Source organism: Rufibacter ruber, from assembly GCF_001647275.1.
Lineage (GTDB): Bacteria > Bacteroidota > Bacteroidia > Cytophagales > Hymenobacteraceae > Nibribacter > Nibribacter ruber_C.
Map to the genome: position 1 here is coordinate 1 of NZ_LRMM01000003.1, position 57,671 is coordinate 57,671.

The 57,671-nt window shown below is 53.7% G+C and carries 48 protein-coding genes, 1 tRNA gene, 1 pseudogene and 1 riboswitch; of the genes and pseudogenes, 29 read left to right on the top strand and 21 right to left on the bottom strand.

Annotated elements, in window-relative coordinates; genetic code table 11:
* The first annotated feature begins 275 nt into the window (after positions 1-275).
* The 4 genes from A8O25_RS01720 (at position 276) to A8O25_RS01735 (ending at position 3,823) form a co-directional block, all read left to right on the top strand.
* Positions 276-647 carry a hypothetical protein gene (locus A8O25_RS01720; RefSeq protein WP_066829946.1) on the top strand — a complete coding sequence of 124 codons (372 nt, stop codon included), beginning with the start codon at positions 276-278 and terminating at the stop codon, positions 645-647.
* 115 nt (positions 648-762) lie between these two features.
* A complete protein-coding gene (locus tag A8O25_RS01725) occupies positions 763-1,101 on the top strand; it encodes a P-II family nitrogen regulator (protein WP_066829949.1) in 339 nt (112 codons plus the stop codon).
* A 57-nt stretch (positions 1,102-1,158) separates the two neighbouring features.
* The gene (locus A8O25_RS01730) at positions 1,159-2,463 is read left to right on the top strand and encodes an ammonium transporter (protein ID WP_082893383.1); all 1,305 of its coding nucleotides are present in this window, start codon (positions 1,159-1,161) and stop codon (positions 2,461-2,463) included.
* Between the two features lie 241 nt (positions 2,464-2,704).
* The gene (locus A8O25_RS01735) at positions 2,705-3,823 is read left to right on the top strand and encodes a porin (RefSeq protein ID WP_066829952.1); all 1,119 of its coding nucleotides are present in this window, start codon (positions 2,705-2,707) and stop codon (positions 3,821-3,823) included.
* A gap of 16 nt (positions 3,824-3,839) precedes the next feature.
* Here the strand turns inward: A8O25_RS01735 and A8O25_RS23155 are convergent, their stop codons facing one another.
* A complete protein-coding gene (locus A8O25_RS23155; protein ID WP_161947677.1) occupies positions 3,840-4,010 on the bottom strand; it encodes a hypothetical protein in 171 nt (56 codons plus the stop codon).
* Between the two features lie 102 nt (positions 4,011-4,112).
* Here A8O25_RS23155 and A8O25_RS01740 point away from each other — a divergent pair.
* Both A8O25_RS01740 and A8O25_RS01745 read left to right on the top strand, forming a co-directional pair.
* A pseudogene (locus tag A8O25_RS01740) lies at positions 4,113-5,329 on the top strand (bifunctional 3,4-dihydroxy-2-butanone-4-phosphate synthase/GTP cyclohydrolase II).
* A 649-nt stretch (positions 5,330-5,978) separates the two neighbouring features.
* Positions 5,979-6,668 carry a hypothetical protein gene (locus A8O25_RS01745; RefSeq protein ID WP_153042547.1) on the top strand — a complete coding sequence of 230 codons (690 nt, stop codon included), beginning with the start codon at positions 5,979-5,981 and terminating at the stop codon, positions 6,666-6,668.
* 144 nt (positions 6,669-6,812) lie between these two features.
* Here the strand turns inward: A8O25_RS01745 and A8O25_RS01750 are convergent, their stop codons facing one another.
* From A8O25_RS01750 to A8O25_RS01775, 6 genes are all read right to left on the bottom strand, one after another.
* The gene (locus A8O25_RS01750; protein WP_066829956.1) at positions 6,813-7,586 is read right to left on the bottom strand and encodes an ABC transporter permease; all 774 of its coding nucleotides are present in this window, start codon (positions 7,584-7,586) and stop codon (positions 6,813-6,815) included.
* Positions 7,583-8,485 carry an ABC transporter ATP-binding protein gene (locus A8O25_RS01755; protein WP_066829958.1) on the bottom strand — a complete coding sequence of 301 codons (903 nt, stop codon included), beginning with the start codon at positions 8,483-8,485 and terminating at the stop codon, positions 7,583-7,585. The genes A8O25_RS01750 and A8O25_RS01755 overlap by 4 nt, the downstream gene beginning before the upstream one ends.
* 147 nt (positions 8,486-8,632) lie before the next feature.
* On the bottom strand, positions 8,633-10,027 hold the full coding sequence (locus A8O25_RS01760) for a M56 family metallopeptidase (protein ID WP_161947678.1): 1,395 nt from the start codon (positions 10,025-10,027) through the stop codon (positions 8,633-8,635).
* Positions 10,005-10,370, bottom strand: a complete 366-nt coding sequence (locus tag A8O25_RS01765; RefSeq protein WP_066829964.1) for a BlaI/MecI/CopY family transcriptional regulator — start codon at positions 10,368-10,370, stop codon at positions 10,005-10,007. Before A8O25_RS01765 ends, A8O25_RS01760 begins: the two co-directional genes overlap by 23 nt.
* Before the next feature lie 688 nt (positions 10,371-11,058).
* On the bottom strand, positions 11,059-12,810 hold the full coding sequence (locus tag A8O25_RS01770; protein WP_066829967.1) for a M14 family metallopeptidase: 1,752 nt from the start codon (positions 12,808-12,810) through the stop codon (positions 11,059-11,061).
* Positions 12,811-13,813: 1,003 nt separating this feature from the next.
* On the bottom strand, positions 13,814-14,251 hold the full coding sequence (locus A8O25_RS01775; protein ID WP_066830292.1) for a DoxX family protein: 438 nt from the start codon (positions 14,249-14,251) through the stop codon (positions 13,814-13,816).
* 231 nt (positions 14,252-14,482) lie between these two features.
* Between A8O25_RS01775 and A8O25_RS01780 the strand changes: the two genes are divergently transcribed.
* Positions 14,483-15,304 (top strand): pentapeptide repeat-containing protein, encoded by an 822-nt coding sequence (locus tag A8O25_RS01780; RefSeq protein WP_066829970.1) that lies wholly within the window; start codon positions 14,483-14,485, stop codon positions 15,302-15,304.
* A 132-nt stretch (positions 15,305-15,436) separates the two neighbouring features.
* Here the strand turns inward: A8O25_RS01780 and A8O25_RS01785 are convergent, their stop codons facing one another.
* Positions 15,437-16,159 carry a hypothetical protein gene (locus A8O25_RS01785; RefSeq protein ID WP_153042548.1) on the bottom strand — a complete coding sequence of 241 codons (723 nt, stop codon included), beginning with the start codon at positions 16,157-16,159 and terminating at the stop codon, positions 15,437-15,439.
* 128 nt (positions 16,160-16,287) lie between these two features.
* On the opposite strand from A8O25_RS01785, the gene surE reads away from it, so the two are divergent.
* The gene (gene surE / locus A8O25_RS01790; RefSeq protein WP_066829975.1) at positions 16,288-17,121 is read left to right on the top strand and encodes a 5'/3'-nucleotidase SurE; all 834 of its coding nucleotides are present in this window, start codon (positions 16,288-16,290) and stop codon (positions 17,119-17,121) included.
* Positions 17,122-17,731: 610 nt separating this feature from the next.
* On the opposite strand, the gene A8O25_RS01795 is transcribed toward surE, so the two are convergent.
* The gene (locus A8O25_RS01795) at positions 17,732-18,028 is read right to left on the bottom strand and encodes a hypothetical protein (protein ID WP_066829977.1); all 297 of its coding nucleotides are present in this window, start codon (positions 18,026-18,028) and stop codon (positions 17,732-17,734) included.
* A gap of 390 nt (positions 18,029-18,418) precedes the next feature.
* Between A8O25_RS01795 and A8O25_RS01805 the strand changes: the two genes are divergently transcribed.
* The 5 genes from A8O25_RS01805 (at position 18,419) to A8O25_RS23160 (ending at position 23,584) form a co-directional block, all read left to right on the top strand.
* Positions 18,419-19,804, top strand: a complete 1,386-nt coding sequence (locus A8O25_RS01805) for a M20/M25/M40 family metallo-hydrolase (protein WP_066829983.1) — start codon at positions 18,419-18,421, stop codon at positions 19,802-19,804.
* A gap of 286 nt (positions 19,805-20,090) precedes the next feature.
* Complete coding sequence (locus A8O25_RS01810; protein WP_066829988.1) at positions 20,091-20,786, top strand: hypothetical protein; 696 nt, start codon at positions 20,091-20,093, stop codon at positions 20,784-20,786.
* 72 nt (positions 20,787-20,858) lie between these two features.
* Positions 20,859-21,872, top strand: coding sequence for a glycosyltransferase family 9 protein (locus A8O25_RS01815; protein ID WP_066829991.1), 1,014 nt, complete (start codon positions 20,859-20,861; stop codon positions 21,870-21,872).
* A gap of 72 nt (positions 21,873-21,944) precedes the next feature.
* Entirely contained in the window at positions 21,945-22,193 is a 249-nt protein-coding gene (locus tag A8O25_RS01820; protein WP_066829994.1) for a glutaredoxin family protein, read from the top strand.
* Positions 22,194-23,431: 1,238 nt separating this feature from the next.
* On the top strand, positions 23,432-23,584 hold the full coding sequence (locus A8O25_RS23160) for a hypothetical protein (RefSeq protein ID WP_161947679.1): 153 nt from the start codon (positions 23,432-23,434) through the stop codon (positions 23,582-23,584).
* Positions 23,585-23,737: 153 nt separating this feature from the next.
* Here the strand turns inward: A8O25_RS23160 and A8O25_RS01825 are convergent, their stop codons facing one another.
* Positions 23,738-24,232 carry a CinA family protein gene (locus A8O25_RS01825; RefSeq protein WP_066830000.1) on the bottom strand — a complete coding sequence of 165 codons (495 nt, stop codon included), beginning with the start codon at positions 24,230-24,232 and terminating at the stop codon, positions 23,738-23,740.
* 164 nt (positions 24,233-24,396) lie between these two features.
* On the opposite strand from A8O25_RS01825, the gene A8O25_RS01830 reads away from it, so the two are divergent.
* The 5 genes from A8O25_RS01830 (at position 24,397) to A8O25_RS01850 (ending at position 28,700) form a co-directional block, all read left to right on the top strand.
* On the top strand, positions 24,397-25,122 hold the full coding sequence (locus A8O25_RS01830) for a phosphatase PAP2 family protein (protein WP_066830004.1): 726 nt from the start codon (positions 24,397-24,399) through the stop codon (positions 25,120-25,122).
* 94 nt (positions 25,123-25,216) lie between these two features.
* Positions 25,217-25,298: transfer RNA gene (locus tag A8O25_RS01835), tRNA-Leu, on the top strand.
* 88 nt (positions 25,299-25,386) lie between these two features.
* A complete protein-coding gene (locus A8O25_RS01840) occupies positions 25,387-26,109 on the top strand; it encodes a phosphatase PAP2 family protein (protein ID WP_066830006.1) in 723 nt (240 codons plus the stop codon).
* Between the two features lie 246 nt (positions 26,110-26,355).
* Positions 26,356-27,549: an enoyl-ACP reductase FabV gene (fabV, locus tag A8O25_RS01845; protein WP_066830295.1), complete on the top strand. Its 1,194-nt coding sequence runs from the start codon at positions 26,356-26,358 to the stop codon at positions 27,547-27,549.
* 314 nt (positions 27,550-27,863) lie between these two features.
* The gene (locus A8O25_RS01850) at positions 27,864-28,700 is read left to right on the top strand and encodes a hypothetical protein (protein WP_066830009.1); all 837 of its coding nucleotides are present in this window, start codon (positions 27,864-27,866) and stop codon (positions 28,698-28,700) included.
* Between the two features lie 14 nt (positions 28,701-28,714).
* Here A8O25_RS01850 and A8O25_RS01855 read toward each other — a convergent pair whose 3' ends face one another.
* The 7 genes from A8O25_RS01855 to A8O25_RS01885 all read right to left on the bottom strand — a co-directional run bounded on the left by A8O25_RS01855 (position 28,715) and on the right by A8O25_RS01885 (position 39,051).
* Positions 28,715-29,155 carry an O-acetyl-ADP-ribose deacetylase gene (locus A8O25_RS01855; protein ID WP_338152721.1) on the bottom strand — a complete coding sequence of 147 codons (441 nt, stop codon included), beginning with the start codon at positions 29,153-29,155 and terminating at the stop codon, positions 28,715-28,717.
* 599 nt (positions 29,156-29,754) lie between these two features.
* A complete protein-coding gene (locus A8O25_RS01860; protein ID WP_066830011.1) occupies positions 29,755-32,118 on the bottom strand; it encodes a GAF domain-containing protein in 2,364 nt (787 codons plus the stop codon).
* Positions 32,119-32,417: 299 nt separating this feature from the next.
* A complete protein-coding gene (locus A8O25_RS01865) occupies positions 32,418-33,110 on the bottom strand; it encodes a hypothetical protein (protein ID WP_066830015.1) in 693 nt (230 codons plus the stop codon).
* 466 nt (positions 33,111-33,576) lie between these two features.
* Positions 33,577-35,568: a type I pullulanase gene (gene pulA, locus A8O25_RS01870; RefSeq protein WP_066830018.1), complete on the bottom strand. Its 1,992-nt coding sequence runs from the start codon at positions 35,566-35,568 to the stop codon at positions 33,577-33,579.
* 71 nt (positions 35,569-35,639) lie between these two features.
* Complete coding sequence (locus tag A8O25_RS01875) at positions 35,640-36,794, bottom strand: MFS transporter (protein WP_066830023.1); 1,155 nt, start codon at positions 36,792-36,794, stop codon at positions 35,640-35,642.
* A gap of 181 nt (positions 36,795-36,975) precedes the next feature.
* Positions 36,976-37,542, bottom strand: coding sequence for a thioredoxin family protein (locus A8O25_RS01880; protein ID WP_066830026.1), 567 nt, complete (start codon positions 37,540-37,542; stop codon positions 36,976-36,978).
* 129 nt (positions 37,543-37,671) lie between these two features.
* Positions 37,672-39,051: a dicarboxylate/amino acid:cation symporter gene (locus A8O25_RS01885; protein ID WP_066830298.1), complete on the bottom strand. Its 1,380-nt coding sequence runs from the start codon at positions 39,049-39,051 to the stop codon at positions 37,672-37,674.
* A gap of 221 nt (positions 39,052-39,272) precedes the next feature.
* On the opposite strand from A8O25_RS01885, the gene A8O25_RS01890 reads away from it, so the two are divergent.
* Complete coding sequence (locus tag A8O25_RS01890) at positions 39,273-40,271, top strand: dipeptide epimerase (protein WP_066830032.1); 999 nt, start codon at positions 39,273-39,275, stop codon at positions 40,269-40,271.
* Between the two features lie 105 nt (positions 40,272-40,376).
* Here A8O25_RS01890 and A8O25_RS01895 read toward each other — a convergent pair whose 3' ends face one another.
* Positions 40,377-40,991 (bottom strand): DUF6799 domain-containing protein, encoded by a 615-nt coding sequence (locus tag A8O25_RS01895; RefSeq protein WP_066830033.1) that lies wholly within the window; start codon positions 40,989-40,991, stop codon positions 40,377-40,379.
* A gap of 38 nt (positions 40,992-41,029) precedes the next feature.
* Positions 41,030-41,686 carry a DedA family protein gene (locus A8O25_RS01900; RefSeq protein WP_066830035.1) on the bottom strand — a complete coding sequence of 219 codons (657 nt, stop codon included), beginning with the start codon at positions 41,684-41,686 and terminating at the stop codon, positions 41,030-41,032.
* Between the two features lie 144 nt (positions 41,687-41,830).
* Between A8O25_RS01900 and A8O25_RS01905 the strand changes: the two genes are divergently transcribed.
* Complete coding sequence (locus A8O25_RS01905; protein ID WP_066830300.1) at positions 41,831-42,280, top strand: MarR family winged helix-turn-helix transcriptional regulator; 450 nt, start codon at positions 41,831-41,833, stop codon at positions 42,278-42,280.
* A 51-nt stretch (positions 42,281-42,331) separates the two neighbouring features.
* Entirely contained in the window at positions 42,332-43,042 is a 711-nt protein-coding gene (locus A8O25_RS01910; RefSeq protein ID WP_066830037.1) for a YceI family protein, read from the top strand.
* Positions 43,043-43,360: 318 nt separating this feature from the next.
* Here A8O25_RS01910 and A8O25_RS01920 read toward each other — a convergent pair whose 3' ends face one another.
* Positions 43,361-43,588 (bottom strand): hypothetical protein, encoded by a 228-nt coding sequence (locus tag A8O25_RS01920; RefSeq protein ID WP_066830044.1) that lies wholly within the window; start codon positions 43,586-43,588, stop codon positions 43,361-43,363.
* A gap of 159 nt (positions 43,589-43,747) precedes the next feature.
* Positions 43,748-43,844: riboswitch (TPP riboswitch) on the top strand.
* 227 nt (positions 43,845-44,071) lie between these two features.
* Between A8O25_RS01920 and A8O25_RS01925 the strand changes: the two genes are divergently transcribed.
* From A8O25_RS01925 to ruvB, 6 genes are all read left to right on the top strand, one after another.
* Positions 44,072-46,513: a TonB-dependent receptor gene (locus A8O25_RS01925; RefSeq protein WP_066830047.1), complete on the top strand. Its 2,442-nt coding sequence runs from the start codon at positions 44,072-44,074 to the stop codon at positions 46,511-46,513.
* A gap of 1,615 nt (positions 46,514-48,128) precedes the next feature.
* Positions 48,129-49,022 carry a TolB family protein gene (locus tag A8O25_RS01930; RefSeq protein ID WP_066830055.1) on the top strand — a complete coding sequence of 298 codons (894 nt, stop codon included), beginning with the start codon at positions 48,129-48,131 and terminating at the stop codon, positions 49,020-49,022.
* A gap of 6 nt (positions 49,023-49,028) precedes the next feature.
* On the top strand, positions 49,029-50,348 hold the full coding sequence (locus A8O25_RS01935) for an N-acetylmuramoyl-L-alanine amidase (protein WP_066830058.1): 1,320 nt from the start codon (positions 49,029-49,031) through the stop codon (positions 50,346-50,348).
* Between the two features lie 632 nt (positions 50,349-50,980).
* Positions 50,981-52,159: an acyl-CoA dehydrogenase family protein gene (locus A8O25_RS01940; RefSeq protein ID WP_066830061.1), complete on the top strand. Its 1,179-nt coding sequence runs from the start codon at positions 50,981-50,983 to the stop codon at positions 52,157-52,159.
* Positions 52,160-52,716: 557 nt separating this feature from the next.
* On the top strand, positions 52,717-52,986 hold the full coding sequence (locus tag A8O25_RS01945; protein WP_161947680.1) for a hypothetical protein: 270 nt from the start codon (positions 52,717-52,719) through the stop codon (positions 52,984-52,986).
* Positions 52,983-54,026, top strand: a complete 1,044-nt coding sequence (gene ruvB / locus A8O25_RS01950; protein ID WP_066830070.1) for a Holliday junction branch migration DNA helicase RuvB — start codon at positions 52,983-52,985, stop codon at positions 54,024-54,026. The genes A8O25_RS01945 and ruvB overlap by 4 nt, the downstream gene beginning before the upstream one ends.
* Positions 54,027-54,199: 173 nt before the next feature.
* Here ruvB and A8O25_RS01955 read toward each other — a convergent pair whose 3' ends face one another.
* On the bottom strand, positions 54,200-54,709 hold the full coding sequence (locus tag A8O25_RS01955) for a phosphoribosyltransferase family protein (protein WP_066830071.1): 510 nt from the start codon (positions 54,707-54,709) through the stop codon (positions 54,200-54,202).
* A 170-nt stretch (positions 54,710-54,879) separates the two neighbouring features.
* On the opposite strand from A8O25_RS01955, the gene A8O25_RS01960 reads away from it, so the two are divergent.
* Positions 54,880-55,122: a type B 50S ribosomal protein L31 gene (locus tag A8O25_RS01960; protein WP_066830073.1), complete on the top strand. Its 243-nt coding sequence runs from the start codon at positions 54,880-54,882 to the stop codon at positions 55,120-55,122.
* A 74-nt stretch (positions 55,123-55,196) separates the two neighbouring features.
* Complete coding sequence (locus A8O25_RS01965; RefSeq protein WP_066830075.1) at positions 55,197-56,420, top strand: GlmU family protein; 1,224 nt, start codon at positions 55,197-55,199, stop codon at positions 56,418-56,420.
* The last annotated feature ends 1,251 nt before the right edge of the window (positions 56,421-57,671 follow it).

Below are 57,671 nucleotides of genomic sequence, written 5' to 3' on the forward strand. Positions count from 1 at the left end.
TTTGGCCTGATTTTCTGAAAAACTAGGCAAAAACGCAATCGGCTTTAACGGTTATGCCTGATTGGGTATTTCTACACGCTGCTCCTGTTCTCCCCTGTTGCTGCTCTGCCCGGCCTGGGCAAAGCCTAACTTCTATTTTTGCTATTCCTGTTGAGGTTGGTTTCAGAGCTGCGCAATGTAAGCTGGGCTAACGGCTGTGTGTTAGGGTTTTGTGCAGGCGGTCTTCTCTAAAGAATAGCTTCCTTTTCTGTAGTGTCTTTAAAAAATCATAATCTGTGGGGCTGGTTCAATTCTCTGCCCCGGGCCTTTGCGGGAAACAGGCTACCCCTTCTCCCGCAAAGGCTCTTCAGCAGGAGGGAGGGTTGTGTACAGGCTCAGATGAAAAAAAATGCGTTGCCACTGAAAAATATTTTCAGTTTGTAGGGCAGGCAGTCCATCAGTTTAAATATCCTGAACGGAGCAGGTGGCTACTTAACAATTTCTCAAAACATCTTCCTTCGCCGCCTTTCCCCTTATCAAGTTTTCCCGGTCAACCGATTGTCATGTATAGATTTTATAAAATATATGGATTAATAAAAATTATTATAAACTTTTCTGAGGATTTAACTGATGGTGATGCCTTAAAAATAAAGGGGCATTTGAGGTGAGAAAGATGGATTGTGTTTGGTATAGCTATTGACTTTAGGGGGTATTTTTATAAATTAATAGTAAATACAGAGATAAGGCCCTTTAAAAACATACCATAATTTAACATCTAAGTTTATGAAGAAGATTGAAGCAATCATCAGAACATCCAAATTTGAGGATGTGTATGATGCCCTGGCAGAAATAGGGATTCCGTTTATGTCTACCTATGATGTGAAAGGGTTTGGGTTGGAGCACGGCTCCTCCCAGGTGTATAGAGGAACTGCCTACCATGTAGGGTTTATTCCCAGAACCAAGGTGGAGATCATTGTGACAGATGACCAGGTAGACACGGTGGTGTCTATTATTCTAAAGGTGGCCAACACGGGCAAGGTGGGAGATGGTAAGATCTTCATCATGGACCTGGAGGAGGTAATCCGGATCAGGACTGGTGAAATTGGTGAACTGGCCCTTTAATTCTCTTTTCTCACTGCAACCAAACTAACTCATTTCTATCAACTAAATTTTTACACCATGTCAACAGATTTGTTTGTCATCAACAACGTTTGGATGATGGTTTCCATCTTCCTGGTTTTCATCATGCACCTGGGCTTTGCCACGCTGGAGTCTGGCCTGGCCCGTTCTAAGAACACGGTCAATATTTTGTTTAAGAACAGCATGATCCCCCCCATTGGTTTATTGGCGTACGCCCTGTGGGGGTTTTCTCTGATGTACCCGGGGGCAGATTTTGCCGGGAAGCTTTTCGGCTTTGCCGGGTTTGGTATTCCGTTGCCTGAAGGCGGTGAGACTTCTGCCTACAACGCAGGCTACACCTTCTGGACCGATTTCCTCTTCCAGGGTATGTTTGCGGCCACAGCCGCCACCATAGTGTCTGGTGCCGTGGCAGAGCGCATTAAGGTGTCCAGCTTTATGATCTTCTCCCTGCTGTTTGTAGGGATCTGCTATCCGGTGGTAGGCATGTGGAAATGGGGCGGCGGCTTCCTGAACACGCTGGCCACGCCTTTCTATGATTTTGCCGGCTCTACCATTGTGCACTCAGTGGGCGGCTGGGGAGCCCTGGCCGGTATTCTGTTGCTGGGGCCAAGAATTGGCAAGTTTGTGAATGGCAAGATCAAACCTATTCCCGGCCATAGCATACCGTTGGCCACCATTGGGGTATTCATTCTGTGGTTGGGCTGGTTTGGGTTTAACGGCGGTTCAGTGCTTTCTGCAGCTCCTGGGGCGGTTTCCAGGGTATTGGTCATGACCAGCCTGGCGGCGGCGGCCGGTGCGGTGGGCGGTTGCTTCATGTCTTACATCATGTTCAAAACCGGCGACCTGACCATGGTGTTGAACGGCATTCTGGCGGGCCTGGTGGGCATCACGGCGGGTGCTGATCAGATGGGCGTGGTTGATTCTGTCCTGATTGGCCTTATCTCAGGGGCTATTGTGGTGCTGGGCGTAGTGATGTTTGATAAACTGAGACTAGATGACCCCGTGGGCGCCTTATCAGTGCACCTGCTGTGTGGGGTATGGGGTACGCTGGCAGTTGGCATCTTTGGGAAACTGGCGGGGCCTGCGCAGCTTCTGAGCCAGTTGGCAGGCGTAGGGGCCGTGGGTGGTTTTAGCTTTGTGTTCGCGTTGGCGGTATGGTTTGTTTTGAAGGTAACCATGGGCATACGGGTGAGCGAGCAGGAAGAGGTAGAAGGGCTGGATATTCACGAGCACAAGATGCACGCCTACCCAGACATCAACGCGCCGGGGTATGAGATCAGCATGCCAGAAAAAGAAGAAGTGCTGGTGGCGCCGGTTCCCGGCAGAGCACCGGTTACCGCTTAAATACTGCTTACAACTCCTTGACATGGTTGGTAAAAACAGGGGATAATGTGGTCTAGACATTACCCCTGCTCTTACCTTCTGCTAAGAGGCCGCTGCTGTCTGGGCTCTTTCAACGTGTCTGTTTAATTACCGCTAGTTCTTTCCGGTGATCCCCAGTTCCTCAAACGGCATTTTGAGGGGGGCCACCGGTGGGTTCCAGCCTGAACACTTTTCCCAAAATATTCCTAACCAAACCTAACAGATGAAAAAACTTTTATCCATTTCAGCCGCTGCGCTCCTGGCAAGTGCAAATATAGCCATTGCCCAAGAATTACCAGTAGAAGAAGCCAAAGGAAAGTTTAGCCTCAGCGGCTACGCCGATACCTACTTCCAGTACAACACCAACCGGCCGGAGTCTGGCGTGAACCGCGGCCGCATCTTTGACCTCAAGCACAACAATTTCTCCCTGGGGCTGGTGCAGACGGCTATGACCTACACCAGAGGCAAGGCAACGGTGGTGGCAGACCTGATTTTTGGGCCCAATGCAGATTTGGCCAACTTCGGGAATGAGGGAACGGCGCGCATCATCAAACAGGCGTACATTGCCTATGACCTGACAGACAAGTTCAAGTTCACGGTGGGGCAGTACGGCACGCACATTGGCTATGAGCTCATTGACGCGCCGCTCAACTACAACTACAGCCTCTCTTACCTGTTTGGCAACGGGCCTTTCTACCATACCGGCGCTAAGCTGGACTACAACCCCAACGCCAAAATAGGGTTCATGCTGGGCCTGGTGAATGGCTGGGACTGTCTCAACGACCTCAATGACAAGAAATCTGTGACGGCCCAGGTGCACCTCACGCCCACAGACGGCCTGGGCATTTACGTGAACTGGATTGGCGGCGATGAGTACAAGTCCCTCTCTTACTTTGGCGAGACCAGGGGCAGCTACACCAGTTTGTTTGATGTAACAGCCTCTTACCAAATGAGCAGTTCCTTGAAAGTGGGCGTAAACGCCGCGCACGGCACGTTCTCCTCAGGGGCCAGCACTGAAAGCGCAGAAGACCCGTGGTCAAAAGACGCCGTCTGGAAAGGCGGGGCGCTGTACCTGAACTATGACCTCTCAGAAAATATAGGGGTAGGCGTTAGGGGGGAGTACTTCTCTGACCCGGAAGGAGTCCGCTACTCGGGTCCCCTGGAAGTAGCCTCCTACACCCTCACCGGAAACATTAAACTGGCAGACGGCAATTTCCTGATCAAGCCAGAGGTGCGCTTTGACAAAGCCAAAGACGCCTTCTTTGAAGACTCTAACGGCGCGTTCTCCAAAAAGAGCCAGACCACCTTCGGGGCCGCCTTTGTCTACCTTTTCTCGCTTTAACCCAACCCATTTCTGATTACCTGTTCTGAAGAAAATGTAGTGCTTTTTTGTGTGCCAGCGCCTGCTGCGGCCCTTTAAGGAGCCCGGCAGGCGTCTTTGTGTCTACTGTGATTGCCTGCTGAGCGTTTCTGGCCTGTTTTTTCCAAATCAGGGCAAAAACAGTAGTATTCTTTTCTAAACCTAACACATGTTAGGTTAGTCGCTTTTCACAGTTAAAAACCGCTATCTTTGTGCCGCAAGGCAATAGAAAAGCAGGCGCAGCTGTCCTGCCAAAAGTGCCTATTACTTGATGCATAAGAAAATGCTAGACAAAATAGAAGACGCAATAGCAGATATAAAGGCCGGGAAAGTGGTGATTGTGGTAGATGATGATGACCGCGAGAACGAAGGCGACTTTATCTGCGCCGCTGAGAAGATCACCCCTGAGATTGTCAACTTCATGGCCACGCACGGCCGCGGCCTGATCTGCGCCCCGCTCACCGAGGAGCGCTGTGATGAGCTAGGCTTAGAATTGATGGTAGGCCGCAACACGGCGCTGCACGCCACCCCTTTCACCGTGTCAGTAGATTTGCTGGGCCACGGCTGTACTACGGGTATCTCTGCTTCAGACCGCGCCAAAACCATTTTGGCACTGGCAGACCCCACCACAGATCCCGCCTCACTGGGCAAGCCCGGTCATATTTTCCCATTGCGCGCGCGTAAGGAGGGGGTGATCAGAAGGGCGGGTCACACAGAGGCCGCTGTAGACCTGGCCAGACTGGCTGACTTAGCCCGGCCGGAGTGCTGGTAGAGATCATGAACGAAGACGGCACCATGGCCCGCATGCCAGACCTGGAGAAAGTTGCTGAAAGGTTCAACCTGAAACTGATCTCCATCAAAGACCTCATTCAGTACCGCCTGCAGAAGGAAAGCCTCATTGACCGTGAGATTGCCGTAGAGCTGCCCACAGACTGGGGCAATTTTGACCTCTATGCCTACACCCAACGCAGCAATAACGCCAAACACCTGGCCTTGGTAAAAGGCACCTGGGAAGAAAACGAGCCGGTGCTGGTGCGTGTCCATTCTTCATGCGTGACGGGTGACATCTTTGGGTCTTGCCGCTGTGACTGCGGGCCGCAGTTGCACAAAGCCATGGAAATGATTGAGCAGGAGGGCAAAGGGGTTATTGTGTACATGAACCAGGAGGGCCGCGGCATTGGCCTGCTGAACAAACTCAAAGCATATAAACTGCAGGAGCAGGGCTTAGACACGGTAGAGGCCAACGTGCAGCTGGGCTTTGGCGTAGACGAGCGGGATTATGGTGTGGGCGCGCAGATCCTGCGTGATTTGGGCGTAACCAAAATGCGGCTTCTCTCCAACAACCCGCGCAAGCGTACCGGCCTGATTGGGTACGGCCTGGAGATTGTAGAGCAGCTGCCCATTGAAATTGCCCCCAACGAACACAACTCCCGCTACCTGACCACCAAGCGGGACAAACTGGGGCATGAGATTCTGAAACACTCCTAAACACAGAGGGCGGAAATTTTATTTCCGCCCTCTGTGTTTGGGCAGGGTGGTTTGGCTGTTGCCCTTGCATTCCGGCTAAAACCCTTCTGGTATTGGATATGGTGGCTGGAAGGTCTTTGTGATCCATTTCCCTCCAAAGGCGGTGTTTCCTGCCCAACTGCTTTCTCCCGCTGGTGGCTTTCAATCAAACGGCATACAGGCATGGCCGCAAGCAGATGCAGGTGTTTCTGTTTTTGACCTGGTTTTGGGAAAAAAGCCCCAAAACAGAAATTTTCTGTGCCGCTGGGCCTAGGTGCCGCTGGGCTGCAATGTGAAACTGAAACAGTGCGCTCTGCGCCATCCCGAAGGCTACCTCAGGGGTTTTCCGCGAGCCAGAGCCGTAAACAGAAATTCCCAGGCAGTGAAGACCGTTTCAGCGGTGGTGTCTGTGCTTTGGGGTAGCCTTTCCTCTTAAGGATAGGGGCAAGAGAACATGGTATTCAGCCAAATGAAAGTAGGACATTGCCGTAATTGCATGAAATCAAGAAGGCGCAACTACAATACCAATAGCGCGTTATCGTTATTAAAAGCTGACGAAGTTTAACTTTCTCCTGCTTTTTTAAGTATAGCATATTTTATATATTTTCAGGGGACTATAAACCAGAAGACGATGGTAAGAAAAGTGTACGGACTTTTAATGGTGCTCTGCCTGGGGGCAGTTGGTGCCATGGCGCAATCTACCGGTCTGGTAGATGAATGGCCGCTCGGGAGAGTGTATCTGGCAACTGGAGATTCTGTGAACGGAAAGATCACCTATCACCGCACAGAAGACCTTGTCAAGATCACCAAACCCAACGGGGCGGTGGTGGCGTACGCGCCCGTTGCGGTGCGGGGCTTTGAAGCGGTAGACAATGACGGGCGTTACCGCCGCGTGTTTGTGACCCAGCGCTGGAACATGGGCAATGACTACAGTGATTTCCTGGCTCCCGCGTTTTTTGAGCAGATTGTGTCTGGCAAGTACAGCCTGCTGCGCCGCGAGACCATGACCCGGCGGGACATAAGCCGTGATCCGGCTTACCGTCCGTACGGGGGAGGGTACGGGGCGTATGGCGGCTATCCGGTTGGGGGGCCTATGTACGTGGACCAGCGCATGGACAATTTCTTTGTGCTGCTGCCCAGCGGCAAAGTAAAGGAACTCCGGAACGTGAAGAAAGACCTGGAAGTACTGTTTGGGAAGAAGAACAGCCAGATGAAAAGCTACATCAAGCAGAACAAGCTGAAGTATACCAGCCTGCCAGACCTGGCTAAAATCATCAGCTACTTCGGGAGCATTTCACAGGCAGACGTAAAGAATTCTTAACGGTTTCCTGCTGTTTGAAGAACATTGATTTCCTCAGGCATTCCTATTGAAGAAGCGTAAACAGAAATCCCCGCCAGGCACAGTCTGGCGGGGATTTCTGTTTTTGGCCTTTTTTTGGGAAAATAGCCCCAAAACAGAGAGCTGCTACAAGTCACGGGACTTGAGGAGCCGGTAGCTTAACACGCAGAATAGGGAAATATATAGAACCGCCGGTAACAAAGCCTCCAGCGGTGTGAGTGCCTCTGAGGCACCGGTGACCATTTCAAACATCTCCTTGCCCGGCATGGGGGTGAGGCTGGAAAGCACCTTCATGGGGAAATACTTGTCTAAAGAGTCTGGGAGCTTGTAATGAATAATAGGCTCCACCACCTTGGCGTACAGCAGAAATGCCATAATGGCCAGACCGCTTTTCTTTACCAGAAAGCCAAAGAGCATGGCCAGTGACATGTACCCAATGGCTTGTACCAGGTAATAGAAAACAAACTGGGCATCTGTCAGGATCTTGTCAGTGGCCACCTCATCGGCGAAGCCGATGCCAAAGAGAAGGCCCAGCAGGAACACATACAACGCGCACGCCACGCCCAGCAGGAGCACCACTGAGTACTTGGCCTGCACCACATCTGCGCGGGTGTAGCCGTCAATCACCTGCTGCCTGATAGTTCTGAACGAATACTCGTCTGTGATGGTGATGATGAGCAGGATGCCCAGCAGCAGGTTGAAATAGCTGGCAATGTAGGTGAGCTTAGGCCAGATGTCTGGGAACTTGTAAAACGTGGCGCCCGCAGACTGCCCGTTGATGGTCACGTTGCTGCTGCCGTACAGAATCACGAACAGAAGAATCACAAACACCGCCAGTATGGCCCAGAACGTGCGGTAGGGCAGGAGCTTTCTCAGCTCTATTCTTAAAAGGGAGGTCATGCTTTGTCGGCTTTGATGATTTCCATGAATTGGCTTTCCAGGCTTTTCTTGCGTACCGTGAGCTGGCCCAGCGCAATGTTCTGCGTGAAAAAGGCACGGTTCAGCTCAGAGCTGTCTACCCCGGTCTGCAGCACCAGCTGCACCTGGTGGTTCAGGATTCTGGCCTCAGACACAAACGGAAGGCTCTGGGCCACGGCCAGCAGTTGCTCTGCCGGTGCCCCGCCGCTGATGAATACCAGGTCATTGGTGGCCATGATAGACGCCACCGGGCCTTCTGCCTTGAGTTTGCCGTTGCGCAGAACCGCCATGTGGGTGCAGACTTTCTCTACTTCGTCCAGGAGGTGGCTGGCCAGCAGAATGGTTTTCCCCTGCGCGGCAATGTTCAGGATGAGCTGCCGCACCTCGGCAATGCCTTCCGGGTCTAACCCGTTGGTGGGCTCGTCTAAGACCAGTACCTCAGGGTCGCCCAGCAACGCCGCGCCAATGGCCAGACGCTGTTTCATGCCCAGTGAATAGCCTTTGAACTTGTTCTGTTTCCGGGGGGCCAGCCCCACCATTTCCAGCGCCCGCTGAATCTGGCTGTGGTCTACCCGCTTGACATCTGCGGTAATGCGCAGGTTCTCCTCGCCGCTGAGGTAGGGGTAGAAGTTGGGGGTTTCCAGCAGTGCCCCAATACGGCGCTTGGTCGCCTTGGAGAGAGGTTCGCCAAACCACCTGAAACTTCCGCCGGAGGCGTTGATCACATCCAGGACAATGCCCAGGGTGGTGGTTTTGCCGCTTCCGTTTGGCCCCAGCAGCCCGTAGATGCTGCCCTGCGGCACGCCAATAGTCAGTTGATCCAGGGCCTGCACACTGCCGTAGCGCTTGCTCAGCCCCTGAATGTCTAATACGTTTGCCAAAATGGTCTTTGGTTAGAGAATAGTTGCAAGACTACACAAAGCTAGAAGGATTTGGCAGAATTGCGAGGAGGGAGGCCGAAAGGCACAAACTAATTCCTGTTTTGGGGCTGTTTTCTGAAAAACAGGCCCAAAACAGGAAAGAGGGAATCACTGTTTCGGCAGGGTCTTTTTCTGTGCCCGTACAGGTGGCGGCGGCGGCGGAAGTGCGCCATACTTCTTCTCAAAGGCTGCCATGCCCGCAGGGGTGGTGTCAAAGCTCTCTACGTCATCATTTTTCAGGATAACGTAAATGGTGCCTTCTGAACTGCCTATGCCTTTTACCGTTGAGTTGCGCGTCAGGAACTCCTGAGGCAGGTTAGTGGTGTAGGGTGGCGGCGGCGGGGGTGGGGCTAATGCTGCCTCCCGGGCTGGCGGCGGCGGTGGCGGAAGAAGGGACGGGGTAATGCCGTATTTCTGCTTTATAGCGGCAAGTCCCTCTGGGGAGTTGGGGTATTTCTCCGTTTCGCCAGAAACCAGGTCCAAAACCAGCGTGTCTTTTTGCAGGGTGAACTTGGTCACCGACTGATAGCTGGGTTTAAAGGCTTTATTCTGTTCCTCAGTGGTGAGCGGCTTCTGAGAAGCTTCGGTGCCAGTTTTAGGGGAAACGGAGGCGGGTTCCTCAATACCCTGGCAAGCCACCAGGCCAAGAAGTAAAAGGGGAGTGACGGCCAGAAAACGCAACAGCTGAATTCTGGCAGAGGGGGCTTTGTTCATCATGCTGATTCGGTTTTTAAGTGAATGATAACTGAAAGAGGAGGTAAGTGTGAAAGGTGGCGTCCCTCCTGTCTGTACAAGAGAGTATTGGTACTGTTTTCGGTTAAAGCCCGCTTCTAATGTTTGCTGATCAGTAAGGAACTCAAGGTTCTGCTTGAGCGCCGTGCGCAACAGCCATGCCGCCGGGTTGAACCAATGTACCAGCGCGGTCATCTCCATGAGCAGAATGTCTAGCGTATGCCACTGCTGCACGTGGGTTTGTTCATGCTGAAGAATGGGCAACCAGTTCTGCTCAGGGTGCTGCGCCGGGTTGAAATAGATGTTTCTCCAAAACGAAAACGGTGGCACCGGCTCGTGTAACCTTCTGAAGGGAATGCCCTGATAGGAGTCTCTGGAAGACTTTTGATGCAGGGACAGTAAAGAAACCAACTGGACCAGCAGTCTTGCTGTCATAACGCCCACCCCCGCCCAGAAAAGGGAGAGGAGAATGGCCCCCACCTCAACCGTAGCCGCCGGAGTGGCAACAGGGGCCGGAATGTCCCAACTGTACGTGAAGCTGGGGATGTTTTTGATGATCTGCTGGTTGTCCTGGAACAAAGGGGCGATATTTACCAGCGGCACCACCATAGAGAGCACCACTCCCCCGGCCAGGAACAGACGGTTGAGCGAATAAAACGTAGTGGGGCGCAAAACCAACCGGTAGAGGAGGTACACCAGCAGGAACCCGGCGTTTACTTTCAGCAGATAGAGGAGCAAGGCAGCCATCTCATTGAGATTTTTGGTTCTCAATCATGTCCATGATTTCCTTCAGCTCCGCTGCGCTCAGCTGTTTCTCCTTCACAAAAAACGCCACCAGCTCTTTGTATGAATTCTGAAAGTAGTTGCCCACAAAGCCTTTCATGAATTTCTTCTTGTATTCCTCAGCTTTGATGAGCGGTGAGTAGTGGTAGGTGTTGCCCAGCCGTTCTGCCTGCACAAAGGCCTTCTTCTCCAGGTTCTTGACCGTGGAGGCCAGGGTGGTGTAAGGCGGTTTGGGGTCAGGGAGCTTCTCTAAGAAGCCTTTGATGAAGCCGCCGTTGGTTTCCCAGATGACCTGCATGGCTTCCTCCTCCTGCTGCGTTAATTTCTCCATAGATATAGGTGCTTTACGAATGTTTAGTAATACTACGAATATTTCGTAAATAAAGTGCTTTTTGATCTGATTTATTTTTCAGGCCATAAAGAAAGTCCCTCTGAGGTAGAGGGGCCTGTGTTCCTGGTTTGGTGCTACTTTCTCAAAAACAGCCTGTAAACGGCCATCTGACGCAGGTGTCACTATGTCTAAAAAGGATCAGGGTATTGGTTGGCTCTGCAAAGGAGAAGCCCCGTTGTGGCAAGCTCTCTTTAGGTTTAAAAGAAATTCCGGCGTAGCCGCAGTCAACTTCTGGTAAGAGCTTTTACAAGGTGATTTTCCCGTTGAAAACGGGGAGCGGAAGGTTTTTCTACAGCGTAATTAGAGTAGCATGGCAGCGCCATGCCGTGAGGCAACCGCAATGTCAGGTTCTTTTGAGGCCCGTTTGCAGTGCAAAAAGACACATGTAAGCAGGCTCTAAGAACTGGTTTCCAGAGCCGGGTACAACGCGTCAGTTCCCGAGCCGGATTCACAATGATTCAAGAATAGGCGCGTGCTGAGGTGCTAGCGCCTGCGCTACAGGCTGTTTAGCGCTGCGGCAAGTGAGAATATTTCCTGTTTTGGGGCTGTTTTCTGAAAAACAGGCCCAAAACAGGATAAGCACCCAGGGAATAGAAGCCGGAGAGGCTGTTGTTGCTACTGGCCAGGCTTATTGCACGGGTAATGCGCCGCCTTGCCACCGGGTCACCGGGTAGCGCAGGTGCGTATTCTCATAATGCGGCGTGTTCCGGTAGATGAAGTTCAGTTGGGCTGCTCCGCTTTTGGCCAGGGCGGGATCTTTGGCTTTGGCCTCCTCCAGTGCCGCTTTCAGCTTAGGGTCTTGCTTGAGGTACTGGGCGGCCAGGTCTTCAAACACGTAGGCTGAGAAATATTCTTTCTGGCCCAGAATGGAGTCAAAGAAGTTCCAGGCGAAGTAGGAGTCTACCCCCTGCGGCTCCAGGGTCTCTACCAGAAACCGGTTGCTCACCTGGTTCAGGTACACCACGTAATCACCGGCGTAGTACCGGATGGGCATCTGCGTTTTGCGTACCTGCACGTCTGTGTGCAGGTAATGGCCTTCATACGGGCGCTGGCCGGTTTTGTAGTCAGTGATGTAGTAGACTTCAGGGGTAAGCACGGTGTCTCTGGTGAGGCGCTTCAGCTCTACCTGGTTCTGCTGCAGCCGCTCCACCACCTCGCCCCACGCCTGCGGAATAAGATAAGCCACAGGTTTAGTCACGGTCACGGTAGGGCGGAAGGTGTCAAAGAACTTTACCGATCTGGTGAAGGGGGCTTTGCGGTCATAGTACAACCGCTCCTGCCCACTCACGGCACTGGGTTTGTACCTGGCCTCATAGCCCCTGAACTGGATGGTTTCTGCCTGGGTGGTGTCTGGCGCCCAGTTCAGCGGGAACTGCTGCTGGGTAAGCACCCGCGCGCGGTCCTGGGCACGGGCGGCCTGAATGGCTTTTCCGTTCCTGGCCACAAAGTCCAGGAATTCCAGCATGAGGTCATACGTAGACTGCACCCGTTTGTCAAACGGCTTCAGCATGTGCGTCTCGGGCACAAAGCCCAGGGTCTGGAAGAGGGCGGTGTAGCCGGTGGCGTATCTGGGGGACTCCATAAACCCGAAGATGCCCGACTCCGGGGTTTCACCGCGGGAATTCACGTACGGTACCAGCGGCCATTGGCGCTTCTCCATGTTCTGGTACAGCGTGGGCACCATCTGCTGTTTCAGAAGTTGCCCCAATGCCCCGCCCAGTTTGTTGTGCTGCGTAGGGATGAGCGTCATGGTGTACTGATAGTCGGCGCCGTTGCTGGTGTGGTTGTCTACAAACACCTCGGGGTCCCAGGTCCTGAAGATGGTGGCAAAGGTTCTGGCGTTTCGGGAGTCTTCCTTGATGAAGTCGCGGTTGAGGTCCAGGTTTCGGGCGTTGCCCCTGAAGCCGTAGCTCTCCGGCCCGTTCTGGTTGGTGCGGGTATGGCTGTTTCTATTGAGGGCGCCGCCCACGTTGTAGATGGGAATGATCACCACCACCACGTTGTCCAGCTGCTTTCTGAGTTTCTTGTCCTGTAGCAGGTCGCGGGCCAGCATCATGGAGGCGTCAATGCCTTCGGGCTCGCCGGGGTGAATACCGTTCTGCACCAGCAGCACCGTTTTGCCCTTGCGGTGCACACGCTGCGGGTCAAAATCCTGGTCTGTGGAGATCACCACCGTGTGCAGGGGCTTGCCTACATCAGTCATGCCCACGGGGGTCATCTTTACCTCCGGATACGCGTCATCCAGCCGTTGGTAATAGCTGATGCACTCCTGGTAAGTGGCGGTGGTGTTGCGGTTGCTTTTCTCGTAGGGCGTCTTCCAGTCTTCGGCTGGGGTGGTGGGGAAGAGGGTGCCGAGAACGGTTAAAAAAGTAAGCAGCATGGGTGTGTGGTTGAATGAAGCGGTAATGTTAGGGATTCTGTAGGGAAATGTAAAGGGAGGGCCTGCCGCTGTTTAGAATTGCTGCTGCCGTGGCAGTGTCTGGTAGCTGTTGCTTTCGCTGGAATGCGGAGTCTCCTGTTTCCTAGGCTGTGCCGTTGTTTTAGGAATGTGTAGTTTGCTGTTCCCCTGGCTTTGGCGGTTTACGCGGTGGTTTAGTAGCTGTACTGTTTCATCTTTTCCGGTAAGCGCTCACGGCCGCGGGGCCCCGTCCTGTCGGCTCGCACTGCTATTAAAACTACGCCTTTGGCGTTGCCTTCGGCACCGTATTAACAGAGGCGCTCACCCCCAGGACTGGTTTAGGTTCCTCTCCTGATCAGCTTGTCTGGCTATGTCTGCCTCTGCAGGTAACCGTTTCTGATCAGCTAGCCTGAGGCGAGCCCGTGCTGCGCACATCAGTCAGGGGCATGAGTGGTGGAAGTCTGTGGCAGACTGTTAGTGGCTGCATCAGCTGCTGCTGCTGCAGGTCCTGCTGGCGCGAGTCTGCAGACTCGTGCCAGGTGATGACGGGTAGTCTCTGACTACCCTCGCTGCCTAGCAGCGACCATGCGCAGTGCTGGTTTATTCGTGCTGGAATTCCAGAGCGGAATAAATAACTCAGAACTCTTGACTCAGGACTCCTTCCGTTACTCCCCCTTTGAAGGGGGCGAAGGGGGATGTTTACACAGGAGGGCACGCATTCCCGCTTTGGTACGGTACGGACAGGTCTCGGCCTTTCCCTACGCATTTCTGATACTCCCCTCCTGGGAGGGGCAGGGGTGGGTTCTACCCATTGCTGACCTGCTCACATTTCCATAAAAGTATAGAGACTCGCCCTATCCTAGGCCACTGGACCAGGCCTCGACCCGGTTCTATCATTCAGCAGTCAGCAATAGCTGAAACCATCTGGAGAGCCTGCGGGTCTCTGCGCCGGCATGGGTAACTTAAAGAGACCAAGGGAAGTGCACTATTCGTACTCCTGAGCTTCCCCGCCAAACCAGGCCTGGTCCAGGCTGTAGCGGCCAGGGCCGATGAAGAAGAGGCTGAGGAAGAGGATGGCGGCTTCCAGGGCGTGGGAATAGCCGCCAAAGCCGTCGCCGGCGGTGATGTGGTGAATGGTGGCCACCTCCATGGTGATAAACAGCAGCAGCGTCATGGGGCGGAAGAACAGGCCCAGCAGCAGGCACAGGCCTCCCACGGCTTCGGCGAACGCCGCCATAAACCCAAAAAACGTAGGGGCGTAACTAATGCCCAGATTTCCCATAGAACCGCCAATCTGCGCCCACGTCTCAGGTCCGCCCGTGATCTTGGGCCAGCCGTGCAGGATGAACATAAGGCCAATGCCTATTCTGAGAAGCAGCAGGCCTTCCTGCTGGTAGCGGTACAGATTCTTGAAGAAAACCATGTAGATTGGGGTGTGTAATTCTGTTTTGGGGCTTCTTTTCTGAAAACAGCAGAAAACTAGCATAATTTTTCTGATGGCGTGCAACCAGACCGCCTTCTTGCTGTCTTTCTCAGGTGGGCCTTCAGAAAACTACTGGAAAGAAGCGATCTTGCCGTTGTTGTTTTAACGGAAGGCAGACGCCGCCAGTTTCTAAATGTTTCACCTGTTTCACCAGATGATCTACTCAACAATATGAAAAAACACATCCTTTTTCTGTTTGCAGTTCTTGTGCTCCCGGCTTGGGCGTGGGCGCAGAAAACCGTTCCGGCATCTGAGGTTCTTGCCAGGATCAACCGCGGCGAGGCCGTAAGTTACAGCGGGGTCACCATCTCCGGAAAACTGGATCTGACCCAGCTGCAGAACAAGACCCTCAAACCCAGAAGGGACGTAGCGGCGGATCAGGACAGCAAGGAGTACGTGAGCACCGTCACCGCCCCATTGTCTTTTTCTAACTGCACATTTACGGGCGATGTACTGGCGTATTTCAACCCAGATAATGTAGACGGCGTTGATGACCTAAAAAAGCTGGTGAACCGAAACAGCAAAAACGAAGTCTACAACACCCACTTTGCCCAAGACGTCAAGTTTGAGAACTGCACGTTTGAGCAGCAAAGCGCCTTCAAGTATTCAGAGTTCAGGGGGGCGGCCTCTTTTGCCGGCAGCTCGTTTAAAGAAGAGGCAGTCTTCAAGTACAGCAAGTTCAGGGGCGGGGTCAGCTTCAGCCAGGCAAGGTTCAAAGAAGACGCCAATTTCAAATATGTGAAGTTCCCGGAAGGGGTAAACTTTAACGGGGCCACTTTTGAAGAAGAGGCCAACTTCAAATACGCCCACTTTACAGAAGGGGCAGATTTCAGAAAAGCAACGTTTGCAGGGCTGGCAAATTTCAAGTACGCCCACCTCTCAGACCCTATGAAGGTAAGTGGCGCCCAGTTCACCGGAAGCCAGGACCTGAAGTACGCCAAGCTGAACCAGAAGTCGTTCAGTGCCGCCGCGCTGAAAGAAATGGCTAAGTAAGAACCTGCCTCCACAAAAAAGGAGACGGCCAGTGCCGTCTCCTTTTTTGTGGTTTTTATAAGCGTCTGTTTTGGAGCTGTTTTTCAGAAATCAGCTCAAAAACAGACGTGCGTGGTCACAGAAGTGCCGCGGTTAGTACAGCAGAATACTGGTGACTGGGGTTGACTCTGGCACATCATTGACTTTGAGGTTGGCCCATTTAGAAGAAGGAATAGTGGCGGTCTCTAAGACAAAGCTCATGCGGGCATTCTCAGAGATGGCCACCAGTTTGCCTTCGCCCACCCCAATGCTGGAAATGGAGAGGTTTTTCTTCAGGTCTGCCATGGTGCTGCCTATGCCCAGGCCGCTCTCGGTTTTAAAGGCGGGGTTCATGACGGTGATGCGGTAGACTTTGCAGGTGGTGCCCTTGCACTGCTGCTCTACCACCAGGTCTGTGCGGCGGCGCTCACCTAAAACCTCATATGCCTTGGTGTCAGTGCCTTCCTGGCTCAGGGTGGTTTCCCGCAGTTTGGTCTCGCCGTACTGGCGCTTCACCTCAGCTATGTTCATGCCCACCTGTACGGCGCCCGCCTGGCCGGGCCGAAGGGTGAAGTTGAACAGCGGGTTGGCCGCAGAAGGGGCGGCAGAGGCCGTAGAGGTGGCGCCGGGCATGGGCTCGTCTGGCAGCTCCATCGGGGCTGGGGCCGGGGTCTCAGCCCCGGCAGGTGACTGCGCGGTGTCTTCTGCGGCGGCCTCCTCTACGTTAGTGGCGGCCTCCTCTAACTGGGCTTCCTGCTCATTCTGGCCAGAGGTTTCGCCTTTGTTGCAGGCGGCCAGCGTGAGCAGGGAAAAGAGAAGTAGGGTGGTCTTTTTCATAACTCTGAAGTTGAACGGCATAGGTACACGTTCTTGCGGCATAACGCAAGGCCGCCGCGCAAGTTGCACCCCACATTTTTGGCGTTGGTGCGTATTCAAGGTAACTTGACCCCGTAAATCTGACAACTATGGAGAAGAAGCCTTTGATTTTAGTCTCAAATGATGACGGCATCACCGCCCCCGGTATTCACACGCTGGTGAAAGTGATGAAACGGATTGGCGAGGTGGTGGTAGTGGCACCAGACGGCCCACAGTCAGGCATGGGGCACGCCATCACCATTGGCAACACCCTGCGGCTGGACCGCTCGCTCGCCTTCACAGATGTAGAGTCTTATGAATGCTCTGGCACGCCCGCAGACTGTGTAAAGCTGGCCAAGCACCACGTGCTCAGAGACCGTAAGCCTGACCTGGTGGTCAGTGGCATCAACCACGGCTCCAACTCCAGCATTAGCGTGCTGTACTCCGGCACCATGTCGGCGGCCATTGAGGCGGCCATTGAGGGGCTGCCCGCCATTGGGTTCTCACTCTGTGACTACGGGCATGATATTGACTTTTCGCACACAGAGCAATACGTGGAGCTGATTACGCGGCAGGCGCTGGAGTTTGGCATACCCGCGGGGGTGGCGTTGAACGTGAACTTCCCCAAGAAATCTGAGCAGGAGATAGCGGGCATCAAGGTGTGCCGCCAGGCCCGGGCCAAATGGGAGGAGGAGTTTGACGAGCGCCTGGACCCCCGCGGCCGAAGCTATTTCTGGCTCACCGGCAACTTCGTGAACTTTGACAAAGGCGATGATACAGATGAGGCCGCCCTGGCCCAGAATTACGTCTCAGTGGTGCCGTGCCAGTTTGACATGACCGCCAACCACGTCATCTCAGTCCTGAACAATGACTGGAACCTGAACCCAAACGTCAAGCCTACCATTGGCAGCAAAAGCAAAGAGGGGGCAGAGGCCGAAGGCTAAGCGTTTTGTATTAATTGCTTTTGCAGGCGTAGATGGGGAGCAAAAGTTTCTGGCGGAGCCTTTTATGAGCAGCAAAGCAATGGTGCGGGAAAAAGAAGTCAGGTTCTTTTGATGCCGTTTGCCGCGCAAAAGGCAGATTTAACTGCCAACAAGCCGTTTTAACCCTGTTTTTTAAAAAAACAGCCCGAAAACAGAAATGTCTTCGGGCTGTTTTCATTACCGGCACTAACAGCCAGAAGCCAGGGGAGAGTGCCTATTATGGATACCTGCCGCTGTAGAGCCGCCTCCATCCTTGCCAAACAGCCCGTTCTTCCATCTATCTGGCTGCGCTGGATCTTTGAAAGATTTCTCTACACAAATATCATTAAACTATTTTCTCTCCAGCCAGCCCCTTCCTGACAGGGAAGAATTGAGGATTGGGCAGTAGAATAAAAAACACCCGCCTCTTGCTGCTGAGAGAAAGAGGCGGGTGCGGAAGGCTGTTTTCAGCCTGTTTTCAAAAAAGTAGGTCGAAAACAGAAAGCCCAATGCGGGTGGGGGTAGGGAGGGGTGTTTTCCTGTAATTCCTCCCTGCGGGAACCACTCCCTGCTTCTGATACCAACAAGGCGCTTAGGCCAGGTGGGCTATCTTCTTCTTGTTCAGGTTCTCCACCGGGCCAAACTGGGCTTTTTGAATAGTGAACCCGGCTACTTTCAGGTGCACCTCAACCGGGGCCAGCTTCTTAGTGAACTCTGAAGAAATTACTTTCCCATAGAACTCTTTGGCTTCTTTACCGGCGCCGCGCTCAAACGGGTGTCTGGAGAATTTCTTAGTCACCGGCAGGCCCGGAATGATCTGGTAGGTAGTAGTAGTTACCTCATACTTAGGCAGGAAAGGCGTTACCACCTTTTTTAGTAAACGTTTCATGGAATAGTGCTATAAAAGTCTAGGGTTTAGCTTCTTATCTCAAAGATAGGCTTAAATTCGTTATTTTCTCCTAAGCAATAAAATATTTGATTTAGTTCAAAATTCAGGGTGTAAAAATTGTATTAATTAAACTGTAGGCACATGTAATGCGTTGATTTACAGGTGTGAAAATTGAGCCGGTAACGGCCATCTTTTTTACACAGCCCCCAGGGCGGGGGAGGTTAGATGCCCCTTCTTTGTCCGTGGTCACTGGGGCAGAAATCTTTTTCTTCTGTTTTCAGGCTGTTTCCCCAAAAACAGGCCGAAAACAGAAGTTGAAAATTGGGCAGCGGTCAAAAGAGAATTAGGCTATCTTAGCGGCCTCACGCTGATCTTTTACCCAAACCTTTCATGATCAAAACTATCAAACACATGGCCCTGGCGGCGGCGCTCTCCTTTCCCCTGACGGCCTCTGCCCAGCACCAGGATTCGCTCTTCATCCGGAAAATGTATGACCACGCCCTCACCAACGGGAAAAGCTATGAGCAGCTGCGCTACCTCACTGGCCGCATTGGCGCGCGGCTGAGCGGCTCACCGCAGGCGGCGGCGGCAGTAGAGTGGGCCCGGCAGGAGATGGAGCAGATGGGCCTTGACCGCGTCTACCTGCAGGAGGTGATGGTGCCCCACTGGGTGCGCGGTGACAAAGAGCATGCGGCCATTGTCAACTCCAGCATCTCCCCCTCCCGTGAAGTGAACGTACTGGCGCTGGGCGGCTCAGTGGCCACGCCCGCCAACGGCCTCACCGCCGAGGTGGTGGAGGTTAAAAGTCTGGATGAACTCAAGAAACTGGGCAAAAGAAAGGTGCAGGGGAAGATTGTCTTCTTCAACCGCAGCTTTGACCAAACCCATATCCATACAAACCGGGCCTACGGCGGCGCGGTAGACCAACGCGCCAGCGGCCCTTCTGAGGCGGCGCGGTTGGGTGCCGTGGGCGTGGTGGTGCGCTCCATGGCCTCCAACACAGATGATTTCCCCCACACCGGCGGCCTCCGCTACGCAGAAGATGCCCCTAAAATTCCGGCCGTGGCCATCAGTACCAAAGGCGCTGACCTGCTCAGCAACCTGCTCAGAGAAGATGCTAAACTGCAGTTCCATATGCGCCTGAACCCGCAGTGGCTGCCAGACGTGCTCAGCTACAACGTGATTGGCGAACTCAAAGGCTCTGAGAAACCAGAGGAGATCATTGTGGTGGGCGGCCACCTGGACAGCTGGGACATTGGCGAAGGGGCCCATGATGACGGTACCGGCTGTGTGCAGTCTATGGAGGTGCTGCGCCTGCTCAAGGCTATGGGCTACAAACCCAAGCGCACCATTAGGGCGGTCATGTTCATGAACGAAGAAAACGGCCTGCGCGGCGGCACCAAGTATGCCCAGGTGGCCAAACAGCAGGGCGAGAAGCACATAGCGGCCATTGAGTCAGACAACGGCGGGTTCACGCCCCGCGGTTTCGGGATTACCGCTCCCAACGAGCCGGTGTTCCAGAAACTGTTCAGCTGGAAACAACTGCTGGCGCCCTACGGCCTGCATGACATAGAGCGCGGCGGCGGCGGGGCCGATATCGGACCGTTGAAAGACGACCGCGTGGCGCTCATCGGCTTCCGGCCAGACACGCAGCGCTACTTTGACATTCACCACACCGCCAATGACACCTTTGACAAAGTAAACAAGCGGGAGCTGGAGCTAGGCGGCGCCTCTATGGCCGCGCTGGTGTACCTGCTGGATAAGTATGGGCTGTAAGCGTTCCAGTTTGAATTAGCCTCCATACAGGAGCTAGAATTATCTGCTCAACGGCTAATTGCTTTCTCCCATTTTTGTCATCCTGAAAGGATCTTGGTAGCGAACTAGAAAACCATTGTAGTAAGTGCTATTACCGTTCGTCCACTGTTCCCTAAGATCCTTTCATGATGACAGGAGAGAGGAGTTGCTAGTAATGTGAAAGAGAAAGCCTGCGGCGAAAGTTGCAGGCTTCTTTGCGTTGCCTGCTCAAAAGACCTCGTAGCGTCTCCCAGACCTGCGAGCGTCTGTGCCTAAGACGGTTCTTTATGGAAAAAGAGCAGAGAGTGCATCTGGAAAGGGAGCAGAAGGTTATATTAAAAATCTTATGAAGAAAGCGATACAACTACACTTGATCCTGGTCTTACTATTGGTGACTGTGGAACGCGCCAATGCCTGTAGTTGCTTATCTAAGAGTGAAAAGAATTGGTTAACCATTGCTAAGAGCCAGCTAGGAACTTATTCAGATATAATACTTGGGGAGGTAGTGTCTTCAGATAATGACATCTACTCAATTGTTGTTTTAGATACTTTCAGAGGGAATGCGGAAGTATATGACACCGTAACCATTGAAGTCAATAAATATTGTTGGGTTGAATTTGAGCCTGGATTAGGTGTTTTTTACGGAGAATTGAATAAAGAAGGAATAATAGAAGTGAGTGAATGCAGCATTTCCAGAAATCTAAGCTTCTTGTCAGGAGCTTATCCTTCCTTAGAATTAGAAAGCGCCATAGGCAAACCTGTTGACCTTGAAAAAGAAGAACTGAAACGCCAATCGCTTCTCCTCAAAAACTGGATACTAGAATACGCTCTCCTCAACGCCTACCGGAACAGCCACCCAAAGCAACCGCAGCCGCAAACACCAAACAAAGACTACCTTTCCTACCTCGCGGTAGCGCTTTCCATCATAGCTGTTTTGGCGGTGTTTTTCAGAAAACAGCGCTAAAACGCAAGTGCTACAACGCTGGGAAACTCCCGCCAAGACCCGTACCTTTGCCGAAGGTCAACCGCAGTCAGTTTGAAAAAAATCCTCATTATCCGGTTCTCGTCCATTGGCGACATTGTGCTGACCACCCCGGTCATCAGGTGTGTGAAGCAGCAGGTGCCCGGCGCCGAGGTGCATTTCTGTACCAAAGCCGCCTTCCGCAGTCTTGTGGCCAGCAACCCGTACGTAGACAAGGTGTTCTGCCTGGAGAAATCGCTCTCTGACCTGCTGCAGCAACTCAAGGCCGAGGACTATGACCTGGTGCTGGACCTGCACAATAACCTGAGAACCCGTATTTTGAAAGCCCGCTTGGGGCGTCCCACCCGAAGTTTCAACAAACTCAACTACCGCAAATGGCTGCTGGTCAAGTTCAAGGTGAACCGCATGCCCAAGGTGCACATTGTAGACCGCTACCTGGAGACGGCGGCCCCCCTGGGTGTGCAGAACGACGGGCAGGGGCTGGATTATTTCATTCCGTCTAAAGACGAAGTAGATCTTTCAACGCTCCCAGAGACCCACCAGAACGGCTACTACGCCCTGGCCATTGGCGCGCAGCACTACACCAAACGCCTGCCCATTGACCGGCTTATTGAGCTCTGCGAGAAAATAAACGCCCCCGTGGTGCTCCTGGGCGGAAAAGAAGACACAGACGTGGCCAACATGATGGAGATGTATTTCCAGACCGAGCCGTTCCTGAGCAAGAAAGCCGATCACCCGCGCCTGGCCATTTACAATGCCTGCGGTAAATACAACCTCAACGGCTCAGCCTCACTGGTGCGGCAGGCCACCGCTGTTTTCAGCCATGACACCGGTTTGATGCACATAGCCGCCGCGTTCCAGAAGAAAATCTACAGTATCTGGGGAAACACGGTGCCCGAATTTGGGATGTACCCCTACACCTCAGATTTTGAAGTGCTGGAAGTAAAGAACCTCTATTGCCGCCCGTGCTCCAAGATTGGCTACTCCAAATGCCCGCAGAAACACTTCCGGTGCATGCGCGAAATCAAATTTGACTTCACCTTGCCGGTGGCGGGGCAGAAAGCGTAGCCAGCAGTAGGTGCGTTTTTGGCCTGTTTTTCTGAAAACACGTAAAAAACGCCAGACCAACTTTCAACTGCTATGGCGGCTATTCCCCTTCTTTACGGCGCTGACTGGTGCCAAAAGACCATTGCCATTCAAAGCTACTTCCAGGAACATGGCGTGGCCTATGACTACCTCAATGTAGAGCAGAGCGAGGAGGCCATGCAGGCCATCAAAGAAATGAACCGCGGCAAAGTCCGGTTTCCCATGGTGGTGGTAGGGGAGCAGCCGCCCATGAAAAATCCCTCACCAGAGGAACTGGCTGCCGCCTTGGCACAGAATCCCTAATCTCTGTTTTATCACTAATTTCAGAAAAACAGGCCGGAAACGCAAACGGCGGAGTTCCTTCTCCCCCGGGGAGAAGGCCAGGATGAGGGTGGTGCAATTGGTAAGAAGCAGGATTTACAGGATTAGGTAAATTATCAGGATTGGGATAGCTGTTGGCAAAGACGCACACAGGTCCTCCGGACGCTACGAGGTCTTTGAAGAACGGCTGATTGCTTAGTGATTAATGTCTAAATAAGCGCTGGCGCGGGCTTGCAGCTCGTGCCCTCGTGTGTCTCCAGATTGACTGGGAACTGTGATAAGATAGCAATGTGCAGAACCCATCCCAACCTCTCTGAGGAGGGTAGGGCCGTTACCTTCTAAAAATAGAGCTGGTTCAAGTTTCCGAATTGGTCCTGAAATGAGCTTAAGTTTGCAACTCCAGTGAGCCGAGAGGCTCAAAACCCACAGTAATGGCAATGCCTTCCAGAAGGAAAACAAACTATTGGAATAGAACTTAACAGCAATGCTCCGAGGAGGGGAGTATCTGCAATGCGTTTTCAGCAGGTGTCAACATTCCCCTTCGCCCCCTTCAAAGGGGGAGTATTGGAGTGAGTCCTGAGTTCTGAGTCTTGAGTCCTTTCATTTTTTCCTTACGCAAATCAGCACGAATGAAGCAGCAATGCCTGGTCTCGCAGCCGTGCCGCGAGGGCAGCCAGAGACCGCCCGTCATCAGTAGGCACGCGTCTGGAGACTCGCGCCAGCGCGTGAGTATCAGCTGGCGTTAGAAGGCACGGAAGTAACTTCCGCGCCATAGGGGGGCAGAAGCGGGAGCTATAGAGGGCAGAGGTCATGTGAGGCTGCCGCCTCATGGAAGCTGAAAGCTTCCGCCACCACTGGTCCAGGTTGGAAACCTGAACCAGAGAAAGCGGCAAACAAGCAGCAATAAGTAAGCAAAGAAACAACAATGAACAATCAACACTTCTACTGGTGGCACCTCTGATAATTAGCACTTCTGCCCCTGGCAGATGTGCGCAGCACGGGCTCGCCTCAGGCTAGCGGAATAGCAACAGTTGCCTGCAAACAGATTACAACTAGAAAAGCAGCTAAAGCAAAGGAACAGAAACCAGTCCTGGGGGTGAGCGCCTCTGTTAATACGGTGCCGCTTCAGCGGCAAGGCCGGAGGGCCTAATTTTAACAGCAGTGCGAACCGCCAGGACGGGGCCCCGCGGCCGTGAGCGCTTACCGGAAAAGATGAAACAATGCAGCTACTAAACCACCGCGTCAAACGCCAAAGCCAGGGGAAACAGCAGACCACGCATTGCAGCAACGGCAACCAGCAGAACAAAGAATCCTTGAACCGCGCAGGGCAACAAACCACCGCCAAGGAAGCCGTAGACCTCGCATTTCAGTAGCAACACAGCAGGGTTCATCAACCCACGCATTTCAGCGGCAGCAATGGCCAGTCACCAAGCCCAGGCAGCAACAGCAGCATGCAGCAAAGCCAAACGGCTGTCAACAGCACCCGGCAATGCTACCCTCACCAACCCAACAATAAACAACCCTGCTCAGGCATGCTGAAAATGACGTTCTGCCGTCTCCTCCAGTTTGGAGAAGATAAAATCAATGGTTTGCTCGCGCATTTTCCGGGCATCGCCTTTAAAGATCACGCGGTACTCCTCCACCTTCTCTTTAAAGAAAATAGAGACAAAGACAGTGCCCACGGGTTTTTCCGGGTTTTCAGAGCCGCCTGCGCCGTACAGGCCGGTCACGGCAACGCAGACGTCTGCGTGCAGGAGCTTGTGCAGGCCCAGGACCATCTCATTGGTGACTTGCTGGCTCTCGGCGGAGTATAGCTTCAGGCTCTCGTTCTTCACGCCCAGCACTTTGTTTTTAGCGTGGGCGCTGTACGTGACCATGCTCCCCAGGAACACATCTGTGGTGCCGGTGGCTTCACTGATGGCCGCGGCCAGGCTGCCCGCGGTGCAGCTTTCAGCAAACGCCACGGTGAGGCTTTTGTCTTTGAGTTTAAAAATGAGCTGGGAAATGTCTTCGGTCTTCATAGCGGTAGGGTGGCCATAAGGGCTATTACTCTTTTGGGGGCGATGGGGTTGTGGCAACAGCCCGGCGCCAACACCTGGAGAAAGTACTACGTACAGTACAGGAAGTTTCTGTTTTGCGCCTGTTTTTTCCAAAACAGCGCAAAACAGAAAAGACAACTGGAGCTATGAAAAAAGCAATAAGGAAAATGGTGGCCTCTACGGCCCTGTTCACGGTAGAGCTGGTGGTGATCTGGAGCGTATTCCTGCTGTGCCTGGTGCTCTTCTTCTGGCTGGGCCATGAGGTGCTGCCGGGGCGGGAGCTGGGTTTTGACAGCAGGGCCTTTGCCTGGGCAGATGAGCGGGCCAACCCCGGCCTCACCGAATTCATCAAAGGCATAACGTTTCTGGCCTCGCGCAATTTTATCACGGGGGCGGGGCTCATGCTGATCGGGTATTTTCTGTTTGTGAAGAAGCACAAGTGGTACTCCCTCAAAGTGCCGGTGATTGCGGTGGGCAGCATCTCGCTGAACCTGCTGCTCAAGTACCTGTTCAACCGGCCGCGGCCGTTCATTCCGCACCTGGTAGATTCATACGGGTTGAGTTTCCCCAGCGGGCACGCCATGATCAGCGCCTCGTTCTATGGGCTGTTGATTTATCTGGTCTGGAAGAACGTGGAGGTGGCGGCGTGGCGGTACCTGCTGGTGATCCTGCTCTCGCTGCTGATCCTGTTCATTGGCTTTAGCCGGGTCTACCTGCACGTACACTACGCCACAGATGTGATTGCGGGGCTGGCCGCCGGTCTGGGCTGGGTGATTCTGGCTGTCTTCCTGCTCAACCGCATGGAGAAATTCTCTAAGCGCAACCTGAACCCGGTGGTAAAAGAGGGGCTCCCCACCTCGTCTGCCCCGTAGGCAAAAAAAAATATTTCACTTTTTAACGCCTTGGGTATTGACCGAAATAAAAAAGCTAGTATTTTTGTGCTCCCAATAACCAAAAGGGAACGTTGCGCTGGTGGCGAAATTGGTAGACGCACTGTCTTCAGGTGGCAGCGCTTTCGGGCGTGGGAGTTCGACTCTCCCCCAGCGCACTAAAGCCGGTCTCAGAAATGAGACCGGCTTTTTTGGTTTGAATCCTTCCCGCCTGCCTCTTGCGTACAACCCCAGAAAAACGGATGTATGCTCACCAGAGGTCAACGCATTCTTCAGAAGATAGCTGCTTCGCTGGCCGTAGTCACCGCCCAGGTGGCGGTGGCGTGGCTGGTGTTTGTGGGGTCGGCGCTGCTGTTTTTCTGGATGGCCACAGAGGTCTTTGTGGAGCAGGAGAAGGACCTGGACCAGGCGGCCTTTGCGCTGGCCGGTGACATCACTACGCCAGAGACCACCTCGTTCATGTATTTTGTGACCTTCTTCGGGTCTAAGAACTTTCTCATTTACGGGTCACTGGGGCTGGCGCTGCTGTTTCTCCTGTTTCAGCGGTGGCGGTTCTACTCCCTCAAAGTGGTGGCCATCTCAGCCACCACCACCCTTTTCAACCAGACCATGAAATGGCTTTTTAACCGGCCCCGGCCAGAGACCGCGTTTCTGGAGCAGAGCGGCAACAGTTTCCCCAGCGGGCACGCCATGATTGGCGGCGCGTTCTGGGGGCTCCTGGTGTACCTCATCTGGACCAACGTGCGGCAGAAATGGCTGCGGTGGCTCCTGAGTGGCCTGCTGGTCTGCTGGATCCTCCTCATCGGCTTTAGCCGCGTGTACCTCAACGTGCACTATGCCTCAGACGTGCTGGCGGGGTGGGGGGCAGGGCTGTTCTGGCTCATGATTGCCCTGTTCCTGCTCAAGCGCCTGCAGCAGCGCGCGGGCCCCAACGTAAAGCAGCAGGTGGAGCAGAACGTGGGGGAATAACCTTGGGTGAGCCCTCTTGGTTTGCGTTTTAGACCTGTTTTTGGGAAAACAGCCCCAAAACAGGCACCGCCCGGGGCTACGGCCCATCTTCCTGAACCAGACAATCTCTCCCGCCCTGGGGGACCCGGGGAGGCGAAGCCGTGCGCTAAAACTGGCAGATTGGTGGGTTTTATCAAGAAAATTGGCAAATTTACATCTTCAATTGTCCAGATTAGTGAACCAGATTCATCTGCCAAAGAACATACTATGATCATAACGCCCAGAGTACGCGGCTTTATCTGCCTTACTTCGCACCCAGAGGGCTGCGAGCAGAACGTGGTAAACCAGATTAACTATGTGAAATCAAAAGGCGCCATTGACGGTCCTAAGAAGGTGCTGGTGATTGGCGCCTCCACCGGCTTTGGGCTGGCCTCCCGCATCACCGCCGCCTTTGGGTCAAACGCCGCCACCATTGGGGTGTACTTTGAAAAGCCTTCGGCCGAAGGCAAGCCCGGCTCCCCCGGCTGGTACAACACCGCCGCCTTTGAGAAACACGCCCAGGCCGCCGGTCTGTACGCCAAGAGCATCAACGGTGACGCCTTCTCTGATGAGATCAAGCGCAAGACCCTAGACCTGATCAAAGCTGACCTGGGCCAGGTAGACCTGGTGGTGTACAGCCTGGCCTCCCCGCGCAGAACCAACCCCAAAACCGGTGTAACGCACAACTCAGTGTTGAAGCCCATTGGCCAGACCTTCTCCAACAAAACCGTTGACTTTCATACCGGCAACGTGACAGAGGTCTCTATCTCCCCGGCCAACGACGAAGACATTGCCAACACCGTGGCCGTGATGGGCGGTGAAGACTGGGAAATGTGGATGGACGCCCTCAAAGCTGAAAACCTACTGGCCGAAGGGGCCACCACCGTGGCGTATTCTTACATAGGCCCCGCCCTGACCGAGCCGGTGTACCGCAAAGGCACCATTGGCCGCGCCAAAGACCATCTGGAGGCCACCGCCTTCTCTATTGCTGATAAACTGAAAGACCTCCACGGAAGGGCCTTCGTGTCAGTGAACAAGGCGCTGGTGACACAGGCCAGCTCGGCTATTCCGGTGATTCCGCTCTACATCTCGTTGCTGTACAAGGTAATGAAAGCCAAAGGTATTCATGAGGGCACCATTGAGCAGATCCAGCGCCTGTACCAGGAGCGCCTCTACACCGGCGGCGAGGTGCCGGTAGACGAGAAAGGCCGCATCAGGGTGGACGACTGGGAAATGCGGGATGACGTGCAAGCCGAAGTAGCCGCCCTCTGGGAGCAGGCCACCACTGAGAACCTGCAGGAGATTGGCGACCTGGCCGGCTACCGCACTGATTTCTTCCACCTGTTCGGGTTTGAGGTAGACGGCGTGGATTACGAGAAAGACGTGAATGAAGTAGTAGAGGTGCCCGGTCTGGTAAGCTAACTTCAACTCCCTGTACTTCCTGTTTTTGGCCTGTTTTTCAGAAACTAGCCCAAAAACAGAAACTTAAATCCTGTTGGCATGGGCGCTTGCCTTGGCCAACAGGATTCTTTTTTCCCTTTGAACCTGGTTGGTTTGTTCCTTTTCCCTGCCTGGCAACAGTTTTCCTGACGAAAACATCTGCTTGCGCCGCCGTTTTGGAGCTGTTTTTTGAAAAACAGCCCGAAAACGGAAGCCTCAATAGACGTAAGCAGTAGCGGGTGCCAAAGAGAAAACCCTGAGCAGCCTCAGTTTTAGATTCCCTTCCCCTGCTTCACATGAAAAAAATGATTGCTTTTGCCTTCGCCCTGCTGCTGGCGGCCGTTGGTAGCCATGCGCAGCGCAAGCAGACAGAAATTGTGGTGATTGGCAATATTCACCAGGCCGTGCCCAATTACAACGCAGACACCCTGCTCCAGATGTTGGAGCGCATTCGGCCAGACCTTATCCTGCACGAGGTGGATTCCTCGTTCTTCACCAAAGACTTCCGGTTCAAGGCCCCTTCTAAGGAAAACGAGCAGAATGCCTCTGTAAGGTACCTCCAGAAGCACCCCAGAACGCTGCTGCGCCCGTTTGAGTTTGAGGGCCGAAACGAATACCGGCGGGCGCGAGGCATGGTGCCCGCAGATAACCTGACTATTCAACTGCTGAACCGGTTAGACTCTGCCCGTGCGCTCACGCCTGAGCAGCAGGGGCTTCTGACCGCCTACCACGCCCTGACAGACTCTTTGAAAGTACTGGCCGCCCAATCACCCCGGCATTTTAACAACCCCGCCACAGATGCCCTGGCCAGGAGGCGGCAGGATCTGCAGCACAAGGGGCTAACCCGCATAACCAATGCCAGGGACGAGTTTGCCACTGCCTTTTTGACCAAGCCCAACGGGGAGCAGATCAGCTACCGTGAAGGCTACCAGCTCTGGGCTGATTTCTGGGACCTCCGCAACCAGACCATGGCCAGAAACATTTTGCGCATGGCTGAGAAGTTTCCCGGCAAACGGGTGGTGGTGCTTACCGGTTTTCTGCACCGGTATTATCTGCTGAGTGAGCTCCAGAAACTGACGGCAGGCAAGAACATCCAGATCAGGGAGTTCTATGACTATCAGCACCGCAATTAAGCACAGCTAAGTCTTTACGGGTGCAGGAGTTGCTCATACAGCCGCAGGTTCTCAGCATCAAACACCACAAACGTCACCTGCTCCGGCAGTTCATGCTCCCCCAGAAAACCCAGCACCGTGTGCACGGCCACCTGTGCCGCCTGGTCTTTGGGGTACCCGTACACACCCGTGCTGATGTTGGGGAACGCCACCGTTTTCAGGCCGTGGGCCCGGGCTAACGCGAGGGAGTTGCGGTAGCAGCTGGCCAGCAGGTCAGGCTCGCCTTGGTGACCGCCGTTCCAGACAGGGCCAACGGTGTGAATCACGTGCTTTGCCGGAAGGTTGCCGCCGGTGGTGATCACGGCTTCGCCGGTTGGGCAGCCGCCTTGCCGGGCCCTAACATAGCGACACTCTTCCAGAATAGCCGGGCCGCCCGCTCTGTGAATGGCCCCGTCAACGCCGCCGCCGCCCAGCAAACTGGAGTTAGCCGCGTTGACAATGGCGTCCGTCTGCCGTTACTTTGGTAATATCACCTTGTATTAACTGGATACGGTTTGGGGTCATGGCGTTTTGGGGCTGTTTTCTGAAAAATAGGTGAAAAACAGGAGGTAGTTGTGGAGGTTATTTAGTAGCTGTTGGTGTAGATGGGTGTCTTGAAAGGAATGAGCTACCTAAGAATGCACGGCACGGGCTAAGTTTGTTTGCTGGCGAGTCCCGGTTGGGAAGCAGGTTCATGTGCACGAGTACTTGCCACTGAAACGGGGTTGCTCCCCCCTATACCTAAGGAAGGGGAAGACTTTGCTGGCGTTTTGGGCCTGTTTTTCAGAAAACAGGCCTAAAACAGGAGGTAGAGCATTACACATTTGCCTGTTGCGTTACAAAACGGTAGCAAATGAACCTGCCTTGGCCGTTTTCATAAGGCCGTAGCACTGCCACGGGGCTCAAGATTGCATGGGCAGAACCGTTCTCTCGTATTTTTTTCGCCAGCTAAACCAAATGTTTAAAGGTTCTCAACCTGCCTAGACAGTAAGGCATCTGCACTTTTTGTGTCCGTCATTCGGCGTGAGCACATTGATTATTCTTCACCTGCGTCTCCGTCTGGGTTGTCACGGTTCAGGTTCACTTCTACCCGCAGCGCTTTGAGGCCGCTCACGCCTTGCAGGTCTTCTACCTCCAGGTTTTCTACGTTCCCTGTCAGGATCCCTTTGTTTTGCAGGTACTCAATGTACTCTGTGTACTCGTTGGCTTCGCGGGCGTGGGAGTAGACAATGGCAATTTTGTAGGGCTGGGTTAGGCGCTCCTCGGTATCGCGCACGTGGGCCTTGTCTACGCGTTTTTTCACTATCTCATAGCGTATGTTGTAGGCGCCGTCTACGTCAAACTTGCGCTCGTCTTGCCTGAACCTGATGGCCAGCGGCTGGCTGTGGATCAGGATCAATTGGGTGGTTTCCAGGGGGACCTTGAGCTTGGGTTTGAGGGCGGCGGTGCGGCGGGTGATTTCGCACATGACCATGAGCTGCCACAGGCGCAGGTTGCGCAGGAACATGAGGTCAAACGGCTGCCGTTCCTCCAGGGAGGCGCCCACGTAGATGTTGAACTCCACGCCATCGGTTTTGAACTTCTCAAAGTAGTGCGGGTACATCTGCTGCGCGTTCAGTTCCTCCTGCTCCACATAGTCTGAGATGGTCTCATTGATGAGGGTAAGGCTCTCTTCAAACGCTTTGCGGCGCTTGTAGAGAATGCCCAGCTCCGGGTCCATGGCTGCGCGGTACGCCTGTATGTGGGGCAGCAGGTCTGGGTGCGTCACCTCCAGAAACTCAAACATGGGTTCTGCCTGGGTCCTGATCAGCTCAAAAATTGTGAGGCCGTCCTGCACCAGAATGCCCTGCTTCAGCTGCTCCAGGTGCCGGGAGACAGAGAACCGCAGTTCATCAATTATGGGCAGCGAGTGCACCTCGGCGGCTTTTTTCAAGATGGCCTCTGCCAGCTGCAGGTGTTCAATCAAATCACCCAGAATAGCGGTGTTGCGCTCTGTGCTGGAGCCGCGCACGTCTGCGGCGGCATAGAGCGGGTACACGTCTGGGAACACAATGGGCTCCATCTCTACGGGGCCGGTGGCGTGGTTCATCTTCTCCAGGAGGTTGAGGGCCGCTTCGCGGAAGCGCCACTCCAGCACAGGGTGAATGGCGGTGAACCGGTCTCTGATCACCGCCTGTACGCGCGCCTCAATCTCCTCTGAGTTTCGGTTTACCGCCACTGAGAACAGCGGCAGGAACTGCTCCATTTTGGAGATGGAGAAATTATCCAGGTCACCGGGGTTGGGTGAGCCTAACTCCAGAATGCCAATGGGGTCATCACCGTAGCGCAACAGGGCCAGCACAATGTTCCGGATGCCCATGCCCAGCATCTCTTCCCGCACGCCGTCTGGCAGCTGCTCGGTTTTTTCCACGTCTTTCACCACCAGCGGGTTGCCGTCGCGCACCAGGCTGTCATAGATGGTTTTGAAGCCCACGTAGCTGCTGCTGCCGGGCTCGCTCTGCAACAGAAAGCTGTGGTTGATCTTGTTCCCGAAGTTGACAAACGCGCTCTTGTTCTTGTGGAACGCCGCCACGCCCAGCTGCAGGTGCGGCCGCTTGAAGTAGATGCGCACCTTCTCCTGCAACTGCTCAAACCTGTCAGCGGCCAACATCACGTCGCGCTCCAGCAGGTCGTTTTTCAGGGAGGAAAGCACTTCCTGCTCGGTTACATCTACCAGGTGCAGCGTGTAAAAGCCGTTGACCTCAAACAGGCGCGGCGGAAGGGCCTCCATCCAGACATCCATGTCTCTGATGTTGTCCAGCAGGTGCTGAATGGCCTCCTCGTCCAGGGGGGGAAGCGGTTCAGTGTTGGTAATGTCCAGGAACTGGGTGTTGATCTCTACGTTGTAGTGGCGGTACAGCCCCAGCTGGTAATCTGGCACGGTGTAGATCAGGAACTCGTCATGCGGCACCTGCACCCCATAGAATTTCTCCAGAATGAGGAAGTACAGCATGCGCACCCGGTTAAAGAGCACGCGCTGCTCGTCAATGTTCAGTGGTCGTTTGAGGTGGTTCTGGTCTGTCAGGATGATCTGCTTGAACAGCTCTGTGTGGTAGATGCTCACATCATACTGGGGCCCCACGGTGCCAATGGCCTCAATCTCCCGGGTGGCCGGCGGGAAAACGGCCGTCATGAGCAAATCTATGATGCACTCATGCTTGTGCAGCGTGGTCAGGTCTTTGATAGGTTCCAGCAGCTCAGGCGCCTCTTTCAGTTGCTTGTTGATTTCCTGGGCGCAGAGCATGAAGCTGCTTCGGCAGCCGTCATGTTGCTGCTGCCAATACCTGATGATAGGCTTAAAGCTAAGGTTGGCCTTGAATGGGAAAGTGGCGACGCTGATGTTGTGTTCTCTGGAGTGCATACAGGGCTTTTAACGCAAAATACCCTTTGCAGATACAGTAAAAGGCCAGCTATCTGGTGGCTGACCTTTGGTGTTCTGTTCAGGAAGAGGAAGAGGCACGCTATTGCTTCAGAAACCGGACAGATTCTGCGCCGTTTGGCGCGGGGAGGCGGTAGTGGTAGACGCCATGTATAAAGTTTCATTGTGTCTACCGGCACCTGATGCCCCCGCTGGTTTGGGTGGTTCCCGGCTCTTCCCTGGCCAGTAGCCCCGGGTGGTTCTTCCTGCTCCAGGCGTACCTTGCCCCGCTTGGGCAGGGGCTATTCCACCACTGACTGGGCTGCCACCGGGGTTGGTCTTTCCTGCAGGTTGCCTGAATTTGTCTCATCAGTGCCTTTGGGTACCAGTTCTTCCAGATAGGTCTCTGTGCTGTTGGGGTCCAGGAGCAGGAAACGGGTGAGAGACCAGTAACTGCGCCGTCTTTCATGGACTAGTGCCCGCTTGGCCAGGGTGGAGTCACCGCCAGTGCCGCGGTACCGGGAGGCAATGGCCTGGAGGTCAGCGTACCATTTCTCCTGCTGCGCTTTCACCTGGGTGGCCACAGCGGTCAGCGCCTTCTGGTTTCTGTTGGCAATGAGGGTTACCTGGCCCATGAGTTGTTGGTAGTGGGCGTGCTGCGCTTTGATTTCTGCTTTGTGCGCCTCAGACAGGGGTTGCCTGGAGGCTTTGCGTTCTTCGCGCACCTTCTGGAAATAGGCCAGTTGCTGCGTACGGTGGTTGGCCACTTCTTCGCGCAGCTGGGCTAGTGTGCGTCTGTCTGCTGCAGAAAGCTGCCTGTCCAGCTCTCTGCGTTTGGCAAGCAGGAAAGTCCCAATAGTCTGCTGGTGGTATTGGGCCAGTTCCTGACGGAGCCCCTGTTGGTCTTGCCGGGGGCGGGTACCGGTTTGAGCACGTACACCCATCTGCCCCTGCAGAATCAGAAAAATAACAAAAATTAAATGCTTCCCGCTCATGGCTGCCTGTCAGTTAAAGAAAAATTGTCTTGAAAAGAGAGTTGCTGCTCAATTGGTTAGGCCTAAGATAGTGATTTTAAGTGAATATGTAAAATAGCCAGTTGTGCGTTAGGTAACGGGGGAAAGCCTTTTCTTGGTCTGTGGGTGCCGTTTTGGGCCTGTTTTGGGAAAAGTAGGTCAGAAACGGCGTGGATGCAGCTCCCTTGTTGGAGCTGCGCGCACATCAGGGGCTTTGGAGCAGGCGGGGTTGCCGAGTGACGGAATGGAAGCCTATTATTCAGGGAGGAAGAAACAGTTGAATGCCCGGCGCCATTGTCATCTGCGCAGGTCTGTACAGACCGTCTCAGGATAATAAAAGACCTCACCTGTTTTCAATACCGGTGAGGTCTACTCTGTTTTAGACCTGTTTTTGCTAAAACAGGACTAAAACGCAAAACTGGCTATAGCTGAGGGGCAGAGGGTAGGACTACCGCTGGAACAGCACCAGCATAGACACCGGAGGAACTGCCAGGTGGCCACTCACCTTGCGGCTGCCGTTCAAGTCAATGGTCTTTCCTTCGGCGGCTACTTCCCAGGTGCCGTCCAGGGTAATCTGGGCGGCATGTTCATGGCCGTTGTAGTAGACCAGAATGTTCTTCCAGGTATCGCCGTGGGCGTGGTCTTTCAGGCGGAAGCCCACCAAGCCTGACCTGGTTTTGAGAAACTCCAGATGCTGGTTCACCTGGGCGGCCGTGGGCATTCTGAAGGCGGGGTGGGCCTGGCGCAGGGCAATGAGCTGCTGGTAATAGGTGAATACATCTTGGTGCTCGGCTTTCCAGTTCCAGTTGATTTGGTTGACGGCGTCTGGTTTGTTGTAGCTGTTGTGCTCGCCGTTCTTGGTACGTAGCATTTCCACGCCTGCATGCAGAAACGGCGTGCCCTGGCCCGTGAGTACAATGGCGTTGGAGAGCAGGTGCATCTTTTTCAGCAGCGCGGGCGAGGCGTCTGGCCGGGAGGCTTTGAGCTTGTCAAACAGCGTCAAGTTGTCATGGCAGGAGACGTAATTCACCGCCTGCCACGGCTCCCGCGCCCAAAACGCTTTGGAGTAGTTCACTCTGCTGATATCCACCTGCGGGAGGGGCACACTCCCTGCCACGCCAAACCTGACAGATTCTTCGGTCCCATGGGCGCCGCTCACAAAGCCGGTGCTCTTGTCATCAAACACTGAGCCTTTAATGGCATCACGCAGGTCATCTGAGAAGGCGGCCACGTGGGCAAGTTGGTGGGTGTTGGCCTTTAGCGCTTTCTGGGCGTCTGGCAGGGGAGAGGCGCCGGCGGTCCAGCCTTCGCCGTAAATGATAAGGTTGGGGTTGATTTTCCTGAGTTCAGCGCTGAGCTGGTGCATGGTTTCCAGGTCATGAATGGCCATAAGGTCAAACCGGAAGCCGTCCAGGTGGTACTCCTTCGCCCAGAATTTGCAGGACTCCACCATGAACTTACGCACCATGGCCCGCTCGCTGGCGGTCTCGTTGCCGCAGGCAGAGGCGTCTGAATATTGGCCATCCGCCGTCTGGCGGTAGTAATAATCAGGCACCTCCAGGTTGAAGTTGGAGCCCTGGGTGAGGCCGGTGTGGTTGTACACCACGTCTAGAATCACGCCCAGCCCACGGTCATGAAAGCCCTTTACCATCTGCTTGAATTCTTTGATGCGCACCTCGGCCCGGTACGGGTCTGAGGAATAAGAGCCTTCGGGCACGTTGTAGTTCTGCGGGTCATAGCCCCAGTTGAACTGCGGTTTGTCCAGCGCCGTCTCGTCAATGGAGCGGTGGTCAAAGGCGGGCAGCAGGTGAATGTGCGTCACGCCCAGTTCTTGCAGGTGGTCAATGCCGGTGGCCTGGCCGTGGCTGTTCCTGGTGCCCGCCTCTACCAAGCCCAGAAATTTGCCGGGCTGGCTGCTGCCGGAGCTGGGGTGGGAGGTAAGGTCGCGCACGTGGGCTTCCCAAATGACCGCGTCATTGGGTGATTTTACTTCTGGCCCTTTGTCCCGGGCCCAGCCCGCAGGGTTGGTAGACGCCATGTCCAGCACCATGGCCCGTTGCCCGTTCACCCCCACGGCGGTGGCGTAAATGCCGGGCGTTTCAGCCAGCCATTTGCCGCCGGTCTTTACCTGAAAGGTGTAGTAAACGCCGTTTAAATCTTTCTGCACGGTGGCCTGCCATAGCCCTTTCTCCCCCTTTTGCAGGGGGAACTTCTGCTTCGGCCTGCCGCCCTGGCCTTTGTCATAGAGGTTCACCAGCACCTGCTCTGCCACCGGCGACCAAAGCCTGAAAGTAGTTTGTTGGGGCGAGTATTCTGTCCAGAGGTTGGCGTCTGTAGGGGTGGGGTACTGCTCAAATTTTTGAGCGTTTACCGGAACATGGAAAGAAAAAGCCATAAGCAAGGCAAGTAAGACACTACAGAAGAACGTACGTTGGCGCATGTGATTGATAGAAGGAATGGTCTCCCGGCAATATCCCTAAATGAAGGAAACTTGAGGAGAGGCGGTTTCGGCTACGCCGATTTAATACGGCTGGACAGCAGCGAAACCGTTACGCCCATCACGGCAATCAAGGCGAAGGAAAGGCGCAAACTGCTCATGCCGGCAATTAGCCCAATAAAAGGCGGGCCCACCAGAAACCCGGCAAACCCAATGGTGGTGACGGCGGCCAGGGCCATGCTGGGGGCCATGGTGGTAGATTTCCCGGCCACGCCGTACACCAGCGGCACCACCGCCGAAACCCCAATGCCCACCAGCAGAAACCCTAGAATAGCCGTAAAAAGTTGAGGGAAAATGACAGAGATTGCCAAACCGATGGCGGTCAGCAAACCGCTTAACTGGAGAACCCGCTTCAAGCCAATTTTGGAGGTTGCCCAGTCAGCTATGAAGCGCGTGGCGGCCATGGTGCACATGAAGGCGGTAAAGCCCGAGGAAACCCAGGCTTTCTCAGCCTGCACCACCTTCTGGAAATACACGCCGCTCCAGTCAAACATGGCGCCCTCACAGATCAGCGAGCAGAACGCAATCAGCCCCAGTCCCATCAGGGCTTTGTCTGGCATCACAAAAAGTGGCTGGCCTTCTGGGGAGGCGGGGTCTTGCACCATGGTATATCTGTACGCCACGGCAATGCCCACCAGTATGATGGCCATGATGACTAAAAAGTGGTACAGCGGCAGAATGTTGGCACCAATCATGAGGGTGCCAAGGGCGGCCCCTACAAACCCGGCCAGGCTCCAGAGGCCGTGAAAAGAGGCCATGATAGATTTCCCGTAAAGGTTCTCTACGCTGACTGCCTGGGTGTTCACGGCAATGTTGGCCATGTTGCTGGCCAACCCGAACAAGAAAAGCAGGACTGTCAGCTGAAAAACACTGCTGACCAACCCCAGGCAGACCAGGATGAGGCTGTACATGACCAGCGCTATGGTGACCACTTTCCGGCTTCCTATTTTAGAGGTCAGCCAGCCTGTGAACGGGAGTGAAAGAATCAAACCCACCGGCAAGGAAAACAAGACACCGCCCAGTTCTGCCTCTGAGAGCTGCAGTTTCTGCTGAATGGTGGGAATGCGGGAGCCCCAACTGGAAAAGCACAGCCCATGGAAAAAGAAAAGGGAGCCCACGGCGGTTCTGCGTACGCGGTTAGAAAACTGGGGATGGGGACTGGAAATCATCAGGAAGAAATAAGCACAAACGTTTCCTCTTACTTATAGCAACACAGCAAGGTTCAAAGTACGCCCAGGGAACTGGCTTTGGCAAGTATCTAAAAAGAAACCCGCAGTCCTGCTGTCAGCACTGCGGGGTAGGGCGGTTTCTGTTTTTGGCCTGTTTTCATGAAAACAGCAAAAACAGAAATTACTTGGTGGCGGTGCTGTCTTTGAGCACGGTGAGCATGTTCATCTCCAGGGTAGGGTAGGCAGTTTCAACTATGCGCCCCAGCTCCTTGCCGTTTTTGTAGAAGATGAAGGTAGGCACGGCGGTGATGTTGAGGGTTTTTTCCTCACCGGTCAGGCCGGTTTTGTCTTCCCGCAGGCTGGTCATCTCTACACGGGAGTAGGGAAAACGGGCGGCATCCAGCACTTTGTAGAACCGCGGTATCTCGCGCTGGCTGTCAAGGCACCAGCTGCCCATGAACACCTTGATGCGCACGCCTTCCAGCTGGGGCTGCAGCTGGTCTATGATCTGCTCGTTGGGCTTGTAGCGCAGGTACATGGGGTGAAACCAGGCACTGTACCGCGGCATCTCAAACGCTACGCGGGTGGTGGTGCCAATCAGGAGGGAGTCATTGCCGGCCTGGGTAGGCTCCTCCCGGTTTTCTTGGGGGTCTAAGCCCGTGTGCGTGGCATCTGTGATGACTGCCTGGCGGGGGGTGGAACAAGCCGCAAAGGCCAACGCCGCAAAAATGAAAAGCACGTAACGCATGATGAATAGATTCTTGGAACTGGAGACTAGAGGTTAGGTTTCATGTCCTGGGCTCCTTGCTTAAGAAGCATACGGGAGAGACAGGTTCCTTTCCTCAAGGTATCTAACGTCTGTTGCGCCAATAAGATTTTATACTGATTCAATGGGCCTTGGCTCGTCCAGGTCTACAAACTCGCCTTCCCAGCGGGCAATCACGGCGGTGGCCAGGCAGTTGCCAATCACGTTCACTGAGGTGCGGGCCATGTCCATGAGTTCGTCAATGCCCAGAATAATAAAGATTGGCTCTACCGGCAAGCCGAAAGACGCCGCCGTTCCCATCAGGATCACCAAAGAGGCGCGCGGCACGCCGGCCACCCCCTTGCTGGTCAGCATGAGCGTGAACACCATGAGCAGCTGCTGCTCCCAGCTTAGGTCAATGCCCGCCGCCTGCGCCACAAACACAGAAGCCAGTGACAGGTACAGAGTGGTGCCGTCCAGGTTGAAGCTGTAGCCCATGGGCATCACAAACGCCACTACCTTGCGCGGCACCCCAATAGACTCCATGGCCTCCATGGCGCGCGGAAGGGCGGCCTCAGAGCTGGTGGTGGCAAAGGCGATAGACACCGGCTCGGCAATCACCTTGGCAAACATTTTCACCGGAATCCGGAAGAACAGCGCCACCGGCAGCAGCACCAGCAGCAGGAACGCCAGCAGGGCTACGTACAGCGTGGCCAGCAGTTTGAAGAGGTTGATGAGAATACTGAAACCCATGTGGCCCACCGTGTAGGCAATGGCCGCACCCACGGCAATGGGGGCAAAGTACATGATGATGTTGGTGAACTTGAACATGGTCTCGGCCAGGCTCTCTGTAACCTCCAGCAGCGGGCGGCGCTTGCGCTCGTTCAGCATGGCCAGCCCAATCCCGAACAGCACACTGAACACCACAATCTGCAGGACCTGCCCTTCGGCAATAGACTTGGCAATGTTCTCCGGGAAAATGTGCAGGATAATGTCCTGCCAGGTCTGCGGCGGCGGGGCCTGAAGCTCACCATGGGCTTCGCCTTTGAGCACAATCCCGTCGCCGGCACGGCTAATGTTGATGGCGGCCAGACCAATGAACAGTGCAATGGTGGTCACCACCTCAAAGTAAATAAGGGCTTTCCCTCCCATTTTGCCCACCTGCTTCAGGTTAGAGTGGCCGGCAATGCCTACCACCAGCGTGGCGAAGATGAGCGGCGCAATGATGGTCTTCACCAGCTTGAGGAAGATCTTGCTCAGCACGTTCAGGTTCTGGGCGAAATCAGGGAAACTGTACCCAATCTCGGCACCAATGACCATGCTGACCAGAATCCAGGTGGTGAGGCTTTTCTTACGCACGGCAAAAAGGCACAACACGGCAATGCCAATCCAGCGCATGGCGGCCAGTGCCAGCTCAGGCAGGGCCACTACGCCGTAGTTGTGCATGACGGTAAGAACAGCCGCAATTGAAATGATGACAAATGCCACCAGGGCAAGTGAAGATTTTTTCATAAACAGAGTACTGTCAACGCACTTGCACAGGCAGAGGGCGCCATTGGGTTTGGAGTTATAAAGGGTGTGGGCAGGCTCAGATTGCCACGGCAACTGACAAATATAAGGTATTTCTATGGTTTCAGAAAAAGGCAGAAATGCGGGCTGGTTCTTAAGATATTTTAGAAAGGTGGCATTTTTTTATCTATACTTGAGCCTTCTTTCTAATAAAACTACACCCTATGTTAATTTGGCATTTAGAGACCCGTGAGCTCACCCTGCGTTACACCTGGAAGATCTCACGCAATGCCTCTGATGTAAAAACCAACCTTTTTGTCACCGTGGGTGATGGCAAGGTGCATGGCCGCGGCGAGGCGGCGCCCAACGTGCGCTACGGCGAAACCCCCGAACTCCTGAACCAGCAGTTCAGCGCCCTGCAGGCCGGTGGCCTGGACCAGATTGGCTCTGTAGACGAGCTGCAGCAACTGATGAGGCAGGTAGAGGTGCTGCCCGCGCTCAGGTTTGCGCTTGAGTCTGCGTTCATTCATTACGTTTGCCGCAAAAGCAACCAGACAGTGGGCCAGTTTTTAGGGGTGCAGCCCATGACCTCTGTGCCCACGGCCTATTCATACCCCATCATGGACCCTGCCAGGATAGCCCCCTTCACCCAGGAACACGGCCTGCAGCGGTTTGAGTACCTGAAGGTGAAGGTGAACCAGGAAACCGGTCTGGACATGATGGCTGAAGTGGCCCGGGCTACCTCCAAGCCGTTGATGGTAGACGCCAACGAGGCCTGGCAAGACCCAGACGCCATGGTGGTGTTCATGGAGAAGCTCAGGAAGTACCCTGTTATCATGATTGAGCAACCCATGCCTTCGGCCCTGGCCGAAGAATATCTTTACCTGAAAAAGCATTCCCCTTATGACCTGTTTGCAGATGAGTCTGTAACCGACCACGCAGATTGGGGGCTGTTGAAGCAGCAGTTTCACGGGGTGAACATGAAGCTCATGAAAGCCGGCGGCTACCTGAACGGACTGGAGATTCTGAACAAAAGCCGCGCCGCCGGGTTGAAAACCATGATTGGCTGCATGATGGAAACCAGCATGGGCATCTGGTCTGCTATTCAGCTGGCCCACGGTGTTGACCTGCTGGACCTGGACGGCATGCTGATTGTGAAAGAGGAGCCGTTTGCACTGGTGAAGGAGCAGGAAGGGAAACTATACCCCATTGAGATGCCCTAATGCCTCAGTTGTGTTTTAGGGCTGTTTTTAAAAAAGTAGCCCTAAAACAGGAAATCCCCGGCAGAGCGCTCTGCCGGGGATTTCCTGTTTTACAGGGGAACAAGGCTACTGCCGTTTCTTCTCCTCACTGGCCAGCTGCTGCTGCACCTTGGCCAGTTCGGCATCCAGCTTCTGGAGGTTAGCGGTTTTGGCCTTGTCTTTTACCGCGCCTTGCAGGAGTTCGTTTTTCTTTTCTAAGATTTCGCGTTTGCGCTGCAGCAGCTGAATGCGCTCTTGCAGGGCTTGGGCATGCAGGAGCTGGTTGCCAAAGCCGGTGGTGTCGCCGGTGAGGGTGGTGCTTTGCTGAACAATGACCGGGTTCTTGATCAGATTCCCTTGCAGGTCCAGCCGGTCGCCGTCCTGGAGCAGCCGGGTCTGCCCGTCTGCGGTTTTCAGTTGGCCGTTGGGCTGGAGCTGGGCACCGTTAGGGAAGGTCTTGGCCTGGCTCAGGGGGGCGTACCCTTTGGGTAAAATGGTCATGGGCTTTCCATTCCGCATGATCACGCCTTCCCGGGCAGGCGTGACACTGGGCGTGGTGGTGCGTCCGCTTTCAGTTTTCTGAATGGTGGCCCCCTGCGCCAGGGCAGACCCGGCCGTAAGGAGTGCCAATACCAGTAGGGTGCCGCTCACCTGCAGACAACGTTTGGGCATAGAGGTAAAATGATGGGTTCCTGTTTTCATGCTAGTTTCAGAAAAATAAGCCGGAAACGCAAATAAGGCTACTGCTGGTGCTCAGCTTTGCCCTTCTTGCGCTCCTTCAAATACTGGATAATACCCGGCAGTACCGAGATGAAAATTATAGCCGGTATGGCGTAGTGTAAGTAGTCTTTCAGCTGCGGGAACTGCTGGCCCAGGTAATAGCTGGCTAAAACCAGTGTGCAAATCCAGAGGGAGGTGCCCACCGCGCTCAGGAATAGAAAGTGCTTGATGTCCATGCCCGTCACGCCCGCCAGCAGCGGGTTGAACGTGCGCACCACCGGTACAAATTTGCCTACCACAATGGCGGTTTTGCCTTTCTCCTTGTAAAATTTTTCTGCCCGTTCCAGGTGCTTTCTTTTAAAATACCATGTATCTTTCTTGTGGTAAAGCTTTTTGCCCATGCGTCTGCCAATGGTGTAGCCCAGCAGGTCGCCGGCCACGCCGGCGGCGGTCATGCTCGCCAGCAAACCCGCCAGGGGCACGGTCAGGACCTTGGCCCCGGCCAAAAGCCCCGTGGTAAGCAGCAGAGAGTCACCGCCTGGTATCACCAACCCAATGAGCAGGCCCGTCTCTACAAATACCACGGCCAGAATGAGGGTAAGGCCGCCATATTTGATCATGTTCTCAGGGCTGGAGAAAAGCTCTGTCCAGGAAATAAGGAAAAAAGGTTCTTGCATGATGGGGTGCTGCGTGGTTTATGAGGCATACGGTGCAAAGAATATGGATGTTGGTTTTTACCTTTGCTAAGGGAGCCGACAGAAGTTTCCGGTTCAATGCGGGACAAAAACATAGCCCTTTCCCCCCAGGTGATAGACTTTGTCATGAAAATAGAAGAAGAGATCAAGCAGAGTGCCTTCAAAAATGCCTATCAGAAGGTGTTCATAAACATACTGTACACCTCTAACTGGCTGCAGCTGCGGCAGTCTACCCAGTTCAAGCAATTTGGGGTGACCTTGCCGCAATACAACGTGCTGCGCATTCTGCGCGGGCAGTTCCCCAAGCCGGCCACGGTGAACCTTTTGATTGAGCGCATGCTGGATAAAACGTCTAACGCCTCCCGTATTGTGGACAAGCTGGAGGCCAAGGAGCTGGTCACCAGAACCCAGTGCCCCACTGACCGGCGCACGGTAGATATTCTGATTACAGAAAAAGGCCTCACCCTCCTGAAGCAGATTGATGAGCTCAACCTGGGTAAACTGATGGGGGAAGAGAACCTTACCCCTGAGGAGGCTGAGCAGTTGAGTGCCCTGCTAGACAAAGTGCGGGGATAAAACCCCTGTATTGCTGATAAGAAAACGACCACCTTCCAAATTCACATACCCATGAAAAAAGTAGTACTTTCTGCCTTAGTGGCTGCCGCGGTAGGCGTGTCAGCTTTCAAAGCAGCCTCTTCTGGCCCGGCACATGCAGCCTCAGCCGCTGAGGTGCGCGCAAGTGATATGAAAAGGTACAAAGTTGTGCCTGAGGAAAGCAAAGTCACCTGGGTTGGGCGCAAGGTGACCGGGGAGCACAACGGTAACATCAAACTGGCCAGCGGGGTTATCCTGCATGAAAAAGCCGGTTTGCGGGGAGGCACCTTTGTCATGGACATGACCAGCATCACGTGCAATGACCTGCAGGGCAACTCAAACAAAAAACTGGTTGACCACCTCAAGGCAGATGATTTCTTCTCAGTGGCCAGCCACCCCACCGCCTCTTTCGCCATCACCAATCTGGCGCCCAGGCAAAACGCCAAAGCAGGTACCGCCAACTACATTGTCACCGGCAACCTCACCATTAAAGGGATCTCAAACGAAGTGACGTTCCCGGCGTATGTGGGCGTGAAAAAAGACGTGGCCACTGCCAAAGCCACCTTGAAGTTTGACCGCACCAAATGGGACATCAAATACAGGTCTGGCAACTTCTTTGAGAACCTGGGTGACAAAGCCATTCAAGATGATGTAGAGCTGCAGATTGAACTGGTAGCCAAACTAGAAGAGGTAGCCAAGGCCAAAAAGACCAAAGACACCAAAGACAAAACCGCCAGACTCTAAGCAGCCATACCCTTCCAGGAAAAGCCGATGCTCCCGCCAGAGCCTCGGCTTTTCTTTTGAAGCGTAGCAGTGGAGGTTCCTGTTTCTGGGCTGTTTTTGAGAAACCAGGGCAAAACCAGCGGTTGCGGGCCGGGAGAACCCCAGTTGTCTGTGAGCAGGTGGCAGTGTGCCCTTGCAGCAAGCGGGTAAATAGGGGCCATCTGGCGCAGGGGGGGCTGCGTGGGCAGAGTAGAGAAGGGCGGGGTGGCCTCATGAAAAAGCAAACTCCGGAAGCTCGGCGGTGGGGCCTGGCTTCCGGGGTTTTTCTGTTCAGGCAGATTAGTAGGCCGGTGAGGTTTTAATGCTGGGCCGGTTATAATCTGGTTCCCAATCATTGATTGGCAGGCAAATGCCCGGTGGGAGGTCAAGGTCTGGCAAGCCGTCATTCAAAGGTTCGCCGCCGTCATCATCACTGTCATCTTGCGGCGGCACGGTGAGTTTCTTGCGCGGTGCCAGCGCCAGAAAGGCAATCAAGGCAAACATTGCCAGAGAGTATACAATCAACATAATACTGCTGCATTAGGAGTCTCACATCACATCCACGGCTTTGGAAAAGCGTCTCTCCCTGTTCAACGTATAGCAGCCTTGCTATGTTAGCCCTAAACGCAAAAAAATGATCAACTTCTCGCCCGGAGTTTGATTATGAGAAAAGCGGGTGTAGCTTTGCCCCAGTTTTAGGGGTGCCTTAATATAACGGGCTGAGATCATACCCATTGAACCTGATACGGGTAATACCGGCGAAGGGAAAAACAAGGGAATCAAAACAGAGTGGGAGAGCCGGCCCCTGGTGGCTCCTGTTTGTTTTACATTGAGCTTGTACACTTTTTTGATTTTGTAAGCGAAAACTGGCAGAGGAAGGTTCTGCCGAAGCGTTTTCTGAGAAACGTAGCCGCGCTACGGGTCTAGGAAAAGGCCAACGCAGGTTCTTGCTATAAAAGTTTGCAGCGCACAAGCAAAAGGTACACAAGCTCTTACAACTTTCTTTTTTACATGAAAAAAGTTTTAGCCCTGCTCATGGGCTGCCTGCTGCCGTGGTTTGCCATGGCGCAGACCACCTTGTCTGGCCGCGTACTAGATGCCGCCACGCAATCACCGCTTATCAGTAGTACCGTTGCGCTTACCCCCGGTAACCGCGCCACACTCACAGATGCCTTCGGGCGTTTCTCTTTCACAAATGTGCCTGCTGGCGAATACACCGTGCAGGTTAGTTACCTGGGGTACGGTACCGCCTCGCAGACAGTGACCGTTCCGGCTGCCCAGCCGCTGGAGTTCAGCCTCACCCGTACCAGCGTGGCCACCAAAGAGGTCTTGGTCACCGCCACCCGCGCCAATGAGAAAACCGGTACCACGTATTCAAATGTAACCAAAGAGGAGCTGGAAAGCCGTAATTTTGGCCAGGACCTGCCGTACCTGCTGGAGAATACGCCTTCTCTGGTGACCAACTCAGACGCCGGGGCCGGGGTAGGTTACACGGGCATGCGCATCAGGGGTTCAGACATAACCCGCATCAACGTGACCGTGAACGGAATACCCGTGAATGATGCCGAAAGCCACGGCGTTTTCTTTGTGAACATGCCAGACTTTGCCACTTCATTGCAAGACGTGCAGATTCAGCGCGGGGTGGGAACGTCTACCAACGGACCGGGAGCCTTCGGCGCCAGCCTCAATTTGCAGACTCAGGACGCCAGCCCAGAAGCGTATGCCCGCACCGATAATGCCTACGGTTCTTACAACACCTGGAAAAACAACGTGCAGTTTGGCACCGGGCTGCTGGGCGGCAAGTTTGCCGTGGACGGCCGCCTGTCCCGCATTTCTTCTGACGGGTACGTGGAGCGCGCCTCTTCTGACCTGAAGTCTTTCTATGTGTCGGGTGGCTATTATGGTGCTAAAGACCTGCTGAAAGTGGTGATTTTTGGCGGCCACGAGAAAACGTACCAGGCCTGGAACGGCGTGGACGAGGAAACCCTGAAAACCAACCGCCGCTACAACTCGGCGGGCACCGACATGGGCGATGACACGCCGTATGACAATGAGGTAGATGATTACCAGCAGTACCACTACCAGCTGCACTACGGCCATGAGTTCAGCCCGGCGCTTTCTTTCAACGCTGCCTTGCACTATACCCGCGGCTTCGGGTTTTATGAGAACTACAAGGCCGGTGAGAGTTTCTCTGATTACAGGATTCCGCCGCTGGCGATAGGGGGCACCACTGTAGCAGAAACCGATTTGGTGCGCCAGAAATGGCTGGACAACCATTTCTACGGAACCACTTTTGCGTTGCAGTACCGCGGAACGGGCAAGTTGAGCGCCGTGTTGGGCGGCGGCTGGAACCGCTATGACGGTGACCATTACGGCGAGGTGATTTGGGCGCAATATGCCCCTACCATTCAACCCGGCCACCGCTATTATGACGGCAACGCCCGCAAAACCGACTTCAACGTGTACGCCAAAGCCAACGTTCAGGCCACAGAGCAATTGGGCTTCTTCGGAGACCTGCAACTGCGTACCGTTGACTATAAAATTGACGGCACTGATGATGACCAGCGCGACGTGACCACCCGCGCTGACTATGACTTCTTCAACCCCAAGGCCGGCGTGACCTTTGCGGTGAATGAGGCGCACAGTTTATACGCCTCAGTGGCGGTGGGCCACCGCGAGCCCACGCGCTCAGACTTTGTGGACCGCCCCGCCAATGACCGGGCCAAGGCCGAACGCATGGTTGACTATGAGGCAGGCTATCGCCTGAACCAACCCTTGGGCGATGTGAACGGGCTTCCGGTGCGCCTCACCACTGACCTCACGTATTTCTACATGGACTACAAAGACCAGCTGGTATTAACCGGCCAAGTGAACAATGTGGGCACGCCGCTGAGAACCAACATTGCTGAAAGCTACCGTACCGGGGTAGAAGTGGCCGCCGGTCTGGGCTGGGGGAACTTTGCCCGTTTGACTACCAATCTGTCATGGAGCCGCAACCGCATCAAGAATTTCGGGGAAACCGTGTACCGGTTTGATGAGGACTACAATCCCGTAGAAGCCGTAGTGAGCCGCTACGCGGAAACTACTATTTCATATTCGCCCAGCGTGGTGACGTCTAGCCAACTGGAAGTGCAGCCGGTAAAGGGTTTGCGGTTCCAGTACCAGTTCAAAACGGTGAGCGAGCAGTTCCTGGACAATACCGCCAGTCAGGAGCGCCGTCTCAAACCCTATGAGGTGAGTGATGTGCGGCTGTTCTACCGTTTCAGCGTAACCAACTGGATGAAAGAAATAGAGCTGGGGCTGTTGGTGAACAACCTGTTCAGTGAGAAATATGAGGCCAACGGTTTCACCTTCTCTGAATATTACGTGGGTGATAACACCCGCTATCACTACAACTACTACTTCCCGCAGGCGCCGCGCAATTACTTGGCGCAGGTGAGTTTGCGTTTCTAGCGTGTTTTAGCCAAAACAGGCCAAAAACAGAGAATACCGTTCAGCCCTCACAGGTTTTAGAAACCTGTGAGGGCTTTGCGTTTCCGGGCTGTTTTCCGGAAAACGACCCGGAAACGGAAGATGTAGCGTCGTGGCACTGACACGACGTGGCACCACGCAGCCTTGCCGCCTCCAGACAAAAAGAACCCCCTTCACAACTTTGCCTTGAACTGAAGACAATGCCTAGGCGCCTTTTCTGTTTCATGGAGCCTCGTCATGTCAAGGCCACGACGCTACATTTCTGATAGGTCAGCAAGCAAATTCTGTTTTCGGGCTATTTCCCAGAAAACAGGCCAGAAACGCAACCGTGGTGTTATTTTACGGAAAGCCGCTACTTATAGATGGTTTTCCGTTTCCGGCCTGTTGTTTTAATAATAGGCCGGAAACAGCCTTTGCTGTGACACTCGGAAGTCTGGCCTATAGCCCATTCTGAAAGTCGGTAAACACAATTTCTGGGCTACAGCCGCGGCGACAAGAGGGCTTTTCGCTACAGAGGCAAGAGCACTGCCCTGTTTCTTGAAAGTAAATTGCTACTTTTAGGAATTTATTTTGTTAATAAATAGCTTAAAAAATTGAAATTTATCATTTAGGTGCGCTTGTTGAGATGAATTATTGATAAGATTTAAAATTGTGTGGTGGTGCCTTTTAAAGCGTTAGGCCGCTTTATTCTAACGATGTACATGAAATGCCAGCGTAATTTGTTTAATATCAACCCTCTGCGTTGATATATTTTGTGTTAAAAACATTCTATATATAAATAGAATATTCATAGTTATAGGAGTGCGGTTAGTTTCCTTTTTAGTAACCGCAATGCAAATGAAATTTGGGCAGTAGAATTGAGAACCAACTGGCTGCTTGTGAAGTTTCTGGCGCTGTAACCGATTGCTTACCAGTTGGTTTGCAGGCTCAACCAGAGGGCTTCATGTAACAGTATTTTTGAGCAGTATAAGGCATGTTACGGTGTCCTAACATGACAACGGCAGGTTTTGGTGATTTCCGTTTGCAGCGCAAAAGGGTAAGGTTAAACATACTCTTGGTGAAAATGACCTGCCGGTTTTTTTGGAGAAGCCTGGTAGCCTAGCCGAGTCCAGAATGCTGTAAACAGGGTTTTATTATAACTGTTCCGGAGCACGGTGAGCAAATTTTAGGCTTGCTCTTAGAGCTGGTTGAAATCTGTCTTCCGCGCTGCAAAGCGGCATGAAAAGAACCTGCCTTTGTGCTTTTTTCTCCCCTTGGTGCTGCTATGCTGCCCAAAGGCCACTTAGGCAGAACCTTATTCTGCCTCTTTTCGCTTGCTACATCAAAATGTAACCAAGCTCTTACGCGTACACTTTCAGCGTTCAGGTTATAGCTTATTTTCTGCTACGCAGCCCCTATTACAGAAACACCGGGCAAAGTAGCAGACAAATTTTAACCATTTGCCCCAGGGAGCCGCCGGCATAGGCAAACTGCCTCTGCGTTCTTCCGGTGCCCGGCACTTTTACAGATACCCAGATACGTTTTAGCGCAATGCAGCCGCGCTGCCACAGCTTTTCTTTTTTTCAATAATTAATCTTTCACCTAACCAACAAACAGTATGATGTTAAAAAAAACGCTTCGTTGTTTCACCTACCTGAGCCTATCAATAGGTAGTGTAAGCCTTCAGGCGCAGGCGCAAGGGCCGGCCCTGCAGAACATCCGGGAGGTAACCTCGGGTGACCATGAGTACAGCAGCCCGGTGTGGTCTCCGGACGGGCAAAAACTCCTGTTCACAGACCACCACAATGACGCTTTGTACATTAAAGACCTGGCCGGCAATGGCAGTGTACAGAAAATCAAGGAAGGCCAGGGCATTGGGTACAAGGCCAAATGGACACCAGACGGAAAGGGCGTGATTTTCTATGAGAAGCAGACTTCTTCCGGGGCCCGGACGTTCCTGGAGAAAAGCATAGATCTAAAGGGCGGCAGAGAGCGCGTCTTGTCAGAAGACAACTCTTCTAAAGCCAACCGCACCTTTTCTTCCCGCAAAAGCCCTTCGCTGAAAGTGTACATTAACCCCCAAACCCTAAAGCTGGAGGCCAGGGTAGGCAACGGAGAGCCTTGGATCATTACCCAAGAAGAAGGCCAGTACTACAGCCCGCTGGTTTCGCCGGACGGTAAAAAGGTAGTGGTTAATGAAGGCCCCAACATATACCTCTACGCCATCAATGGGAGCGGGAAGCGCAAGAACCTGGGTGTTGGCTTGCCTAGCAGCTGGTTGCCAGACGGCAGCGGTATTGTCACGTTTGAAGACGAATCTAAAGACGGCCATACCGTCTCTGGTTCTGAACTTTATCATATTGCCCTCAGCAGCAACGCCAAAACCAAGCTCACCAATACGGCAGACAGAATAGAAATGTGGGCAGATGTGTCGCCAGACGGCAAAAAGATTGCATTCGCTGATGAAAAATCGGGGAAAATATACGTGGCAGATTTAAACCTCAAAAAGTAAACCACCATGACGAAACATATACAAAACAATTGGTTAAAAGGGGCGCTGGCTTTCTGCCTGGCTTTCTTCTCATTCGCCGCACAGGCGCAGATAGTCATTGTGATAGACCCGGGCCATGGGTACAACTCTTCTGGCGGTAACCCAGACGGCCGTACTGATACTGAAATTTCTACGGCGCTGGCCGTTGGGCTTAAACTGAGAGACAAACTCAACAGCCAATGTACCAGCTATTCAGTAAAAATGACCAGAACCACCGCTAATGGCTGGATTTCAGTGACCCAACGCCGTGACATGTCTAACAGCTGGGGCGCAGACCGGTTCCTGAGCATACACTGCAACGCCGGCGGCGGAACGGGCACCGAAACCTTCTGGTGTAACCAAAGCACCTCCAGCAACACCAGCAACAGCAATTTTTCAAATGAAGTACAGGCCCGCATGGTGGCCGGGGGCAGTTGGACAAATCGCCGCTCTGTAGAAGATGCCACGTTCCTTCCGTATCATTTAGGCGTGTTGAATGGCAATAACGCCATTGGCGTGTTGAACGAGATTGGTTTCGTGGACTCGGGCGATGCCACCAAACTCCTGGACAATACCTGGCGGGATAAATTTGCCACCGCTTACTTGACGGCCCTTAAAAACAGCTTGGGCACTTCTACGTGTACGCCACCCACCAGTACCGGCACGCTTATACAAGGCGAGAGCTACTCTTCTGCGCCTGACGTGCAAACAGAGGCTTGTTCTGATACCGGCGGTGGCCTGAACGTAAGCCATATAGATACCGGTGATCAGATTTCGTACGCCAACGTTAATTTCCCAACCGCAGGTAGCTACAAAATTGAGTACCGCGTAGCCAGCGCCAACGGCGGGGGTATCATAGAGTCTATTCTTACCGGGGTGGTGATACTTGGCCGCGTAAACGTACCTTCTACCGGGGGGTGGCAGACAGGCTGGACTACCATTTCCCAAAACGTTACCATCAACCAAGCTGGCACCTACACCCTGCGCTTAAGCGCCATTGCAGGCGGCTGGAACCTGAACTGGCTCCGGATCACCAAGAACACAACGGCCAGGATGGCCATTATAGCTGAGGAAGTAACCCAGGACATTTCCCTTTACCCTAACCCGGCCGAGAATGAGCTGTTCCTGCGTTACACCGGCACTGCCACCAACAGTCGCGTTTTAAACACCTCTGGGCAGACCGTGCTTACTTTGCCAACTTCCACCAATGAACAACCTATTGACATTTCGTCTCTGGCAAGCGGTATCTATATCTTAGATATGACCATTGACGGCAAAAAAGTCACCAAGCGGTTCATCAAGCGGTAATGCATAAGGGGCAGCCTGTAACGCACACCGCTGTGCCAAGGCTGCCCTGTGCTTTTGTCACCCAGCCGAGCCCTGCCTTTCTAAATCAATAGCAGGGTTCTGTTCTCACAGCGTGCCCTTAGTTTCTGAATCTGCCTCATGTCTAAGACAGGCTGGCAGGAGACGCTGTTTCTAGCCTGCTTTAGCCAAAACAGGCCGAAAACAGGAAATACCGTTCAGCCCTCACAGGTGTTAGAAACCTGTGAGGGCTTTGCGTTTCCGGGCTGTTTTCCGGAAAACAGCCGGAACGCAAAGTGTAGTGTGGTGGCACTGACACTGACACAACGTGGCACCACGCAGCCTTGCCGCCTCCAGGCAAAAAGAACTTCCTTTGCAACCATTGCCTTGAACAGAAGAGAATGCCAGGGCGACTTTCTGTTTCATAGAGACACGTCGTGTCAAAGCCACGACGCTACATTTCTGATAGGTCAGCAAGTAAATTCTGTTTTGGAGCTGTTTTTCAGAAAACAGCTCCAAAACAGAAAGCGTAATCGTTTACGTGGCAGGAATTCTGTTGATTCTGTTGCCGTGGCTGTAGTTTCTTCTTATGTTTGGAGACAACACCGTACTAACAGAAGTTAACCTATACCACTATGGCGTCAGAGAATTCCGGCTTCACCGATTATTATAACATAGACGACCTGCTCACGGAGGAGCACAAGCTGATCAGGCAGACCATGCGGGACTTTGTGAAACGCGAAATCTCCCCCAACATTGAGAAGTGGGCGCAAGACGCGCATTTTCCCAGTGAGATTGTGCCCAAGTTTGGCGAAGTGGGTGCGTTTGGCCCTACCATTCCAGAGGAATACGGCGGCGGCGGGCTGGACTACATCAGCTACGGGCTTATTATGCAGGAGATTGAACGCGGTGACTCTGGTATGCGGTCTACGGCGTCAGTGCAAGGCTCGCTGGTGATGTACCCCATTTACGCGTACGGTTCAGAGGAACAGCGCAAGAAATACCTGCCTAAACTCGCCTCCGGCGAATGGCTGGGCTGCTTCGGGCTCACCGAGCCCGATTTTGGCTCAAACCCCGGCGGCATGGTGACCACCATCAAAGACATGGGCGACCATTACCTGCTCAACGGGGCCAAGCTCTGGATTTCCAACTCACCGGAGTGCCAGGTAGCCGTGGTGTGGGCCAAGAATGAGCAGGGCCGTATCAAAGGTCTGATTGTGGAGCGCGGCATGGAAGGTTTCTCTACCCCGGAGATCCACAACAAGTGGAGCCTGCGCGCCTCCTGCACCGGTGAGCTGGTGTTTGACAACGTGAAAGTGCCCAAAGAAAACCTGCTGCCCAACGCAGACGGCCTGCGCGGTCCGTTAGGCTGTCTGGATTCGGCGCGGTACGGCATTGCGTGGGGTGCCATCGGTGCCGCTATTGACTGCTACGAGAGCGCGCTGAGCTACGCCAGGCAGCGCATCCAGTTTGATAAACCCATTGCCGGTTTCCAGCTCATTCAGAAGAAACTAGCCGAGATGATTACCGAAATCACCAAGGCGCAGCTCATGGTGTGGCGCCTGGGCATGCTCAAGAACGAAGGCAAAGCCACCACCCAACAGATCTCCATGGCCAAGCGCAACAGCGTAGACATGGCCCTGCAGGTAGCCCGTGAGGCCCGCCAGATTCACGGCGGCATGGGCATTACCGGCGAGTACCCCATCATGCGGCACATGATGAACCTGGAAAGCGTGGTTACCTATGAGGGCACCCATGACATTCACCTGTTGATCACCGGTGCTGATATCACGGGAATTCAGGCGTTTAAGTAGTTCTTAGTTATTGGTTGTTCGTTGTTCAGATGACCTTAGAAAAGGCAGTTGCGGAAACGTGGCTGCCTTTTCTATTTGGGGCTGATATTATGGAAACAGGCCAGAAACGGTTTCGTTCTTCAGTCAGAAACGGATTTGTCTTATAGTGAGATTTCTCCCAACGTACTCCCCACTTTGTCATCCTGAAAGGACCTTGTGAGCAAACTAGAAAAGCAGTTACTAAAACGTGGTTGCCTCCGCGTTTTTGGGCTGTTTTCTGAAAAACAGGCCAGAAACGCGAAGCCGGTAATCTTACTCTCAAGCTCTTATCTGTAACTGCGTTTCGGGGCTACATTTCAGAAAGCAGGCCGAAAGCAGAAATAACACCTACCAAGATTCCCACCTATTTTATCATTCTGGAAGAGTCTTGGTAGCGAACGGCAGTAGCAGACAATCCAAGCTTTTCTAGCTTGCCCACAAGATCCTTTCAGGATGACAGAAAAGGGTGTGACTATTTATTGAAGCTCAGTTCTAGAGTTGGCATCGCTCAAGGGTTTCTCCTGAAAGGGAAGTTATCCTTGACACAAGCATCTGTTTTATCTGCGTTTTGGGGCTACTTTCAGGAAAACAAGCCAGAAAGAGAAAATCACTTCCTGAGAGGCAAATCCATTCCTTCGCCGCAGGCGATGCAAAAGCTAAGATTAATTATAGCTAATATATTTAGTTTAAAGTTAAAATTACTAGCAAAATCTGCCGCTTTTCCTCGTGCACTTGGAGCGTTTTTAGCCTCAGATGTGTTATCTTTACAACTGAATCTTTGCCCAACAGCCAAGAGATTTTACACATGAGAGAAGATTATTTAACCGGCTCCGCCGATGCCATGGCGCCCTCTGACCGGGAGCTGGACCGCGCCCTGAGGCCACTGGATTTCGGTGATTTTGCCGGCCAGGAGAAAGTGGTGGAGAACCTGAAGGTGTTTGTGGGCGCCGCCATCATGCGTGGTGAGGCCCTGGACCACGTCCTGTTGCACGGGCCTCCGGGCCTTGGTAAAACCACGCTAAGCCATATTATTGCCAACGCCCTGGGTTCCAATATTAAAATCACGTCTGGTCCGGTGCTGGACAAACCCAGCGACTTGGCCGGCCTGCTTACCAACCTGGAGCGCAATGACGTACTCTTTATTGACGAAATCCACCGCCTGAACCCCATTGTGGAAGAGTACCTGTACTCGGCCATGGAGGACTATAAGATAGACATCATGCTGGACTCGGGCCCCAATGCCCGGTCAGTGCAGATCACGCTGAACCCGTTCACACTCATTGGCGCCACCACCCGCTCCGGTTTGCTAACCTCGCCGTTGCGTGCCCGTTTCGGGATTAACTCAAGGCTGGAGTATTATGACTCCAAGCTGCTGACTACCATTGTGCAGCGGTCTTCAGAAATTTTGGGCGCGCCCATTCATGAAGACGCCGCCTTTGAGATTGCCCGCCGCAGCCGCGGTACGCCGCGTATCGCCAACAACCTGCTACGCCGTACCCGTGACTTCGCGCAGATCAAAGGAGACGGTACCATCACGGTAGAGATTGCCAAGTTTGCGCTGAATGCCCTGGATGTAGACCAAAGCGGACTGGATGAGATGGACAAGCGCATTCTGAGCACCATCATTGACAAGTTCAAAGGGGGGCCGGTGGGGCTGTCTACCATTGCCACCGCCTGCGGCGAAGAGGCTGAGACCATTGAGGAGGTCTATGAGCCGTTCCTGATCCAGGAAGGGTACGTGAAACGTACCAGTCGCGGCCGTGAGGCCACAGAGGCCGCTTACCGCCACCTGGGCAAGATTCCGCCCAACCATGTGCGCAGCGGCACCTTGTTTGACCAGGCTGAGTAGCAGTTTCTGTTTTGGGGCTGTTTTCAGGAAAACAGCCCCAAAACAGAAAACCCTCTAAAGTATTCGTGCTTTAGAGGGTTTTCTGTTTTAAAAAGGAGGGGCGCTATTGGTTAATGAGGCAACTGTCTGGCCGCCAGCAGATGGGCGCCGGGTCTAACAGGGAATGCTGTTGGTTAGATCAAATACGCGTTCCACTCCTGCTCTCTATAGATGACCCTGATGTGCTCCCGCAGGGTGGTTGCCAGGGAATAGCCGGTGTAAGTGGCCGTAATAGGGTAGAGGGTATGGTGGCGGTTAATGAGGGTGGCAATCTCCAGCTTCCTGCAGTCTTTGTCCAGAAAGGCGCGCAGGGTGTAGGCCAGAGTCTTGCCGGTGTTCAGCACGTCATCTACCAGCACCACGGCCGTGTCTTTCAGAGAGGCTGGCAGCGGCTGAATGTGAATGTCATGGGCCAGCGGCTCGGTTTTGTGCAGGGTCACCTCAAGCAAAGAAAGCTCTAAGGCTGAAATAGCCCGCAGTTCCTGTTCCAGCAGCTGCGCCAGCAGATACCCATTCTCATGGATACCGGCCAGGACTAATCTTGTTTCGCCAAAATTCTGCTCGTAGATCTCAAAGGCCATGCGCTTGATTTTCTGCAGGATCTGTTGGTGGTCCAGAATGAGGCTCTCTTTTGTAAAAATCATGGTCAGGTGCTGTTTTCCGGCGAATTTAGGGAAATAATCTGCAAACCCGCCAACCTGTACTCCTTCAGGAGGGGAGTCTTTAAAATATTTGCACCTAACAGTTTTAAATTTCAGGCAGATGTATTACTTTTGCAGTCCTATTGAAGAAATTCGTCTAAAAATAGCATATAATGAAAAAGGACATCCATCCTGAATACAGAGAGGTAGTTTTCCAGGATACTTCCAGCGATTACAAATTCATCACACGTTCTACCATGAACTCAAGTGAGACCATCACTATGGAAGATGGCAAGACATATCCTGTGATCAAAGTAGAGGTTTCTTCTGCTTCTCACCCGTTCTACACCGGTAAAAACATCTACGTGGATACTGCCGGCCGTATTGACAAGTTCAAGCAGCGTTACAAGAAATAGGTCTAGCCTATTTTACGCTTCTCCGTATAGAAGTCTTCCTGAGGTTTTCAGGAAGACTTTTTTATTTTTGTCTTATGAAGAACCTTGTCCTGTTTGATGATCCGGCCTTGCGGGCGAATCTGTTGCCGTTTACCTTCACCAGGCCTGTGGCTGACCTGCGGGTGGGTATCCTGACTATTGCGGAGAAGTGGCGGAATCTGTCACAGGCAACCGTGTCTTTTCTCACGCAAGGGTACCTGCAGGGCAAATTTGGCCTCCCCGTCACCGGCAGCGAAGATACCGTGTATGTAAACGGGGCCGTCTGCCCCTCTGCCGAGCTTCTGGAACAGGTGCAACAGCTGCCCGTGGGGCACGGACTGGAATTTGAGGGCCTCCTGGTAGCCCTGCACGCCCCGGCCGCAGAGGTGCCAGACATAGAAGCCCTCTACCGCTACGCCCATGAGCACACCACCCGGGAGACAGACCAGTCTTTGGTGGTGGTGCGCCAGCTCTGGGACATCTTCAAATTGAACGGTGACCAGATCAGGGTTGACTTCAAGCTCCTCACCCAAGGGCGCACCAGCCAGCCCATCACAGATGAGCACACCCGCGTCTATAACCTGGGCAACATCTTCATTGAGGAAGGCGCTAAAATCAAAGCCGCCATACTGAACGCAGACACAGGCCCTATCTATATTGGCAAGAATGCCGAAGTGCACGAAGGTTCCATGATCAGGGGGCCGTTTGCGCTGGGCGAGGAAAGCCACGTGAACGTGGGGGGGCGTATGCGCGGGGATATCACCATTGGCCCTTTCTGCAAAGTGGGGGGCGAGGTGAACAACTGTGTTTTCTTCGGGTACTCCAATAAGGGCCATGAAGGCTTCTTAGGCAATTCAGTGGTAGGCGAATGGTGTAATTTTGGTGCCGATACCAATGCCTCTAACCTCAAGAACAACTACGCGCCCATTAAAATCTGGAGCCATGCCCAAGAGAAAATGATAGACACCGGTCTGCAGTTCTGCGGCCTCATGATGGCAGACCACGTGAAGTGCGGCATCAATACCATGTTCAACACCGGAACAGTGGTGGGCGTGGGCGCCAACATCTTCGGGGCTGGGTTCCCGCCAACCTTTGTGCCGTCCTTCACCTGGGGCGGCGCTGATACCATGGTCACGTACCGGCTGCCCAAATTCTTTGAGGTGGCAGAAGCGGTTCTGGGCAGAAGAGGCCTGGCGCTGAGCAGCGAAGACCGCAAAATTTTTACCCAAATCTTCCACCTCACCCAGTCTGGCCGCCCCTGGGATGGTCTGCCGGTTTAAGGGCCGCAACAGATTATTCCCGTTTCTGGCCTGTTTTTGAGAAAACAGCAGAAAGGGAATTGGGCAGGCACCCGCAGGTCCTCCGGGCGCTAGGGGGGCTGCTGGTAGTAGTCCTGAGTCAAGCATGTGATTTGGCTTCGGATGGAAACAACTTGCCATGCGTGTGACCCACCACTGCCCCTCCCAGGAGGGGGATTCTCTGGAATGCGTGGACCGGCAGGTGTCAACATCCCCCTCCGCCCCCTTCAATGGGGGAGTATCTGGTGACGTTAGAAGACACGGAAGTAACTTCCGCAGCTTAGAGAGCAGAAGCTGTGTGAGGCTGTGCCACCGCTGTTTGGGATTTACACTCCCGAACTTACGTATCCCTCAGATTTGCAATCTGCGCTACAGGAGCCAAGAGAGAAGGGGCCGGGGATTTCAAATCCCCTCAGTACCTGCTTCCGGATTGCAAATCCGGAAGAGCGGCCTCTTTTCTAGTAGAAATAACGGCCCTGCCCTTCAAAGGGGGAGTATCAGCTGGCGTTAGAAGGCACGGAAGTAACTTCCGCGCCATAGGAGGGCAGAAGTAATGTGAGGCTGCCGCCTCATGGAAGCTGGAAGCTTCCACCATTATAGGTCCAAGTTGGAAACTTGAACCAGAGAAAGCGGCAAACAAGCAGCAATAAATAAACAACACTTCTGCTAGTGGCACCTGGGTTAATTAGCACTTCTGCCCCTGGCTGATGTGCGCAGCACGGGCTCGTCACAGGCTAGCGGATCAGCAGTAGTTACCTACTGAAACAGAGAGCAAGTAAGGAAGTAGCAGGAGAGGAATCCAAACCAGTCCTGGGGGTGAGCGCCTCTGTTAATACGGTGCCGCTCCAGCGGCAAGGCCGGAGGGCCTAGTTTTAACAGCAGTGCTCACCGCCAGGACGGGCCCCGCGGCCGTGAGCGCTTACCGGAAGAGATGAAACAGTACAGTGAGTGAGGCACCGGAGCAAACGGGAGATCCAAGGAAACTACAGACTACGCATTCCTGCCGCAACACAGCTAAGGGGCCCGCAGCCCACGCAGTCCAGCAGCAACTGCAGCCGCAGCCTATGAGGGCACCGTATTCACGCCAACGTCAGGCAACAGCAGACTACGCATTGCCATCCGCAGACAGCCTCAGAAAAATGTCACCTAAACCGCCCCGGCAGCAAGAGGCAAGAATCCCCTTGCACCTGGCAGCGCAAACCTGTTTTTAGGCTATTTTCAGAAAAATAGCCC

Bases quoted from the DNA above. Each gene is read 5' to 3' on its own strand.
- A8O25_RS01725 (WP_066829949.1), top strand. From the start codon at position 763: ATGAAGAAGATTGAAGCAATCATCAGAACATCCAAATTTGAGGATGTG.
- A8O25_RS01730 (WP_082893383.1), top strand. From the start codon at position 1,159: ATGTCAACAGATTTGTTTGTCATCAACAACGTTTGGATGATGGTTTCC.
- A8O25_RS01735 (WP_066829952.1), top strand. From the start codon at position 2,705: ATGAAAAAACTTTTATCCATTTCAGCCGCTGCGCTCCTGGCAAGTGCA.
- A8O25_RS01745 (WP_153042547.1), top strand. From the start codon at position 5,979: ATGGTAAGAAAAGTGTACGGACTTTTAATGGTGCTCTGCCTGGGGGCA.
- A8O25_RS01750 (WP_066829956.1), bottom strand. From the start codon at position 7,586: ATGACCTCCCTTTTAAGAATAGAGCTGAGAAAGCTCCTGCCCTACCGC.
- A8O25_RS01765 (WP_066829964.1), bottom strand. From the start codon at position 10,370: ATGGAGAAATTAACGCAGCAGGAGGAGGAAGCCATGCAGGTCATCTGG.
- A8O25_RS01770 (WP_066829967.1), bottom strand. From the start codon at position 12,810: ATGCTGCTTACTTTTTTAACCGTTCTCGGCACCCTCTTCCCCACCACC.
- A8O25_RS01775 (WP_066830292.1), bottom strand. From the start codon at position 14,251: ATGGTTTTCTTCAAGAATCTGTACCGCTACCAGCAGGAAGGCCTGCTG.
- A8O25_RS01780 (WP_066829970.1), top strand. From the start codon at position 14,483: ATGAAAAAACACATCCTTTTTCTGTTTGCAGTTCTTGTGCTCCCGGCT.
- A8O25_RS01785 (WP_153042548.1), bottom strand. From the start codon at position 16,159: ATGAAAAAGACCACCCTACTTCTCTTTTCCCTGCTCACGCTGGCCGCC.
- surE (WP_066829975.1), top strand. From the start codon at position 16,288: ATGGAGAAGAAGCCTTTGATTTTAGTCTCAAATGATGACGGCATCACC.
- A8O25_RS01795 (WP_066829977.1), bottom strand. From the start codon at position 18,028: ATGAAACGTTTACTAAAAAAGGTGGTAACGCCTTTCCTGCCTAAGTAT.
- A8O25_RS01805 (WP_066829983.1), top strand. From the start codon at position 18,419: ATGATCAAAACTATCAAACACATGGCCCTGGCGGCGGCGCTCTCCTTT.
- A8O25_RS01820 (WP_066829994.1), top strand. From the start codon at position 21,945: ATGGCGGCTATTCCCCTTCTTTACGGCGCTGACTGGTGCCAAAAGACC.
- A8O25_RS23160 (WP_161947679.1), top strand. From the start codon at position 23,432: ATGCAGCTACTAAACCACCGCGTCAAACGCCAAAGCCAGGGGAAACAG.
- A8O25_RS01825 (WP_066830000.1), bottom strand. From the start codon at position 24,232: ATGAAGACCGAAGACATTTCCCAGCTCATTTTTAAACTCAAAGACAAA.
- A8O25_RS01830 (WP_066830004.1), top strand. From the start codon at position 24,397: ATGAAAAAAGCAATAAGGAAAATGGTGGCCTCTACGGCCCTGTTCACG.
- A8O25_RS01840 (WP_066830006.1), top strand. From the start codon at position 25,387: ATGCTCACCAGAGGTCAACGCATTCTTCAGAAGATAGCTGCTTCGCTG.
- fabV (WP_066830295.1), top strand. From the start codon at position 26,356: ATGATCATAACGCCCAGAGTACGCGGCTTTATCTGCCTTACTTCGCAC.
- A8O25_RS01850 (WP_066830009.1), top strand. From the start codon at position 27,864: ATGAAAAAAATGATTGCTTTTGCCTTCGCCCTGCTGCTGGCGGCCGTT.
- A8O25_RS01860 (WP_066830011.1), bottom strand. From the start codon at position 32,118: ATGCACTCCAGAGAACACAACATCAGCGTCGCCACTTTCCCATTCAAG.
- A8O25_RS01865 (WP_066830015.1), bottom strand. From the start codon at position 33,110: ATGAGCGGGAAGCATTTAATTTTTGTTATTTTTCTGATTCTGCAGGGG.
- pulA (WP_066830018.1), bottom strand. From the start codon at position 35,568: ATGCGCCAACGTACGTTCTTCTGTAGTGTCTTACTTGCCTTGCTTATG.
- A8O25_RS01875 (WP_066830023.1), bottom strand. From the start codon at position 36,794: ATGATTTCCAGTCCCCATCCCCAGTTTTCTAACCGCGTACGCAGAACC.
- A8O25_RS01880 (WP_066830026.1), bottom strand. From the start codon at position 37,542: ATGCGTTACGTGCTTTTCATTTTTGCGGCGTTGGCCTTTGCGGCTTGT.
- A8O25_RS01885 (WP_066830298.1), bottom strand. From the start codon at position 39,051: ATGAAAAAATCTTCACTTGCCCTGGTGGCATTTGTCATCATTTCAATT.
- A8O25_RS01890 (WP_066830032.1), top strand. From the start codon at position 39,273: ATGTTAATTTGGCATTTAGAGACCCGTGAGCTCACCCTGCGTTACACC.
- A8O25_RS01895 (WP_066830033.1), bottom strand. From the start codon at position 40,991: ATGAAAACAGGAACCCATCATTTTACCTCTATGCCCAAACGTTGTCTG.
- A8O25_RS01900 (WP_066830035.1), bottom strand. From the start codon at position 41,686: ATGCAAGAACCTTTTTTCCTTATTTCCTGGACAGAGCTTTTCTCCAGC.
- A8O25_RS01905 (WP_066830300.1), top strand. From the start codon at position 41,831: ATGAAAATAGAAGAAGAGATCAAGCAGAGTGCCTTCAAAAATGCCTAT.
- A8O25_RS01910 (WP_066830037.1), top strand. From the start codon at position 42,332: ATGAAAAAAGTAGTACTTTCTGCCTTAGTGGCTGCCGCGGTAGGCGTG.
- A8O25_RS01920 (WP_066830044.1), bottom strand. From the start codon at position 43,588: ATGTTGATTGTATACTCTCTGGCAATGTTTGCCTTGATTGCCTTTCTG.
- A8O25_RS01925 (WP_066830047.1), top strand. From the start codon at position 44,072: ATGAAAAAAGTTTTAGCCCTGCTCATGGGCTGCCTGCTGCCGTGGTTT.
- A8O25_RS01930 (WP_066830055.1), top strand. From the start codon at position 48,129: ATGATGTTAAAAAAAACGCTTCGTTGTTTCACCTACCTGAGCCTATCA.
- A8O25_RS01935 (WP_066830058.1), top strand. From the start codon at position 49,029: ATGACGAAACATATACAAAACAATTGGTTAAAAGGGGCGCTGGCTTTC.
- A8O25_RS01940 (WP_066830061.1), top strand. From the start codon at position 50,981: ATGGCGTCAGAGAATTCCGGCTTCACCGATTATTATAACATAGACGAC.
- ruvB (WP_066830070.1), top strand. From the start codon at position 52,983: ATGAGAGAAGATTATTTAACCGGCTCCGCCGATGCCATGGCGCCCTCT.
- A8O25_RS01955 (WP_066830071.1), bottom strand. From the start codon at position 54,709: ATGATTTTTACAAAAGAGAGCCTCATTCTGGACCACCAACAGATCCTG.
- A8O25_RS01960 (WP_066830073.1), top strand. From the start codon at position 54,880: ATGAAAAAGGACATCCATCCTGAATACAGAGAGGTAGTTTTCCAGGAT.
- A8O25_RS01965 (WP_066830075.1), top strand. From the start codon at position 55,197: ATGAAGAACCTTGTCCTGTTTGATGATCCGGCCTTGCGGGCGAATCTG.